Source organism: Dyadobacter sp. LHD-138, from assembly GCF_030929615.1.
Classification (GTDB): Bacteria; Bacteroidota; Bacteroidia; order Cytophagales; family Spirosomataceae; genus Dyadobacter.
In genome coordinates, this window is the sequence record NZ_JAVFVU010000044.1 from 1 (window position 1) to 57,671 (window position 57,671).

The following is a 57,671-nucleotide window of genomic DNA, read 5'->3' on the forward strand; positions in this document are numbered from 1 at the left end:
GGTACGCACCACCGCCTGCGATGATGATATGGAAAGTAACTTCGTTGCTCAGCCTGTCACACCAGGCTTTAAAGTTCAGGTCTTTGCAGACCAGTGCCGGGAACTGCTCGCTTTCCGGCGCACCGAAGTCCATAAAGATCTCATCGAAAGGAGCATCAACCAGGCTTTCCACGTAACCGATAAAAATGTCTCTGACAATCATATCGCGTTTACCGGCCAGCGATAGCGATTCCGTTCTGGCTTCTCCAAGGAATTTAAGCTGACGGGTTGAAGTCTTTGTGGAATGGTCCACATCGACAAACAGGGAAGAACGATCATATTCGGCCAGGGCCCTTAGATAGGTAAAAAGACTTTTGCCTACACCGCCCTTGGCTTGCAGCACATAATGGAATTTGCGTTTCATTTTTTAGAAAATTTAGATTCAACAATAATGTTCTCTTGTGTACGCATGGTGTCCGGATCTGCCCAAAAGGCGGTAGAACCGGGGCTTTGGCTATCCGGTTCAGGCTGAAGCGGTGAAGCAGAAACAGGTTTTGATCGGAAACCCGGTCGTAATGCAGCGCTGGCGACTTTGCCTTTAAACTGAAACCGGCAGAACTTGATGTCTGCGGCGCTGACCATATCCGCATGGCCCATATCCTTGCAGATCATTTCGGCAATGTAGCGTGCCGATAGCCTGGAAGTGATCAGATCGAAATACAGCTCGTAAAGGATCCGCTTTCTTTTCTTGTCTCTCCGCTCAAAAAGGTCGATCAGTGTTTTTTTGTCCATCGGCTTGGGGATTAAAGTAATTGTCTTCTCCGGTTAGGTATATACGGAGTTCCGGACCCGCCCTGGTCGGGTAGAAAGCATGAAGTTTTTTCATCATGGAATTTGGATTTACTGCTGTCTGGAATAGATTAATTTTAACCGGAGCTCCCGGATTGCTCTACGGTATTGCTTTCAGCTAGCTGCTGTAAAGTATTTGTCTGATCTGGCTGGGTAGTCTGCCACTGATGGCAATGGGCACGGATGTATTTGATGTCCAGCCATGTGACTAGCGTACTTCCCAGATCGGCATTGATCAAAAGGAGTGTAAAACGGACCGAATGTTGCTGCTTAAAGTAGCTTTCATAGTACTGATACAGTTTCTTTCTTCTTTTCACATCACGGCTCACAAAGAGTCCGATAAGCTGCTGTTTAATCTCGTTCATGACGGTTTTGGTTTAAATGATTTAATAAGAATTGAAGCTCAAAGAGCTGACGAGTCGATTTCCTTGCAAAAGGATTGTTATGCACGGCCCGCCATTGGTAGGGCATGTACCCCAACGGCAGGGGAGTCTGCCCTGAAATTACTTCCCTGACTGATGCTGGCTGGTAGGGAAATGAGCTGCTTGCTTAAAGCCCAGTGAGCAGTGGAGGTACTCACCGGGGATACTCTTGTGTTTGGACGGGTTGTAACCCGACCCGAATCTTCGGCTTGAAATAGCATCGTTAGCATGTTTTAATGGAACATGCTGCAAATTTCAGGCGGGTAGTTGACAATAATGTTCCCGTTATTCCGCTAGGAAGAAAAAGAACAAAAAAGAAAAATTTGGGACCGAAACTTCCTTAAAGATCGCGGAGCAGAAGGCTGCAATCCTGGACATATTTAAACCTGGGCTTGTGGGCACCGCAGTTGAAAGTGTCCTGTTGCTCGGCTTGAAAAATCTTAATAAACGACTCGCGCGGGATGCTATGGGATAGCCAGCTGTTAAAAAGAGCTGCTACTCTGGGAGCGGTAAGCCGCTGCTGGATATGGCCATGCTTGTTAAGGGTGAAGTATAGCGCTGCTAATTGGAGCCTTGCTCCGGTACCGGTATTTTTGAACAGGTAGATTCCTTCGGTTTTACAGGGAGAGATCCACTGCTCTTTAAGCAGTATAGCAATGAGGCGCTGAAATTTTTGCTTCCGGCTCGCTTCGTCCACTCCGGTTAGAATCTGATGAAAATCAAAGGGAGGCAGTTTCTTGAAAACCTTTTGTAATTCCGGTGCAGCAGATTCAGATTCCAATAACAAATGTCCGAACTGTGATTTTAGATCGAGTTTCCATTGGTTGATATCAATTTCACTCTTCACTGCCGGCTCATGTGGCAGGGTTTGAAGCCATTGGTAGATTTTAAGTATCGTTTCTTGTTTGGCTTCGAAAGCGCTGTAATCCTTTCGGGCCAGTAGCTGCTCATAAATTGAGCGGTTATTTTCCAGCAGATATAGCATCCGGTTGCGGATCAGGTTGATCTGCTGTCTTTTTGTGGCAGGTAGATACCAAAAATTTAAAGGTCTTTGCAGGTATCTTCCAAAATCATCCAAGTAGTTCGCCGTGCTGTCATCAATACAGAAGCTATAACAATTGTGATAAAGGATCAGCATCCGGTTTAAACAAGTAAGCTCGTTTTGAAAAAAGCTCCCTTGAAATTCCTCGGATAAATATTTGAGTAGGGGGTACTTTTGATTAGTATGCAGGTTCATCTTTCTCTCTGTTTACGTTTCACATTTGACCTGAACAAAGCCATTTTAACTTGCTTTGTGCTGCTAATGTAGAAAAGTAGATTGGAAATTACATTACCTATGCAAATTCTAAATAGGTGAAGTCCCATTGCTGGGTGAAGTAGCTAATACTTGAACGCTTATTGATTTGTCATTGATTCGTCCGGCTAACGGTTGCCACCCAATAGGAAAACAGCGACGTTGGAGAGCGACCGGCTTGGTAAAACAAAAGGTATGACAGTTTTTCGTCGAGCACACTGGTTCGAAAAATTTGGAACCAGTGCACGTCGATACAAACAATTTTTAATATTAGTTCTGTGAAGATGGTGGAAAAAAACCGAAACGCCCCTGTGCTGATCCAGTAAATACGTGCATGTTAACTTTTCCGTTGATTAGCTGCATCGTTGCTCGGTCTGGCATTTTATTATCGAAAATGATCACCTGGCTGGAATCTGACGTCTCGGCAAAATCTATAAAAAAGGAACGAAGAACTTGTTTCGACAACAGATCGTCTTCTTGGGTAGTTTCCTGCTTCTTTTCCTCAAATGTGGTCAGGGGAGAATCTAGAACCAATAGGTTAGGGGAATTCATCTCGTTTATTTGGGAGTAGTCCATCAAGCCCAGCAGACACGCAGCAAAGGAAATAGAACGTTTGCCTTTCCCATAACTACTTCTATTTTTACCCGATATGGCAATATCGAATGTCTGATATCTGGAATCAAAATCAACCTTAACATATTGTTCATAATTCCAAGCCGATAGCCGGGTTTCTATAAAGGCAGACAGTTCAAGAAGCGAGCTGTATTCAACAATAGCACCATCTTCGGCTGTTTCCTTCAGTTTGAGTTGTTTTTCAAGACGGTCTTTTTCTTGATATAACGAGCTTAACTGCTCGTCGATAAAACTGATCTTATTCAACAATCGCTCCGCGTTCAAATAGATGCGAAGATCTGATCTGAGATGCTCAATTTTAGGTGTTAGATTTTCAGAAAGCTCGAGTTCAATTTGGGATATTTCTGCGCCCTCTCCTGCAATCCCAATACGAATTTCACTTTCCTCAGTTTGGAGATCCAATATCGATGCCCTTAATCCAATTAGTTTAGTGCTGTTTCTGTTTATTTCCTCTAATGCTGCAACCCGAAAATTTTCATGTTCAGAGACATGCAGCAGGTGGTTTTCATCTAGCGGAGATGAACATATTGGGCAGAGGGTATCTCCGAGTTGAGAAGACAGAATTGAACTTTCCAGGATAAAGTTTAGTCTTTCGTTGTCTGATAAATATTGTTTTTCCAGTACTTTAAACCGATTCAGGAGCTCTGTCTTGTACGATAACTTTTCATAGTAGTTTTGCAGTACCAAGGTAACTTCATTTTTTCTTGCAGTTAGTGCTTTCGCAAGCTCGATACTTTCCCTCAGCTCGCGGTCGATTTCCAAATAGATCTCATGGCTCTTGCCAACACTGGTAGCATACTCGGCAGTAGTAAGTTCTTTCTCGTGAGCAAATCTTAGAACCTGGCCGGACAAAAATTCTAATTTGCCTGTGATCCGGGTCTCTTTAACCTTTTGTTCTTCAATCTGCTTGACTTCCGAGGCGTCGTGGCCTGTCAAAAGTAGATTAAGTAACGACTGCGACTTAGTACGATCGATATATTGGTCAGAAAAATAAAATGGGGAACCCGTGGTGATAATTCTACTTTCGTCGATAAAGGTGAGTTTTCTAAGATAACTATAAGTCAAATTGACGGTTTTTCCTGTTGTTTTGCTTTCTAATATTAGTAAATTGTTCAGGCCGCATAGCGACAGTAGGAATCCGGAGATATGATTTTCGGCGCTGGCTTTGCCAGCTGTGGTAAACTTTTTATAGACTGAAAAAGGCTTGCCGTCTAGACCATCTGTATGATTCACCTGTCGGATGTGTATTTGGTTTTTGCCAAATACTCTGTGAAGGATGTAAGTTGCAGGATTCTTAAAGGTGGCGATAGTCAAGTAAACCTCGTTATATCCGACCGCTTCTGGTATAGTTTTAGGTTCCTGGGATGAGCCAAGCGCGTAGGATATTACCGAGAAAACATATGTTTTACCTGTATCGGATGCCCCCGTTACTAGATTTGCTCCCTTTTCGAATTTTAGGTTTACTTGTTGTCCACCGCCTGAAACGGTTAATTCTTTTATATAAAAGCCACTCATATTTAAGCTCATTTTGCTGCCTCAACGAATTCACCTCCCCATTTAGAAAGATTATCGTCTATGTATTTTTTGATTTCTTGGGTCGACTCCTCATCGAATAAGGATACAACCCAACTTGATTTTTCAACCAATTTACTATAATATGGCGTTTGGAAATATTGTAGAAAGTATCTGCCCGCATCGGTAGCGTAGTAAAGAAAACCTTTTTCGGTTGGTATAATGGCAATCAGCTCTTTGGAAAGCATCACTGCCAACCCCCTTTGGATCAGCTCCTTTTTTGCAAACACTTGAACGCCCCTATTGGGGATCGGCGCATGCAGACTTTCAGGTCCGCCGATATCAAAAGTGTTTAAGCAAAGAAAATCAAGATACATCAATTTTTCTGAATCCATTTGCGTTTGGGATTGAGACAGTAATACCAAAAGGCGCAACCCTATTTCCAGAGGGGTATTAAACAAACGTGTGTTATTCTCCATTTTCGTCGATCCATTTTATACGTTGCTCATTTGCTAGGTGATGACACAGACCATCTTTATCTATACTCTTCATCTCTGCAGCCAACGGGCTTGCAGTAAAACCTTGACGTTTAATTTCCTGAGATGCAATAAGCAATCGCTCATATCCAGATTTCTCAATATTTAGCTCCAAAGTTGTTGAAAGAACATTTTCTGCTTCGTCTTTAAGCTCATCAAATGGCATCGGTACGGCATCCGGAAAGTTATCACGGCTAAATTTTTCTAGAGATTCGGCGCTGTAAAATGAATTCCGTTGTTTACCAAAGTGTTTAAACAAATGCTCGCTTGCTGACCTGAGGACCTCAATAGTATTGATTGACGAGTTTAACCGTTGCGCGTAAACATCAAAAAGCATTGAGGTATACCGCAATTCTCTGTTTTGAATTTCAGGTTCAGGCTCAGGGATAATTTCGCGAAACTGCTTTAGCCCACCTCCAAATCTAAGAATGTGATACGTGGTTTGCTTATGCTGTTCCAAAAGCTCATGCGGAGCAACATCCCCACATATACTAAAGTCAAAGGCCTCCAAGTAGTCTTTGAATTCGCCAGTCAATTCTATGCTCAATCCTCTGCTGATTTTATCTTTACAGTGGGTGTCCCAGGTTTCAATCAACTTTTTGCGAAGTTCCATCGGCTTTTCAATTAAATCCAATACAGCCGGTCCGCATCCCTTCGGAGCAACCATGAGATACTTTTCAGGCACCGGGTATTCTTTTTTGTAGGTGTAGTATACCAACTTAGCCAGCTCAGGGTAGAGAGTCGTTGGTGAGATTTTCTGATCGTAGTGTTTGCATTGATAAATATCGATTTTGCCGTCTTGATCATAGCCTACTACATCTCGCCCCTTGTCGCCGGCCCCTGCAAAAATCCTGACTTTAAAATACTTAGATTTCAGATAGCCGTACACCCATTCCATGGTGTAAAGCTCATATTCATCCGCGGGCATTACCTCGACCACCTGATGAGCAGGAATGATCGGGCCTTGCATAATCTCCAGCGAAGATATTCTTCTTCGGGCCAATGGCGCACACAGCGTTAGTTCGTGAAGCATTTTAGGAGGGTCTATTAGTCAATTATTGGCTGCAAAATATAAAAGATTATTGGAAGTATTTCTACTTTGTTTACGGAATTGAGTTTGAGGCAAAATCAGTCTGGCTCATTAAATGAAGGAGTAAAAACTTAACGCCAGAATGATTTCAATTTAGTTTTCCTTATAAAATCTATTTTGACCATATATTATCAATATTATAACTAATTCGTAAAAATTTATAATATTTAAGGATTAATTATGTAATTAATCCTCCTCATTATGAATATCAAATTTCTAAAGGCCCACAAGGGTGACTGTTTTTTAATTTCGTTCGAAGATACCACAAAAGTCAAGCGTAATATTATAATTGATGGAGGGATGGATGGCACCTACTATGACCCGTCAAGTGGGCAATATGGTGAGCTGAAGGCTGAGATTGATGCAATCAAAATACGCAAGGAAAATATTGATTTGTTGGTTCTGACTCATATCGATAATGACCATGTTTGTGGCTTTTTGAGGCTATTTCAAATGGACAAAAATGCCCCGACTCTGATAAAAAAAGTCTGGTTCAATTCTGGAAAACTTATTGCAGAAACTCTTAATTCTCCTCAGAATGACGAGTTGAACCTTGAACTAAAGTTGTCAAGTACACTTGCGACCGGTGTTCATGAGGCAGTTGCGTTCGAAGATTTTTTGCTACGGAACAAAATCTGGGAAAGAAAACTAATTTTAATGGACGATGAAATTGATGTCCATGGCGCAACTTTCCAAATTTTATCCCCAAGTACAACCCAGTTAAATAAACTCATGAAAGAGTATCATGAAAAGACTGGCGATGACGTGTATACTGGATCCGGAGAAAAAGACTGGAATACGGATATCAAAATATTTATTGATGAAGGAGGGGATAAAAAATATCGTTTCAAACAGGACAAAAGTGTGAAAAACGGAAGCTCTATTTCATTTATATTGTCACTAGGGAAAGAAAAATTTCTATTTTTAGCTGATTCCCTTCCAGTGGGTATAACAAGATCACTAAAGAAACTTGGATATACACCTACCAATCCATTGATTGTAAATTTCATGAAAGTCTCCCATCACGGTAGTAAGGCAAATACTAACAAAGAATTATTAGCTTCTGTAAGTACTGAAAATTATTTGATAAGCACAGATAGTTCTGGCCACGACCACCCAAGCAAACAGACACTGGCCAGAATAATTGGTAAAAATCCCAACGCGGTATTTCATTTTAACTACGAACATGTGAGAGACGGAGTTTTTTCTACACAGGATAGAGCCAATTTCCGTATACGTGCAAGAATTACGAAGGAATTTATCTATTAGTTATGACACCTGAAATACTTAAAACATATCTAGTTTTAGTCAATGAGGGTAGTGGTTGTTTATTTCAGCCAATGATAAGCGATTCCTCATACACTTATATTTTAACCGCTAAACATCTATTCGAAGGAATTAAGTTGGATGAAGACGGAAATCCTCACAACTTTACTGCAATTGACGGAGATTTATTTCCTATTCGACGGCTTGTTCTCAACAACGAAACCTGGAGTGAAGAAAGCATTAGTTTTAAATTTGTTAGAAATGAGACTTATTTTCCCTCAGATACTGCCGATGCGGCTATACTTAAGGTAAGCTTTATCGACGGGTTCAATAAAATTTTTCAATCGGATATTTCCCATCAGACGGTGGGATACTCTCTAATTGGTTATCCAGAACTGTACAGATTGAGAGAGATTGGGAACAGAAATGCAATCTACCATATCACGCATCTAAATGCGCCCGGGGCTCATTCATATAATGCACAACTTGAAAATATCAACTTCGCAAGGGAGCATATAGCAGGGATGTCAGGTGGTGGAATCGTGAAGATTACTCAAGAAGGAATTTCAATCATTGGTATTCAAAGCGAGGTCACACATCAAAATTTTGCAGGAGGCCAAATCGAATTTGTTCCTATAGAGTATTTTAACCAAATCGTAGCACTCCCCGATAATCTTGGGAAATTAGCGCCGTTGCATCCGCCGTATTACAATTCATTTTCATTTCTTAGGGATGAAGCTTTTATATTGGAAGTAGATGCGATCGATGAAAACGATATTGCTGGGGCCCGGACAACTTTAAGGAATAAGGCGGAAGAAATCGTTCAGTCAAATATAACACCGAAGGCTATTAAAGATTTATTCGAGAAAAGGTTGTTGATTTTAGAAGAGGAAACGGCATGCTTCTCGTACAAAAACATTTGGATTGCATGGCTGGAATTCCTAACTATTCTTAAGATTGTCAAATACGAAAAGTTAGAATATGAAATGTTATCGGAGGTTTTCGATAGCTATCGCTTAAAATACATTGACGGTTATGGTTGGACCGATGTACGCAAAGAATTTGGGAAATCTGACTATGTTGGCTTAAAACCGGATTCAGTGATATTTGTGAGCTCAAAGACACCTCCTAAAACAACGTACAAGATCCCCAAGGGCAAGTTGATAGATATCTCAACACCGTATGATAAAAGAGGCTTTAAAGCTGATAAAGGTATTGATCCTTTTACTTCTTTTGATTTTGTGCATTTGGACTATTTTAAGGTGAAGTGTATCATAGAAAAATTGATGGAATACAAGGCGATGACAGAACAACAACTTTTGGACAAACTTAAAATAGAGTACCATGACTTATTTGGATAAAGATTTTCACACCTCATTTGATGATCTTTTTAAAGGTTTTACCCTCGAGTACGAAAGTCTTGAATACATTGGGCAAATTCCCGTATTTTTTATTCAGTCCGTGAATGACGAGCAACTGACTATGCATTGGTCTAAAATTGTAGATTTTATTGCTTTTGAATTTCAGAGCAAACTGACTGAGGAATTTTCGGTATGGAATATCTATTTATTTTTTATTAAGCCACTTTACATTGCTGACGGTGGTGTATATAGTAGAGTGAAACTTCAAATAGAGAATGATACATTTTCATCTCGAAAGATTGTAGTTGATAACGATGATCATGAAAAAATCATTAATGAGCATATTATAAATAAAAATATAGATTTCAATCTCGAAACAACTTCTACAATCACGAAATCGTTTGAACCTAACATTCTACTTTGGGGGCTACAAAAGGGAAAAGTGTTAAAAAAACAAAAGATAACTCAGGAAACTCATTCTGTCTTTGACAACCTAGTCACTGAATTAAAAAATATAAGGCAATGAAGTTTAAAAAAATAGAAATATCGGCCTTCAGAATTTACGATGATCCGAAAAATGCAACATTTGATTTTTCAATAGCACATGATGATACTGCACGTTTTGTATCGATATATGCGCCTAATGGATATGGAAAGACATCCTTTTACGATGCTGTCGAATGGGGAATGACCAACAATATCCAGCGATTTTGGCAGAATGAACCTATAACAAATGGTTCTATAAATGCTTTAAAGGATTTATCAAATCATCAAATAAAGCTTTGGAGAAATACAAGTTCAATTTTGCCAACTTATGTAAAGATCACCACGGATAAGGCTACGCAATTTGATAGAGAATTGAAGCCCCATGGTAACAGGAAGGCAGATGCAGTGAATAGTCTTAATATCGAAAACCGGACTTTCCGAAGTGTGATCTTATCTCAGGAATGGATTTCTGCGTTTCTACGGGAAGTAGACGGCACCAGAAGATATGAGATCTTTATGGAAAATCCTGAGCTAAGCGAGCTGGATACATACTACAAAAATTTAAAAAGTTTATTAACCGTTTGCGACGACAGAATTGAGAACCTCGAAGGGAAAATTAGCGAAGAGGAAGAGCGTACTTCTGACCTAGAAACAGAAAACGTACTAGACAGTATAAATAACCAACTCGATTTGCTATCAGAACAATTCAAACAACCTGGTCTCGAGAAGATAACCTTTAATTCTTCAAGAGAGGACATTAGTAAACTGAAAAATCTGGTTGTTGATCGCCTTATTTCATTAAGCAAAGAGAAAGAAATTACGGAAAAACTAAAATTGGTGACCATCGCAAAAGTTGGAAATGCCGAGACCGTGAGTTTAAAATCCTATTTCGAGCTGCTAAATAAGCATGGAGAAGTGGAAGCCGAAATAGATCGTCTTAGTAAGATAAATGTTAAGTTTGAAAACCGTGAAAAGAAATCGACCGAGCTCATTAACCTCAATGAGATGTTGCTTGAGCTTGACAAACAGCAGGATCTGGCCTCTTCGGCACTCAGGCAATTTGCAGAATATGAACGAATAGGGAATTTACTATCTGACAAGCGGAATTCTTCTAACGATTTTACAACTGGTAAACAACTTAATGACGAACGCTTATCCATAGTAGAGAGACACGAAGAGGCTACAATTAACAATTTGGACGACATATTATCTTCAATTGTCAAGACATCAGAGAAAATCTCAGAGTTACCGGGTCGAGCTCTCGAAATGAGCAAACTCACCGGTCAAATTAGTGAACTTTCAAAATTACTTGGCGAACAGCGGGAGAAAGTTAGCCCGCTTATGTCTCAAATGGAAATCATTAGAAATAATATTTCTAAAATAGAACTCATTCTTGACAAAATCGACTTAGCCGCCAATTTAGCTGATATGATCGAGGATAAGACTTTGTTAAACAATATTAAAAGTATCAGTACCAGCCGCGCTAAAATAGAGGAAAAGCTCGTCTCGCTTGCTCAACTGAATTTGAGTATCGAAGAGCAGGAATCTTTAAACTCCGAGCTATTAGAATTTATCAAAAGAGGATTGGATCTTTTAAATAGGAACCGAGAGAGCAATACCTGTCCACTTTGCGAGCAGCAGTTTACATCACATGAACAACTTGCACAACGAATTGCTAATAATCAAGCATTAGGGAAGGCGCTACAGCACTTACTTGTTGAGAAAAATAAATTTGAGACGGACATTGCTGATTTGGAGAAAATTATTAAAAGCGAAAATCAGATTGTATCGGATTATTTCAAAGGGTTAATTGATAAAAACAAGATTGCTGAGGTTGAAACAAGCGAAGGTTTAAGGCTCTTGAATGAGACAATATTAACATTAGTTCGACAATTGGAGTTTCTTGAAAAAAGACAAAGAGAGTTCTTCGTCGAACAAAAGGGCATGACGAATTCCCAATATGAGGCGGAATTGAGGGCGACTTTAGTTGCATTGGAAAACAATAAAAAAACTTTGAGCGAGGATCTCACCGCTACGAACGAACGTAAGGCGATTTTACAAATGCAAAGTAAGCAACTAGCAGGTAATTTGGAAGCCTTAGTCCAAGATTTGGCGAGTTTGAGTAAATCTGAGCAATATCTATCCGTAATTCAGTGGTTTCAGGCCAATCTTCCCTCATCCGAAGTAACCAGATTGTCAGTGGAAACTGAGTTAAATAGGTTGTCTGGTCTGGCTACGGAAAATGCGAACAAAATTGCTGCGTTAAGATTGGATTTGGAAACATTGTCGGCTGATCTGGCTCCATACGTTAAAGGAAATTTATTAGAAAACCTTAATAACATCAAGAGTGAGAGGGATAACGTAAGGCAAAAAACTAATGCTTATGAAAATTTTTTGAAAGATAAACTGGAATTGGACATCACATATTTGGAACAGGAAATACTATCCAAAGCTTTGGAATTAAAAGAAGCTGGCTTTGCACTTGAGCTCAAGGCCAATAGCGATTTGATCAATGAATACTCAAAAGTTGAGAGATACGGTGCTAATATTTCAGAATTCTTACAGTCCGAGATTGCAAAAACAAACCTTATTAAATTTAAGGAAGAACTGGTTTTTTTGGCCGGAGAAGTATGTCAATTGCTAAAAAATGAGGTTAATAATGCTAAGTATTTTCTTGAGGCAAAGGTTAAAGAGTTTTTCTACGAAGAATTAATTAATGATCTATACAGAAAGATTGACCCTCATCCTGATTTTAAAGAAGTTCATATAAAAGCGGATTTTGATTCTGAAGCTCCAAGACTTGATGTTTTCGTAAAAAATACAAGAGATGAGGAGATATTGATACCGAATTTGTATTTCAGCACCGCTCAAGTCAATATACTAAGCCTCAGCATCTTTTTAGCTTCGGCACTGAATGCATCGAATTACGATTGCATATTTATCGATGATCCAATACAGTCCATGGACAGCGTAAATATTCTCTCTACCATAGATCTTCTCAGAAGTATAATATTGAATTACGATAAACAAATCATTTTATCTACCCATGACGAAAACTTTTTTAATCTTCTGCAAAAAAAAATGCCACCTGGACAATTTAGATCCAAGTTCCTTCAACTGGAAAGCGTAGGTAGAGTTAAAAATTCTGTGAGTTGATGGATTTAAAAAGTAGATTGTAAATAATTTATATTTGAGATGGAGTCAAAGGAGGGTAAGATTCTATGACTAAGATAATAGTCAAATAAAGTTAAAACATCATCAAACTTAGAAATAGTAATGGACGAAGAGTTAATTATTAGAAAAGAAGCTGAGGGTTTTTATAAGCAACACATTGTCAATTTTAGAAATCATGATGGAAAATTCGGTGAAACTGACCACCCCATTTCGGATCAAACTGACCACCTGAGAGATTAGAAAATGCTGTAGAATCAACCATATTTTTGACGTGAACCAATTGCGTAAAAGGTATGGCCAATTCGACAATCAGCATGAGCAAAATAAGACAGATTTTACGGATGTACAGCCAGGGTCGCAGCAGGCTCTGGATAGCGGAACAGACAGGTGTTTCCCGCAATACCGCTAAGAAGTACATGGCCACTTTTGATGCGAGCGGACTTACCTTTGAACAGATCAACAGCCTGAATGATAAAGAGCTGGATGACTTTTTCGGAACGGTTAAACAGCAGCCACCGCAAGACAGATTGTTGAATCTGCAACGTTGTTTTCCGCAAATAGACGTATCCGGCCTACCAACTAACAAATATGTAGTTGGTAGGCCGGATACTATAGAATTGGTTCCCATGATTAAATTCTCAGGTAACGCATTTGTGCAGCAGTGCCAATTCTTAATTTGAGCACTTATGAAAAATGTTAGTGTTGTTGGGACAAAACGGCTATTAGATTCGAAAGAAGGAGCCTTGACATTTCTAGATCTTTGTGCGTTTGGGAGCAAATTTTACCGGTAAACTGGATAAGAATTGAAATTTCAAGTATTTATCAACCCACAAAGGTGTAGCCCCCAAGAGAACCGCGTTGTAATTACTTTATGATGGCCGTAAGTTGCGGGGAAATATACAATGAGCTAAGTTTTATTTATTGCGTCTACGCTAAAGCGTTCGAATTGTCACTAAGTAAATTTCCCTGATTTGATAGATGAAATATCTTTTTTTTAATTGCTTTCATGAAAAAGTATCTTAGTTTCTTTTATTTAATTTTTTGTAGTACTATTATTACGTTTAATTGCAAGTACTATTAGACTTCTTTCGGGGATTGGACATCATAAGACCTGCTAAATTAATCCGAAGTAACGTTTTATCTGTTAACTAATTGTTTATGTTTTATTGTTGTATGTTTTCGGTTTTCAGATTGTTTGGCAATTATATCCGAAATCTTCACGAATGGCAGAGCATTTCGTTTTAGGAAAATTTAAATGGAATATTCAATAGCTAACGAAGATCAATTTTGACATCTCATTAGATGATGACCTGGACCCAATTTTGCTTACCAAAAAGTGCATTTAGAAAGAATGTACTTTCTGTTTTATTGAAAATACGAAAGAGCTTGGCGGAACCCGAAAAGCCTTAACAGAGTAGGGATACCTTTACATACATTAATAAAATGAAACACGGTTATTTGTCAAAAAAGATTGTTTTGGGAGTTATTTCCCTATTGTCGGGCTCGTATTTTCATGCCCATGCGCAAAATGATGCTAAAACTGAACCTTGGAAAAGCGCAACAAAAGAAGAGGTACAACCCGGAAATGCGAGAATGTCAGGGGTTTCCGCTACAAATGGAACCATTACTTATGATGGGACAGGAGCTGGAACTTCGGGAGATAGCAGTAGTTACTTTGGATTTAACGCTGGAAGGATTAGCACTGGAGATCGAAATGTATTTATCGGAAATCAAAGTGGTTATTCAAATACTACTGGGAAATGGAATGTTTATATGGGATCAAGAAGTGGTTTTAATGCTACGACAGGCTACTTCAATGTATTTGTAGGATACCAATCTGGTCGAGACAATTCTATTGGACAATTTAACGCGTTTTTAGGTAGCAACACGGGAATGCTTAATACGACGGGTAAGTTTAATACAATTATGGGTTCCCAGGCCGGTGTGTTGAACTCAACCGGTGAAAATAACACACTGGTGGGGAATGGTGCAGGGTACTCGAATAGCACAGGATGGTATAATACCATGATAGGAGAATCTTGTGGTGTCCGTATTACAAACGGAACTGGAAATACCTTTCTAGGAAGTAGTTCCGGAAGAATGAACGAAACAGGATCTAGAAATGTGCTGATTGGTTATCGGGCAGGATTTAATGAGATGGGGAGCGATAAATTGTATATCGCCAATTCCGATACGATCAGTCCACTTATTAAGGGAGATTTTAGTCTAAAACAGCTCGTCTTTAATGGACAGGTAGGTGTGGGGACAAATTCATATCCGACATCGCTTGGAGGGGAAAGTCTAAGTAACTATAAATTGTTCGTTAAGGGAGGTGTTCTGGCTGAGGAGATTAGAATTCGAAACGACTGGGCCGACTATGTCTTTGATGATAGTTATGAATTGAAAAGCTTACCCGATGTTAAGAGTTTTATCATTCAAAATCGTCACCTTCCAAATATCCCATCAGCGGTAGAAATTAAAAATTCCGGACTGAACCTGGGGGAAATAGCTAAGGTACAAATGGAAAAGATTGAAGAGCTGACCTTGTATCTCATTAAACAAGATGAAGTAATTAAGCAATTGACTGAGCGATTGAGCGCGCTTGAGATAGCGGCGAAAGTATCCGGCGAGAAGCGGAAGTAACGGTTCAATATTCTTCACGTGACACTAAAATTCCTTTGGAATGAAAATCATAATTAGATGCACAATAATGATTGTCGCGTTAGCGACAATCTGGTTTCGAGCAGTGGGACAGGCTCCCGAGGCCGGAACTTACGGCAATGAGTGGCTCGATGGTAAGTATGGACAACCTTGGCTCAAAGTGGAAGTTGAACAACAAGGAATTTACAAAATGACTCTTCCGTCACAATTTCAAAATAAACCAAACAAATTGCATCTGTACCGACGCGGCGTTGAAGTGGCTTTGATTTCGGCTAGCAACACGGAGATTGAGTTTTATGGCATACCTAATGACGGAGCCAGTGATGCTTTACTATATCGTCCTTACACGGGTTCCAGAGCCAACCCATATTTTAGCTGGTTTTCGGATAAGGGATATTATTTTCTTACAGTTTCTGAAGTAGGTAACAATACCAAACTTGCAACCCAGGAAAGTGTTATTCCTCAGACAGGTACCGCCCTGGCATACCACTGGCAAAGGGATATATCTGTCTACACTTTGGAGGATACCCATACAGGAATTTTCAACTTTTTTACACATTCACGGTTTCCAAGCTATTTAACAGAAGGAAAGGGGCGATCAAGTCAATTGACATACGACTGCACTTGCCCTTTGGTTGCTGGATACAAGCCCACCTTTGATTATTTGTTTAAGCTAGACGTTCCTTACGTAAATACCAATATCAGTGGAGAAATAGAAGTGTTATTTAACGGGCGGTCTCCGAGGGAAAACAACGTATTAGCCTCTATTGGTAAATCCGGTGCGGCGGTCCAACCCGTTGGAAGTAATGCAGTGTTTTCCGGTACCAATGTATTAACGAAAAGCTACCCACTGGATGTAATGAACAATATTGATACAGCCGGCAACGGGCTTTTTCAATTAAAATCACTCGTAAAGGGAAGCTCCACCGACCCCAACGACCTTGATAACACCGCGATTTTTTCGGTGAATTATTTGAAACTACAGTATCCACAGCTGTTCAATATGAATGGCAAGATATCTAAAGTATTTAATCTGCCCGTAGTAAGTGGTGCAGTAAGCAATGTTCATATCACGAATGCGCCTAACGGAGCTGTGATTCTGGATGTGACGGACAGCAGCAATCCCAAATTTATCCCTTTTACTTCCTCTGGTGGGACATTGGATATGATGGTTCCCAGAATATCGGGAAAGGAATTGACGTTGTTGGTCTATAGCAACCGGCTTACTCCGGTGATCTCACCCACAAGTTTTCTTTCATTAAATCCTGGCGACTACGAATATTTGATCGTTGCAAGCTCAAATTTGTTGTCAGCCTCAGGTTCAATTGCACAATACAGGGCGTCAACACTTGGGGGTGGATACAAAACGCTTAATTTGGATGTGCGCGATGTATACAATCTTTTTAATTACGGAGAACCTAGTCCTTTGGCTATCAGGCGGTTTGTGAATTATGCGTTTTCAGAAGGAATTTCCGACAAGAGCAACCTACTTTTGGTTGGTACGTCCTATGGATTCAGAGATGTTGCGGATACTTCTGGCGTGAATGGAATTCTAGGGTATTCCCCTGGTAAAAGAAACGTCGGGACACTCAAGACCTTTAAAGAATTACCTAACACTGTACCAACGCTTGGAGAACCAGGTAATGACAATCTGTTGACCGCTGGAATAGGGTCCGTACCAGATAAGCTTCCTGGAATTCCAGTTGGTAGAATTCCCGCTGATTCTTCTCAGCAGGTATTAAACTATCTCAGCAAGGTAATCGAATACGAGCAGGAAACATCCAGCCAGGATTGGAAGAAAAAGGTTTTGCATTTGTCCGACGGAGGAAATTCATATGAGTTACCCACATTTGCAGCAAATCTAAGTGATATAAGTGGCAGAGTTAGTTCAGCTCCATATTCGGGTAGTGTTATTGTTAAAAAACGGGTAACTCCTGGTACAGGACAGGAATCTGTTAATGTTACTAACGAGATTAACGACGGAGTTGGCGTCGTTAGTTATTTTGGTCATGGTTATTCGACGTATACGGTTTTCAATTTCGGCTATGCGTCCGATCCATCCAGGAACTATGTCAATAAAGGGAAATATCCCATTAATATCTATGCCGCCTGTGGCGTTGGTAGCGTGTTTATTAAAGGTACGACACCTCATCTGGCATCCGACTGGTTGCTCACGGCAAACAAAGGTGCCATTGCGGTATCGGGGATTTCGACATATGGGTGGGAGTATATCGAGAAGAACTTCTTACCGATATTATATGATTCACTTTTTAGGGATGGTCAAGTGGGCAACTCCGGAACTATTGGAAATCGACTGGCTGGTGTATATCAAAAATTTTATAGTAGTTATTCTGCGAACTCCGCATGGATTACAAACGCAATTCATCAACGCATACTACATGGTGACCCAGCGCTGCGGATCTTACGTACAGATGCCAGTTGCAGATCTTCCAATCAAGTAGTTGCAGGATTGGCACCCGGCCAGAATGATGTAAAACAGGCCGAAAATTTACTTATCGCCTCAAACACGATTCTGGCAAGTGCTTCGGCCAAATATCACGCGGGCTTAGAGGTCAAACTTACAACCAACTTTGTGGTTAAGCCTGGCGCGAAATTTCTGGGCTACATTGAGCCATGCAGTGGTAGCGACGAATCTACGGCAAGAAAATCTGAGGAGATTATGCGAGAAATCCTTTCAGAATCAATTGATAAGGGAATTGTAGTCTATCCGAACCCAACAGCCGCGAGTGCCAACATCATTTTAGAAAAAGGTGATGAAGCGACAATTGAGGTTGTCACTACCGATGGAAAAGTGTTACAAACCAAAGTGATTCAGGCTAACAGAGGAATAATAGACCTGACTAATTATTTGCCAGGTACATATCTGTTTCGAATCTCAACTAACGATAAAGTGGTGACTAAAAAAATTATTAAATTTTGAGCAAAGTTACTATCGATTGAATCTGATTGTTAAGTGACCATGAGGTCAAGGATTGGGGGCGACGAACGATCTTTGATCCCATGGTTTAGAAACCGATTCGATTTTCGGATTATGCTGGCGCCAAGATCATTTTTCAACGCAGTTTGATCTACTTTTTGAGTCACTAGGATGATTTTGTATCTGCTCATAACTTCGTTGTATGGTTAAAATATGGAATTCAGTCTCGTCGTGTCGCCCAACATTTTTTGGTCCAAGAAACCCATGATATATAAACCATGATTTAAAATAGTAGTGAGGTCGACCAATCTAACAATGGTATTATGTGTTGATGTTTCCGGAAATAGGCGCTTTTGAAACTAGGATCTGGGATTGTTAATAACAAGAAAAAAGACTAAATTTATGTTGGAGAATGAACCAAACCTGATCTAACTAACTCATTCTGATCGGTCACCAATTCAGTCACCTGCTGAAATTTCAATTGTAAGTATCTGATAGTCAATCGTGTTAATGCATAAATTGTGATTCCAGCGGGATCACGAAAAGCGCACTAAGGTGCGCTTTTTTTTGTTTAAACTGTACTGATAATCAGTGTTTTTTACAAAAAAGCAGTTCATTCGAGATCAAGGTAAACCAAAGAAATCGGTTACCCATTCAGTTACCCATTTGAATTTGTAGATTGGGTAACCGAATTTCCGAAAACAGCTGATGTGTTGTGGTTTTGAGGAAATCAATGTTTCGTTCCGGTAGATCCGGAAAAACGATTTGATAACTTAAAAGTGTGAAGAATGAAAAGCAATCAGAAACTCTCAATTTTGCTTTGGGTTTTTAAAGCCAAGGCAACCAAAGACGGCAAAGCACCCATTTACGCCCGGATTACCATTGAAGGCAGAGACGACGAGATTTCCCTTGGCAGGAAAGTCGATCCACAGTTCTGGGACCATGAGCTTAAGCTGGTGACCGAAGGCGGTATGGAAGCCAAAATCACCAACCAGAAAATCCTGCAAATTAAGTCAGATCTGGAACGTCATTTTATGGTATTGCAAACGCTGCATGTACAGATTACAAGTTCAATGCTCAAAAACGTTTACCTGGGGCTTCCGGTCCATTATGACAAACAATCGAAAAGTGAGCCTGTGGCTATACAAACGCTGGTGCCGATATTTGCAGATTTCATTAAGTCTTTTACAAAGAAAGTTAAGAAAGGTCTGAGATCGGAAGGGACATTACGTCAGTGGAGATCAACCAAAAGAAAGGTTGAATCTTTTATTGTGCACGAATTTAAAAGGAATGATATCAATCTGAGTGAGATCAAATACTCTTTTGCTGAATCTTTTTACGAGTACCTGACCGTGGAAGTAGAGAATCCTCTATCAGAAGTAACAGCGAAGAAACACATCAAGAAGACCAAGCAAATTTTAAAAAAATGTGTCCGCAAAGGTCTGATTGCCAATAACCCGATCCACGATTTTGAATGTGGCGGAGAGCAGGCCGATGTTGTGCCACTCGAGCTCTCTGAGGTCGAAACCATTTATCGTAAACAAATTGATATTCCTCGGCTGGACCAGGTAAGAGATGCCTATATTTTTCAGTGTTTCACTGGTTTTGCCTTTCAGGACCTTTATGGTCTTGCGCCGGATCATATTGTTAAAGTGGGTTTAAATGCAGAAAGATGGCTTATCAAAGACCGCGGTAAGACGGGTGTCAGCGAAATGGTACCGATTTTACCCATCATCGAAGAGTTGATCGCAAAGTACAAAACCGATCCTTATTGCATAATCAATAACCGGTTGATTCCTGTCAATGGTAATGCAAGATACAATGGTTATTTAAAGGAGATCGCAGTATTATGTGGCATTAAAAGAGAGCTCAATACGCATTTAGCCCGGCATACTTTTGCAGATATTATGCTTAACAATGGAGTGCCCTTGGAAGATGTAAGCAAAATGTTGGGTCATAAGTCAATAAGGACCACCCAGCGTTATGCCAAAGTGCGAAAACCAAGGATCAGCCAGAGTATGGCTGCTGGCGTATCGGTATAGAACACACAAACCGAAAAATAAAGGTACTCAGGCTGCTTAAAGAAACATACAGGAACCACAAACGACTTGCCTTAAAAGCAACGCTTATTGCTGCTTCCACAATGCCAATCTAATTTCCAATTGCGCTTAATTTACTTTCGCAGGGTGTCTATTGACCAATGCCATGGTTTGTCTTGGAACAAACCTTGACACAAATAAATACTTTACCTTCTTTTAAAGTCGAATCTATCAGCCTTAAATAGAATAAATAAAAATAAAATTCATTCCCATGGGATAATTGGGGAAGTCTGAACTGTATAGTAGGTGGATGAGATAAATTAATTGATGCAAAAGAAATATACGGATTACGAATTAACTGATTTTCTGGCTGACGAAAATTTTAAAAATTGGGTTAAACAAGGAAAACCGAATAATGGAAAATGGAGCCGATTAACGTCTGAAAACACGGTCAAGGCAGAAATAATTCGGGAGGCCGAAGCGATTATTTTGTTTTTGTCCGAAACGCAGAAATCTCAAACCAATTCGCAGCAAGAGCTTACCTGGCAATTGATTGAAGACCGGATTGCTTTTGAAGGAAATAAGAAGCAACCGTCTTTTGTAAAGAGATTGTATCCGGTGATGGCCCGGTATGCTGCTGTCGTTCTCCTGCTCGTAGCGAGTATTGGGGTTTCTATATGGTTGTATTCGGGTGGGAGAAAGGTTCTGTACCAAACAGGAAATGGCGAACAGCTGACGATAAAATTGCCGGATAAGTCTACGATCGTACTAGGTGCCAATTCGTCGGTGAGCTATTATAGTACTTGGAAAAGGAATAAGACAAGAGAGGTTTGGGTGGACGGAGAGGCTCATTTCGATGTGCAGCACATCAATCGTGATAAAGAAAGAATTTTGGAAAATCACCGTTTTGTGGCGCACGTCAACAATATCCTTGATGTGGAAGTACTGGGTACTGTTTTTAATGTTAAAAACAGAAGAAAACATTTGGAGGTTGAGCTGGTGTCTGGCTCGGTGCAGGTATCTGATGCAACAGCAAATGTGAGGCTAAAACCGGGCGAAATGGTAAGCAGAACTGGCGTTGCCGGGTTTACTAAGGCAGTAATAAATTCAGCGTTAATACACAATTGGAAAGATCGGGAACTGATTATGAATCAGGCAGATATTGGCTCGGTGTTGATGGTTATTGAGGATACTTTTGGCAAACAAATCATGCTCGACGGGTTCAGTTTTTCTGGAAAAAAACTGGATGGCGCCATTCCACTCGCCAACGAACAGGAGACACTAGCGGTACTGAGTGCAATTTTAAATGCAAAAGTGCAGCAAAACGGAAATGTAATCTTATTAAAGTCAGCAACACACTAGTAGAATAGGCATTTAAAATGAAAGAATTTTACGTCAGACTTTTTTTCTGGGTCTTGCTTGTGCATTTGTGTGCAGGAAGTAAAAATGCAGCGGCTCAGTCGGCAGATAGTCAAATTAAAGCGACTTCCCTGGGAGAAGCTTTACGGAAAGTGAGTCACGTATATAGTATAAAGTTCGCTTATGACCATAATCTTGTAAGCGGGGTGAACGTGCGATATGACTTTTCTAAAATAAAGGGGAAACCATTGGATGAAGTGCTTAATTCTCTTTTGATCCCTGTTGGTTTAAAATTCAAGGCAGCCAGCAAGAGTTACTATATCATCACAAAATCGGATGAGGGAAAATCGGTGTCATCAGGAAAGGAACAGCAGATTCCGGAGCCTAAAAAGGTCAATATTTCGATTGTTGTAAAGGGCCGTGTTACAGATAAAAAAACAAAAAAACCGGTCGAATTTGCAACGGTGAGCATTGCTGAGATTGGAGCTTATGTGCTTACAGACGATCAGGGAAATTATTCTTTCCGGAACGTGCCGCAGGGCCGAATGACTGTGAAAGCGCAGAGCTTAACCACTGTTACGAGCGAAAAGGAGGTTGATATCAATCCAAGACAAACGGAGTATCAGCATGACTTTGAGATGGATGAAAATATATTAAGTCTTCGTGAAGTGAAGGTGGTTGCCAGCGAAAGCAAGGCAGGCAGCGCCACTTCGTCAACCATATCCCGTACGGCCATTGAGCACTTGCAGGCAACAAGTCTGGCGGATGTACTGCAATTATTGCCAGGTGCATTGGCGCTGAATCCTGATTTGACGAGCGTCAACAAAGCATCTTTGCGGCAGATCAGCGCTGATAATGTGGGAAGTCTGGGTACAGCCGTCATGATCAACGGTGCTCCGCTTTCCAACAATGCCAATTTGCAGGTGAGCAATACGTCAACAGGCGGTGCCAACGCAGGTTTTGCTACGACAACGGGGGCGGGAATAGATCTGCGGCAGGTGTCAGCCGACAATATTGAATCGATTGAGGTGATCCGGGGAATTCCTTCGGCCGAGTATGGAGATCTTACTTCAGGCGCTATTTTGGTGAAAACCAAAGCAGGGAAGGAACCATTTCAGGTGAAGGCCCGCGTAAATCCCACACTGACGCAGGTATGGTTGGGAAAAGGTTTTGGTTTCGGTGAAAAATATGGGAGTCTCAATGTAGACCTGGATTACACGTATTCGGTTGCTGATCAGCGACTTAATTTTACCGGGTACAATCGTATTACCGGAAGTTTGTTGTATACCAAAAAGTTTTTCCGGGATAAACCACTGGTTACCACCACTGGATTTGCCTATGCTATGAATGTGGATGAACAAAAACAGGATCCGGACGACAGCCGCTATCCGATCAAGCGAAAAGCGCAGGATTATGCGTTTCGTTTCAACACTTCCGGCCGCTGGAACCTGCAAAAGCCGTTTTTAGGGACGCTCAATTATTTGCTTTCTGCCAATTATTCTATCCAAAAGGGCTTTAATCAGGAGCAGGTGAGTTCCTATATTTATCCGCTTAGCTATGCCATGAAAGATACCATGCTGGCCGGGCAATTCGTACCGAGTAACTATGTAAGCAAGCTCTGGATTGAAGGCAAGCCGCTGAATATTTTTGCGAAGATCACCAACAGCTTTTATACGAAAACAGGAATGTTTAGCCATAAAGTACTCATGGGTGCCGAGTGGAAAACAGACGTGAATTCTGGTGCAGGAAAAATGTATGATCTTGCCCGACCGCCACGCATGATGAATGGAAATGGTGCCCGTCCGCGTCCGTATTCAGATATTCCGGCTCTGAATCAGCTGTCTATGTACCTGGAAGATAATATACGAACGGAGATTGTCGGCAGGACACTCGGCATGAATATTGGGCTCCGTTACGACAATGTACAGCCTGAGGGGTTTGTCAAATCAGGATTTGGGAACATCCTGTCTCCGCGAATCAACTTGTCTTATGAGCTCAAACCAGGTCTGGCATTACGTGCTGGGTACGGTATTACAGCCAAGGCGCCCACGTTATTGTATCTGTACCCTCAGAATGCTTACTACGATCTATTAAATTTTAACTTTTATCCTGAAAACCCCTCGGAACGATTGGTGCTTATCTCCACGAGGGTTTTTAATACGGAGAATCCGAACCTGAAAATGGCTAAAAATACCAAAAAGGAAATTGGGTTTGACTGGGCTTTTGTGCCGGGAAAAAGGCTGACCGTGACTGCTTATTACGAACAAACCAAAAATGGCTATGGATTTAGCAATACGGCGGCGAGTACCCAAGTGATGGAGGTAGATAAATACGAAGTAGAAAGTCGGCCGGAAGGAGAGAAGCCCGTTCTTAAACCTGAGCCGGTCAGAACTGAACTCTGGACCGCCAATTACCTGATGCCGGACAATAGCCGTAGGAATGTCAATAGAGGAATTGAGTTTGATTTGAATCTGGGGAGGTTCGATTTTCTGAGAACATCCTTTGTTTTAAATGGTGCCTGGATGAGCTCCCGTTCAACAGCCAACAATCCTTTGTTGATCAAACAAGTAAGCGCCACCGGTGCTGAACCAAGTAAAATAGCCTTGTATCCGGTGGGTGACGGAAGTGAAAAGACCCGCTTTAATACAACGCTAAGGGTGATTCACAACATCCCTGAACTACGGTTTGTGGTAACCATGGCCATTCAAACGATCTGGATTGACAGCCATAAATATGTAGGACAGGATACTCGTCCCGTTGGCTATATGGATGTTACCAAAGGTGGGGAAACGGTATGGCTCACGGAGGAGGAAAGAAATGCCATTACCGAGAGCAATGTGGAATTGTATCGCTATCTGGCGCCTCAGTATTATCTGAAAGAATCCTGGAAACCGTTGTGGCTGGTTAACCTGAAACTGACCAAGGAAATAGGCCGGAATATTGGGTTCTCCTTTTTTGCCAACAATGTTTTTCTCAATCGGCCTTTGGAAGAAAGTACACGTTGGAAAGGAGAATTCACACGTCGTAACCAGGGTCTTTTCTTTGGAACCGAGCTCTATTTGAAGTTTTGAGTATAAACTTTTGAGCTATCGGCCATCGGCGGGGAGGTCCAGGCGATAGCTATTATAATTATAATCAGTCAATTTTTTATTTAAACATACCTTTTAAACAATGAAAAAAATCACATTATTTTTTGCAGCAATGGTTGCCTTGGGAGCCGCTTTTGTAGGCTGTAAAGATAGCGACGGTGTCGGCCCCGTTACCGTTGGGTACCAGATCACGGTGAAGTATCCGGGCGCATATAAGGACAAAGTAGCCGTCAATGCAGAAGTAACCTTAACAAACGCTGTTACGGGTTCAACTACAAAGGTGAGCACGAGCGAAACCGGTGTTGCCAATTTCGTTGATATTTTACCAGGAACATATCAGGTTTCGGTAAAGAAGGATTTGACAGCTGCGGAATCAGTGGTACAAACAGGGATTGAGTCGGAAGTTTATCTGAATGCCGCGCTCATCAACCATACCATTCAGGCATCGGGTGCCACGGAGATACAATTGATCGGCAGCAAAGTAGGTGGTTTGGTCTTCAAAGAGATCTATTTTACCGGATCCCCTGATTTCTACTTTTACGATCAGTTTTATGAGATTTACAACAACTCAACCGACACCTTGTTTGCCGACAGTTTATGTATTGGTGACGTGGCGGGGAATCCCTGGCTCTCATCAGCGTCGAAACCTAGTGGCTTTCAGAATGATAAAGACTATACCTATCTGCAAAATGTATGGATGATTCCCGGTACAGGCAAAAGTGTTCCTGTGGCACCCGGAAAGTCAATTATTGTAGCTGAAACGGGTATAAACCATAAAACTGATCCATTGGGTAATCCTCAGTCGCCAGTAAATCTTGGTAAAGGAACTGCCGATTTTGAAAGCTATGTAGCCACCAGTAACCGGGATATTGACAATCCGGACGTACCCAATCTGGTTCAGATCTATTGGGGGGCGGGCACGCTGTTCGACTGGCTTACACCCGTGGTTGGTCCAAGTATGGTTATTTTCAAACATAAGGCCCCGGCATCTCTGGCACTTGTAACAGAACCTAACAGCACTTCCACCAAAAAGTATGTACAGGTTCCGGTAGCTTCTGTAATCGATGCCGTTGATATTTTAGCCAACGAAGGTGCAGGTGCTTTCAAACGTTTGCCATCTGCTCTTGACGCTGGTTTTAAATATTGCACAGGTACTTACAACAAAGAATCGGTACGTAGAAAAGTAAAAACAACGCTGAACGGAAGACGCGTTTTGCAGGATTCTAATAACAGTACCAATGATTTTGAAGTAATAGCAACACCAACTCCGAAAGGCTGGTAACACACTTTTTTTAACAACCACCCGGTTCAATTGTTTGAATCGGGTGGTTATTTCATACAATGCGAATCAATCTTTTTGTTATCATTCAGTTTTTAATTACCGTGAGTGCGGTGGCTCAGCCCGCAATGAAAAGTGATACGGTAACGGATTTGTCACTGAAATGGCAAAATCTTTCGTTGAAAAATCCATGGTTGTTGACCGCAAATGCAGCGGGGTTAAAAGGCGGTGCTGTCCCTGCGATTGGCACTACGTTTGTTGGTACTTATCAGGAGGTAGGTGATTTCAGGCGTCCGCAGGAAGCATCTTCCAAAAGCTATTATACCTTTCATTCTGAGCGCTATCAGCCCGTAAAAAAGGGTGTTTTTTATGGGAGTTTTCGATTTGAACAACAAAAGGAAAATGGCATTCATTGGAATGATTTGCTGGATCCATATCGGGGAACACCGTACATACTGGCCGATTCACTGGGCGGTGACTGGAAGAAACAGGTTTATAAATTGAACCTGAAAGCGGCTTCTGCCCAAATTGCAGACCGACTTGCGTTGGGTGCCGGGTTGGTATACAATCTTTCGACAGGAGCGCGTCAGAACGATCCGCGTCCGCTCAATTATGTGAACGAGCTCGATTTCAAGCCATCATTATTATTTGAAATTAACAAAAAGCATTCTGCCGGACTTACCGGAACGTATGGTTTTTACAAGGAAGAAGTAAGTCTGATGAACAATAAGAGCGAATTACTGCAAAAGGTCTTTAAACTAAAAGGCCTTGCCGTGCACGATGCGCCAGCATTATTTTCTAACTCTTTCACCAGACTTTATGACGGCAAGAAAAAGGGTGCTGACGTCCAGTATGCCTGGTCACAATCCGGAAGTTCGGATTTAAAATGGCTTACCTCGCTTGGGTGGGAAGACTATTCCGAAGATGTTCGTGATGGTGTTACCAAGCCAACCAATGGGGGGAAATTCAACCAAACTACCTATCATTTAACGAGTACATTGCAGCGTTCCAATTCCGGGTGGATGCAGCAATTACAAATCTCATTCCTGAAAAAGGAGGGAAAAGGAAGGGAATATCACCAAACGTATGATCCGGTTTCTACCGTGTGGATTACCACATTTGAGGCCATTTTTTATACTTCGGAAGCTACCCGGGCCGATATATCGTGGGAATTGGTAAAGCAGGCTGAATATGATGGATTCAATTGGAAAGTAAAAGCATCGGCTGGCTACAACAAATACGGTGCTCAGTACCTATACACAGCTCCCGTTTCTCAGAATTTGGAAACCGCAAATATGCGTTTGGACGGACAGAAAGCCTGGTCTTTGAAATCCCGTAATAGTATTCTTTTATCCATTAATGCGGGATATCAGTTTCCATTGACTAACGGACTGGACTATACATTGAAACAAGGATCTGCCAATCAGGCGATCAACAAAATATTACTGCCCGATCATGCCTATCTGGCTGCTTCTGCCGTGAAGGCGGGGCTTGCTATACAGTATACATTTGCTTCAAACAAGCCTGATGCAAAGTTTCATAATCAGTTTTATATAAAGGGATCAGGGGAGATAGCGGCAATTCAAAAGAGTGAAACTGCTTATAAACAAACGGGTAACCGACAAAATTTCGCGCTCACGATTGGCGCATTTTATTGATTTAATACAAATGAAAAAATACATTATTTCGCTCGTTTTCTTGTTGTTTTGTATGGAGTCCAGGGCTCAAATGGCTATACAAGCTCCTGTAAAACGTCATGCTTCGGCCGTTGCCATAATCATTGATCAGGAAACCTACCAGCAAGTTGAAAAGGAAGTGCTTGCTTACAGGGATATGCTGGAAACCAAGGAAAATTTATCGGCCTACATTGTGAGTTCGCAATGGCAAAAACCGGAAGAGGTGCAAGCTGTTATCAAAAAAATTGCCGGGCAAAATATTCCTCTTGAAGGTACTGTTTTGATTGGGAAAATACCGGTTGCACTCATCCGGAAAGCGCAGCATCTGGCTACTGCTTTCAAAATGGATGAAGTGGCCTACCCCTTCGAGGAATCGTCCATTGCATCGGATCGCTTTTACGATGATTTTGATCTGTCTTTCCGGTTTATGAAACAGGACGAAAAACAGCCACTCTGGTATTATTATGAGCTGAAAGAAAACTCGTCACAGATTATTCGCTCCGATATTTATTCCGCCCGTATCATGTCTCATGAAAAGGGTGTAAAACAGTATCAGGAGATCGCTGCATTTCTTAAAAAAGCGGTGGAGGCCAGAAATGAGAGAAATCCGCTGGATAAACTGCTGTCGTTTGCTGGCCATGGGTATGTGTCAGAGTCTCTTACGGCCTGGGTTGATGACCGTTCGCTCCTTAACGAAATATTTCCAAAAGCGTTTGTGAAGCCATCCAACAACCGGTTTTTGAACCATCGGATGGAGAACAATATCAAATTTACATTGTTCAGTGAATTACAGCGTCCAGGCCTGGATCTGGCGTTAATTTCGACGCATGGAGATACAGACAAACAATACATCAATGGGAATGAGGTAGCGACTGGTTTCCGTTCCTCCTATGAAAACGTTCGTTTTTCACTTCGTAATACCTTACGTGACGGTGTTGCCAAAGGTAAAAAAAAGGAGGATATTCTTAAAGACTATACCACGAAGTATGGCGTTCCGGAAGCCTGGTTTGAAGGGATATTAGGGAATGATTCGTTGCAAAGAGTGGACTCCGTTCGGTTGGCCAATGTGGATATTGTTCCTTCGGAAATTGTCGATCTGTCACCTCAGACGCGGCTTTTGCTGTTGGATGCCTGCTACAACGGGTCGTTTCATCAGGCAGGAAATGTGGCCGGAGCTTATCTGTTCAGTAAAGGAAATACACTTGCCGTGAACGGTAATTCTGTCAGTGTTTTGCAGGATAAATGGCTATTGGAACATGCCGGTCTTTTGGACAGTGGCGTACGGATAGGAAACTGGAATAAACTGATTAATACTTTGGAATCGCACTTGATAGGCGACCCCACTTATCATTTTGCGTCGGGCGAAAGTCGTGTAGATGTAAACAAATTGCTGATTCCCGGAAGAACATCTGCGGAGAAATGGGCAGGCTTATTAAAGGAGAAGAATCCGGGTTTGCAGTCACTGGCACTCACCATGCTGGCGGAATCTCATTATCCTGAGATGAATGAAATTTTACTCAATTCCTTCCTTTCCTCTCCGTACAGAAGTGTGCGCATGCAATGCCTGATTTTGCTTTCCCGTGCGGATTCTGAACAATATAAAACAGCGCTGGAAATGGCGATGCATGATGAATATGAATTGGTGAGGCGGAAGGCAGCGACCTGGATGGGCTATTCGGGAGACAACCGGTTTATTTCCACTTTGGTGGCCGCGGCCATCAGTCAGCCTAACGACGACCGAGTGATGTTCAATCTCAATATGTCGCTTAGCTTGATGGATTGGGATAAAATTTCGGAAATTATTAAGGAACAGGTTGGTACAGACAACCACTTTTTTAATAAGGAAGAAAAACTCCAGACCTGGCTGCACAAGATAAAAGGAAACAAAGCTTTTGCGGAAAGTTATTTCAAACATGTTAAAAACAAAGAGGACAAGACTGAAAAGAGAATTCAGAACGCCAGAATTTACAGGAATTATTACTACCACACCTTTGTGCCGGAGCTGGTTGCTATGGCGGAGGATCAGTCGGAGGATGTTTTATTTAGAAAAGGACTTCTTGAAGCGCTGGGCTGGTTTTCGATTTCATATAAAAAAAGCGAAATTATGGCAGCTTGCACGCGTATCATCAACGACAAAACCAACGATGAAGCCGTTGTTCTTGAAGCCTCACAAACTTTGCTGCGCCTTCAACAGTGGAGATTACCATGACGGCAGTCGGCTAGGGCCTTGACTGTCAGGTTAAGTAACTATTTTTTTGCGCAAACAAGCTCGTGCTTTGGCGATCGGTCAGGCGGTAGAAGATCGGAAAATGAATTTATATTATTGAAAATGAGCATGTTATAAGTATGTCCATAACAACCGGGTAGCGATGTTTTAGCTGGGTGGCCGATTGCCGTTAGCCGACCACCGATAGCCACTTATTTATTTACGTTTTAATCAAAGTCACATGAAAAGGAATTTAGTATTATCAGGATTAGTAGCACTGTTTACTGGAAGCAGCGAGCTTATTGCACAAGATATTTTACCAGCGGAATTACAGATAAAAATGGCCTTGCAGGCAGCACCGGCTGACAAAAAGGACAGCGCCATGGTTTATGGATATTCCAGTGCAGGGCAATTCGTGATCCTAAGAAAAGGACTGAACGATATGGTGTGCCTGGCCGACAATCCTAAACAAAAGGGGGTTTATATCAATTGTTATTTCAAGGAGCTGGAACCTTTTATGGCGAGAGGAAGAGAATTGAATGCGGAACGAAAAACGTATAAACAGAAGATGGACACCCGCGAACTCGATGTTAAAAACGGAAAGGTATTGATGCCCAAACAGCCAACCACACTGTTTGCTTACTGGGGAAGTGACGAGGCATTGAATACGGAAACCGGAGAATTGAAAGATGCTCAGCGGCGCTATGTTGTATACATCCCGTTTGCTACTTCCAAAACCACCGGTTTACCCAACAAGCCGGATGTGCCCGGGATGCCCTGGATCATGGATGAAGGCACGCACAAAGCGCATATCATGATCAATCCGGCAAACATGCTTCATAAGCACTGAGGTAAATAACGAGTTCTTTTGCCATCGGCAGTCGGCTGGGCGCCCCCGGCTGTCAGGCCAACTCCGGTAACGGTGTTTTGGCCGATTGCCGACAGCCCTACAATATAGTTTGTGATAAATTTTATAGCATCCTTAAAATGAAAAAAAGATATTATTTGGCTCTGTGCGGTATGACGCTTTCCGTGGCGTCTGTTGCACAGAAAATAGAGGAACCTGTTTCTACGGGTTATAAGACTTCCTTTGCGATTGTTGTAGATGACATCACTTATGAAAAGGCTCAAAAGGAGATCCAGGATTATCGTGCTTCCCTTGAAAAACGCGGCCTGGGTACCTACATCGTAAGCCATAAATGGAAAAATCCTGATGAGATAAAAGCCATCCTGCAAAATTTGCATCATAGAAAGCCACGGCTCGAAGGCGTGGTGCTTGTCGGGGATATTCCTATTCCGATGATTCGGGATGCACAACACCTTACATCGGTTTTCAAAATGGATCAGCGTATCGCCTGGCAAAAATCTTCGGTACCGTCCGATCGGTTTTACGACGATTTCGATCTCAAATTTAATTTTCTAAAACAGGATTCCCTTAAAACCAACCTGTTTTATTACAGCCTCAATTCGGCATCTCCGCAGGAGATCATCATGGATATTTATTCGGCACGGATTAAGCCTCCGGCAATCGCCGGAAAGGACCAGTATCAGCAGATTAAGGATTATCTGGTAAAGGCAGTTGCACAAAGCAAGCAACATGTAAAGTTGGATAATGCCCTGTTTTTTAGCGGATATGGTTATCATTCCGAATCTTTGAATGCTCTGGGTGGAGAGCACATTGCTCTTAAAGAACAGTTTCCGGGGCTATTCAGACCGGGTAGTGTTACCAAGTTTATGAATTTCAGAATGGCCCGGTTTATGAAATTTCCGTTGCTGTCGGAATTGAATCGCGAGGACCTGGATCTTGCCGTTTTTCATGGGCATGGAGATGACGAAACCCAGCTGATCAACGGTTATCCCTATGCGAGTAATCCTCAGCCTTCCATCGACAATGTGAAGCTGTACTTGCGAAGCAAGGTACAAGCGGCAGATAAAAAGAAACAAAATGTGCAGGAATTAAAACAAGGGTTTGTAGAAAAATGGGGTGTTCCTATGGCCTGGATGGAGGATGCCTTGGTGGATTCGGTGCTGGTGGCCGATTCCTTGTTTAATGCAAGCAGGGATATAAGCATTGCGGATATAAAGGCCACAAGACCAAATACAAGATTTATGATGATGGATGCCTGCGACAATGGTTCCTTTGAAGAAGAGGATTACATAGCGGGTCACTACGTGTTTGGAAGCGGAAAAAATGTGTTGGTCATGGCCAATAGTGTTGGCGTTTTGCAGGATCAATGGGCTACTGAAATGCTGGGACTGGTACAGTACGGGGTACGTTTCGGTAACTGGCTCAAAGAAGTAGCCTACCTGGAGACCCATTTATTCGGAGATCCGGCCTTCACTTTTGAAGGAAATCAGGGCGCTGATCTGAATAATATGATGGTAAATGAAGCAGAGCGCGCTGCTACCTGGGAAAAGTTATTGTCTCATAAAAGTCCGGATGTGCAGTCACTTGCTTTGGCGCATCTTTACAGGATCAGAGGAAATGTAGTGTCAGGGTTGCTGAAAGAGACCTATTTTAGTTCGGATTATGGAACAACCCGGTTGGAATGCCTGAAATTATTGAACAAACAGAATAATACTGATTATCAAACGGTTTTGGCGGCGGCAGTGAATGACCCTTATGAACTGATAAGGAGATTGGCGGTAACGATGATAGGCCATTCGGGTGACGACAAGCTGGTGCCGACCCTGGTAAGTGCGATGCTCAGTGAGGTCAAATCAGAAAGAGTTTCGTATAATATCAGGAGTTCATTGGACAAAATGAATGGGGATGTAGTGATAGCTGAGACCAACAGACAAATTAAAGAAACTCCTTACCTGACCGACGGGAACGAAATCCGGGAAAGTGTAACGACTTCGGCAAACAATACGAAGCGCAAACTTGAAAAGGACTATGGAAGCGAGGCTTTTGCTAAGAAAACGGACAAGGAGAAAATGGCAAATTTAGGAACCCTTCGTGCCTATAATTACAATGCGGTAGTGCCCGAGATAGTGAAAATAACAGCCGACAAAAAGGAAAGTCTGGCAGTGCGGATGGTTGCACTTGAAGCCCTTAGTTGGTTTAAATACGCATATAATTCTTCTCTTGTAAAGGATTTGTGTGATACGTTATTGAAGGAAAGGGATAATGATCCAGCTTTAACAGAGCAAGCACTTAAAACGCAAAAAATCATCAATTCGGTTAACAGTGTTTCCTCCGTTTCAGCAAGTAAGGATCTGTGAAAAGGATAGGTAATGAGTTATTTATTTTTAATTAGTATAAATAATATTAAATTTGAATAATTAACTGCCTATCTGCAGTTAGGGTTGAAGATTTTTATGGAAGATATAGATAACCGGTGGGCTTTATTGAAAGCCGGAGATAAGGAAAGTTTTGAGTTTGTATACAATCAGTATTATGCTGATCTGGTGAGTTATGCTGGCAGATTTGGGAATGATCCCAATTTTACTGATGAATGCATTCAGGATCTTTTTGTGAAAATCTGGCAAAACAGAGCAGGACTGGGTTACCCGGATTCGATCAAGTTTTATCTTTTCAAAGCGTTAAAACATATTGTCTACAACAAAAAAAATGTCAGTAGTAAGGAAGTACATATCGGTTTACTGGCCGATTTTTCCGACTTCGATATTTCGAGCCAGGAAACAACTGAACATGCACTGGCCGAGGAAGTCAGCAGATTATTGACCAGTTTGACGGATCGCCAGCGAGAAGCCATTTATTTATTTTATTATCAGGATTTCGGCTACAAAGAAATAGCCGAAATCCTTCATATTAACGTCAGTGGAGCCTATAAGCTGATTTACCGAGCACTGGATGTACTTAAATCCGGGGTTAGTTTGAAGTAGGATATTAATGATGGGATAAGGGACTCACTAAGAGGCTTGAAACGCTGTTCCCTTTATCAATCAATAATTGACATATTTGTAGGGTAAGATTTTTGATAACTATCAATATTTCATATTGGTTACATACTCCTGGTGTGATGTTTACATTGAAAATTATAATTTGTGGACTGTCAGCCATACTTTGGAAAGACCCGTCTTTAGTAATGTTCGCACACAGGCTATTTCGCTAGGGTGATTACATCAAATGATAAGTTGCGCTAAGAGTGTGAATAAAAAGTCATCATTTCTAGCAGCTTTCTTTCTTTTTCTCCTGAGGCTCATTTTTGATGGTTCTCTCTGTAATAATGTAAGGGCGGTTTTTCTTATCGTTGTCAGGTTTCTTGGTGCATGATCTTTCCAGCAAGTGCATTTGTCCTCATGGAAAGCCATGTCTAAGTGCCACGGGGCCGGCGGTGTTGCTGGTTTTCTATCCCCCAATGATTCCTGACATATTCGCCCATTTCCTGGGTCGACTTTCCCGTTAAAGAGCTGATAACGTATCTTTTATCAAACTGTACCTTCCCATTTATCCATCTTGTCGAGGCCATACATACAACAATTAAAAACAGAAGTCAATGCTTGGCAAAATCATCGAAGTAACAAAGAGAGTACCATAAACTGGAAGTTAAAAAAAGAAGATGCAAGAATAAAATTAAAGAAGTTGTACCCGTCAATTTAGCATTAACTTAACACTAGGTATGCAATGCAGGCGGAGCTTGTTGGTCTTGGATAGGTGCAGGTGATACCGGTTTCGTCTGTTCCTTTACAGGGCGGGATTGTTTAGGATCCAATCAACGGAACCGGGATTTTTTTGCATAAAAAATATTCCTTTATAAAACTTAATGTGTTGTTTGCTAGTGCTTTGCGTGTGAGACGCGTTTTTGCACCTTCAATAAATAGGCTGTATGTCTGTTTATTTTAAAAATAATTGTGACCTGGGTTATGTTTCCGCGTCTGTTTAAAGAACCCGATTACACACCATTAAAAATAATTTAAGTACTCAACACACACTATACTTAACATACATTTGAAACTAATTTACCCTCTCCGTAAAACAGGATTGGCGGTGAAACTTTACCGCTGCTTTTTAGAAAAAGAACGCTTGTCTGCGCTGCGAAAACTTGGCAGTCTGGCTGTGCTCATTTTTATAGTTTTTTCCTGCAAAGAACCCGGCGAAGTTTCCGGCCTTAAACAAATCATTTCGTTTGCTCTTCCCAAAGTAAAAACCGTCAGCGTTTCCATTGACGAGACCTCAGGGGTAATCAGTGTGGTCGTCCCTTATGGTACGATATTAACCGATCTGAACCCGGAAGTATCCATTAGCCCGGAGGCGTCGATCGTTCCGCTGGCCTCTGTCGCGCAGGATTTTACAAAACAGGTATATTACACAGTAACGGCTTCGGACGGTTCCAGGAAAGTTTATACGATATCCGTAACTTCCCAGAAACAAGGAGCCGCGCTGATCACAGGTTTTTCCAGAGATACCGTCCGCGCAGGCGAAACACTGCTCGTTTCAGGCAAAGACTTCGGCAGTTTTGGAGCGGGTATTCAGGTGGTGTTCAAAAACGCTTCGGGTACCGAAATTTCCATTCCATCCAAACTGCTCGATTCTACCCGGTTAGGTCTGGTCATTCCGGCGGCAACGAATCCTGATTCCTATTTCATTAAAGTCATTAAAAATAAAATAGAAACGGTTTCGGCAAAAACGCTTCTGGTGAAAATTCCGCCGCCTGACATCACTTCTGTTAAGTTTAAAAACATTTTGCAGGGGGATAGTATTCACATCACGGGCAATTTTATTGTGCCAGCCCGTTATGATTATCGTCTGGAACTTCGCACCGATCAGCTGCGATTTCCCCTGGATCCCGCCAAAAAAGAAAACGGAAAATTATCTTTCCTCACGGATGCCAAACTTCCGGCGGGATCATATTCCCTGTATCTGTTGAACGTGCGTGAGCAGATCACAAGCATACCCGCAGTAGAAAATATCCGGATTTACGACAATCAGCTGCCATTTATCAAAGGTATTGCCGATGCAAAAACCGCTTACAAACCGGGAGAGACGGTCCGGCTGTATGCCGATAAATTTGAAAAACTGACGACACGTTTTTATCAGGTCGAATTGTCGGGCAATGGCGTGAAATATAATCAGAACGGCATTTATTCACAGGCCGATAAGCGGTTGTCGATCGTGTTGCCAGCGGATATGAAGGCGTCCCGATACACGGTCAAAGTAATTTTTCTGACGGACTCAGCGGGTGAGGTTTATAACCTGGACCTGGACGATACCCTAACAATTACAGAATAACATACACTCTTTATGAAACGAATCTGCGGTGGATTACTGCGTCTTCCTGTTTTTATTTTTCTTATTTCCGGATTTTTTGTGAACAAAACCTGGGCTCAGAACAAATTGTTCATGAACCCGATCAAATACACAGACCGGCAGCTGGAAGTATATGGCTCTCCGTGCAGTGATCCCGCCCAGATCCATCTTTTTATTAATAATGTTCCGGTCAATCCTGCACAGCTCACCACCAAGTTTATTGTCGGTGGTTATTGGGCTTTTGAGATGGATTTTGGGCTCATGAAACCCGGGGACGTATTTAAAACTACCGATGACTGTGGCGGGGTACCTTATCAGCAAACGGTCAAGGACGACTATGTGTACGTAGAAGTGCCCCGCGTGGATACGCCCGGTGGAGCAGCCACCGCAGGGAATGGAATCGGCCCGGATGATCAGTATCCGCCATATGCCAAGTTAAGTACCGCGGTTTCCGTCGGAAAGTGTTCGCCCGTTCATATTGATTCCCACGGCCTTGTGAGTTATTATGTTTTCAGTCCGCAAACCGGTGGTACTTTTTTGTTAAATGGTTCTCCTTTAACGAATGGCGCCACGGCCATCAATCCGGGCGGTTATGAAATCAATTTCAATGGTTACCAGGGTACGCCCGTTTACAGCATCAACGCCAACGGTTCCATAACCGCCAACACGGCTGTGAAACTGGAAAGTAAAACGCATTATTCCGGCCAGGTCCCAATCTCGCTGGAATACCGTCACGACGGCGGCGTAGTTGGAGGGGATTTATCATTCGGGTTTAAAGCCATGTCGATACGGCAGGTTAAAAACAACAGTTTTAACATCGAAAAAGCATCGCTGGGCGGTAATTTCAATACGGTTACTTATACTTCAAACCCAAATTCAAAATTTAAAATTACTTACGACGGTGTTTATTACCGGGCCTATATGGACAACGTATTGGTGGATGAACTGCGCCGTTTTGTAGAATACGGAACATCCAGCGGTACGCTTACGCCCGGTTCGAGCGCAGGGCTTGATTACAGTACACCGGTAACCTGGAGTGGTATGCAATCGGGGCCTCAATGGGTCAGTGTGCTGATTGACGGGGTTTTGTATACCCGCCAGCAGTTTCAGGTGGCGCAGGATATCACGATCAATCCGGTTGTGAGTAACATCGCATGCAGCGGGAGCAGTTCGGGTGGTATTACCGTCAATGCCACGGGAGGAATTGCGCCTTTACAATATGCACTGAATTCAGGGGCTTATGTTTCAGGCAATGTTTTTTCCAATCTTGCAGCAGGAAATTATGTGATCAAAGTACGGGATGCCTCCGGTTGTACGGCCACCCGAAATGTTACCGTTGGTTCTTCCGTGGCCTTGCAGGTTTCGGTGGCAGCCAAAACAGATGAAAGCTGTTCGGCCACAGCCAATGGCTCTCTGACCGTTCAGGCTTCGGGTGGCGCTTCGCCTTATCTGTATTCCAAAGACGGAACGACTTATGTAACCTCCAACGTTTTCGCGGGCCTGGCCTCAGGCATTTATACTTTTTCAGTAAAAGATAACAACGGTTGTATCGGTACGGTTACTGATACGATAAAAACGACGAGCAAATTACTCGCGACCATTGCTAGTCAGCAGCATGTCAGCTGTTTCGGGGGTAATACCGGATCAATAACCATTGGAACTGCGGGATCAGTCGTAAGCGGAAGCTTACTGTTTTCCATTGATAACGGAGTAACCTTTCAGGCCTCTAACATTTTTACAAATCTGACTGCCAATACCTATAAGGTTATCGTAAAAGACAATACATGCGCCATTTCGGTTAATGCCACGATCACCCAGCCGGGAGATCTCACCATTGCTGCCGTTTTAAAACAGGCGGTGTCCTGTAACGGATTAAGCGATGGTATGCTGGAAGCAACGGCGAGTTCGGGAACGGCGCCTTATCAGTTTTCCATCAATGGAACGCAGTATGTATCGTCGGGGATTTTCGGTGGCCTTGCTTTGGGCAATTATAAAATTTGGGTAAAAGATGCCGCCGGCTGTGTTAAAGAATCTGCTGTGGTGCCGGTATTACAGCCCGATGCGGTCTCCGTTTCTATTTTGAATAAAACCGATGTTTCCTGTTTTGCAGGCTCAAATGGTGCTTTGACGGCAACCGGACTGGGAGGCACATTCCCGTATCAATTTTCCAAAGATGGCGTAAATTTTCAGCCGTCACCCACTTTTTCGTCGCTTGCTTCGGGTAATCAACTGATCACCATCAAAGATGCAAATGGTTGTAAGGCGACGGTTAAAGGCGATATTTTGCAACCAACCGATATTACAATTAGTGCGGTTAACAGTATAACAGTGAGTTGTTTTGCCGGAACTAATGGGCAGATCAAAGCAACCGGATCGGGTGGAACGGGGATTTTAAAGTATGCCATCAATGGAACTGATTTTACAGCCCAGACTATTTTTGACGGCCTTTCCGCTGGCAATTATCAGGTCACCGCACAGGATGTGAACGGCTGTAAAAGGGTGTCGGCAATTACAAGCGTAACGCAGCCAACACAGATTGTACCAACGTTCACGAAGTCTGACGTAAAATGTTTTGGAGCAGCGGATGGTTTGGTGACGGTTGCTGCAACGGGCGGGACAGGCGCTTACACTTATTCAAAAGACGGGACAAACTACCAGACTGCCGGTCTGTTTCAGTCTTTACCGGCCGGAAACATTACCTTTTATGTGAAGGACGCCAATAACTGTGTCCGCACGGTGGACGTAACCATGGGCCAGCCGAGTGCGCTTGCTGCCACTGTCTCAGCTTCCCAACAGGTATTGTGTTATAATGGAAAGAGTGGGATTATTCAGGCTGCGGCTTCGGACGGAACAGCGCCTTACCAATATTCAATCAACGGAACGACGTATCAGTCATCCGCGACTTTTGCGTCACTTCCGATCGGTACCTATAAAGTATGGGTGAAAGATGCTAACGGATGTGTGAAAGAAACGGATGGTATCACGTTGACACAACCTACGGAATTGGTCGCATCGATCGCTTCGCAAACCGCCGTAAAATGTTTTGCAGGCAGTGACGGATCGGTGCAGCTTGCTGCAACAGGTGGTGTGTCGCCTTACAGTTACGCCCGGGACTCGGTGAATTTTCAGGCATCACCTTCGTTTTCAGGTTTGCCCGGTGCTGCCATCCGTTTCGTGATCAGAGATGGAAATGGCTGTACAAAGCCAGTGACTGCGCAGGTAACCCAGCCGGCTCAGGCTTACACAATTACCCTGGCCTCGCAAACAAACCTGAGCTGCTACAACGCTAACATTGGGCGGATTGAAGTAAAAAATAACGGAGGAACAGCGCCGTATCAGGTTTCCGTTGATAACGCCAAATTCCAGACTTCGGAAGTTTTTAGTAACCTGTCTGCCGGAACGTATACCGCGTATGGTCAGGATGCAAATAATTGCAAGTTTACGTTAACAGGTATAAATTTATCGCAGCCTACGGACATTGTGGTTTCGTTGATCAGCAAAAAAGATGTTGACTGCGAATATTACCAAAAAGGAGAAGCGCTGGTGTCTGCCAGCGGATCAACAGGAAATTTTTCTTATGCTCTGGGTGGCTTTGATTTCAAATTCAATGCTATTGGCGCTGTGACCAATACGACCGGTTTCTTTGATAATCTGAAAGCCGGGGATTATACGGTAACAGCCCGTGACCAGTCGGGTTGTACCAAAGAATTTCCGGTAACTATTATCCCAAAAAACACAAACATCCGCTACGATGTAAGTAAAACGCTGCCTTCTAATTGCAACAGTCAGGATGGAACGATCAGCATCATCAACACGTCGGGTGGGAAGCAACCCTATCAATACAGCATCAGTTCGCAAAACAGTTTCGGAAGTAACGCTACTTTTGGCGGACTTTTAAACGGAACCTACATCGTAACCGTTGCGGATGAGCTTTGTTCTTATAAAAAAGAAGTGGATCTGACCGTGCCGGGCAGTATCAAAGCATCCTATACCATTGATCCGATTAGTTGCAGCACGCCCGTCGCCAATCTGAACGTGAATGCCATCAGTGGAGGGAATGGCGGATATCAGCTTTCGTTAAACGGAGCTCCGTTGAGCGCATCCCGGAGTTTTGCCAATCTTCATCCGAATGTATATAACATGCTGGTTCAGGATAACCCGCTATCGTGCAAGACCGTTTTGGGTATCGAAATCAAGGAACAAAACCGTGCGGATTTGCAGATTGTCTCCAAACAGGACGTACTGTGTTACGGTGGAAGCAGTGGGGCGATCAATATCAAGGGAGACAACAATGTAGGCCCCTTCAGTTATGCCATCAACAACGGCCCTTTTGGCAGCGATGGCACTTTCGCCGGTCTTTCCATCGGCACCTACCGCTTATATGCCAAAAACCGGATGGGCTGTGTAGATAGTCTTCGGGTGACTTTGGTGCAGCCGACGCAACTCAGCAGCAGTTTTACCAAAACCGATAACAGCTGTAATGGTGACAATACCGGAGCACTGGAATTGCTGGGAACCGGTGGAACGCCGGCATACAGTTATTCGATCGACGGGGCAAATTATGTTTCGACGGGCAAATTTACTTCACTAACCGCCAATACGTATAGCGTTTATGTTAAGGATGCAAACGGTTGTATCAGCGCGCAAAATGTGCCAGTTGTTCAACCCGATTTGTTGACGATCACGCCGGTTTATCAGGATACGATACGCTGTTTTGGGGAAGCAAATGGCGTGGTCAATATCGTTGCGGGAGGCGGGACACCTTCCTATGTTTATTCGATGAACGGGACAGATTATTTCCCGGATGCAAGTTTTAAAAACCTTTCCGTTGGTACCTATAAATTTTACGCCCGTGATGTAAAGGGTTGTTTGAAAACCAGCGAACTCAGCATTGCACAGCCAGCGCTTTTGGAACTGGGGTTGGTATCTCAGACAGATCCGTTGTGTTTTGAAGGCAAAGATGGCAGTATTCAGGTGGCTGCGAAAGGAGGGAATGCCGGTTATGTTTACACGCTTGATAATGCGGTCAGCCAGCCGGCTAGCCTTTTTCAGGGACTGACGCAATCGGTTTATTCCATCACAGTCAAAGACCGTAAAGGATGCAGTGCGAGTATGAAAACGGTCGAGTTGCAATGGCCGTCGAAAATCCAGTCGAAATATGCCACGGTCATGCCGGCCTGTTTTGGAGAATCAAGCGGGACAATTACCGTGGAAGTAAGCGGGGGAAGTCCGGGATATCAGGCGCTTTTCAACGGACAAAACTTTAACACCGTGAATAATCTGTTCACTTTTGCCAATGTAAAATCACAAACTTATCCGATTGAAATAAAAGACCAGCACGGTTGCATCGACAAACTGGATGTGCTGTTATCGCAGCCAACGGCGCTGGTAAGCAAAATAACTATTACCAATAACAATTGTTATGGTGATAAAACCGGTAAACTGGAAGTATCTGCGGAGGGTGCAACGCCGTCTTATCTGTATGCTCTAAATGGCGGGGCTTATGCTGACAATGGCACGTTTGCCGACCTGACTGCCAGTGCCTACACGGTCCGCGTCAAAGATGCAAAGGGCTGTGTGCTGACAAAAGAAGTGGAGGTTATTCAGCCAACGGCGGTGAGACTGCTGGCTGTGAATCAGGATACAGTACGTTGTTACGGTGAGAAAAACGGTAGTATCCGAATTATGGCCAGCGGCGGGACTCCCGGTTATGTCTACTCTCAGGACGGAACACAGTTTTATTCCGACAGCACCTTTAAAAACCTGGCGGCGGGAGCTTACAAATTCTGGGTAAAGGATACCAAGGCGTGTTTGCAGACGACATCGTTAAGTATTACCCAGCCAGCCATTCTGGATTTAAGTTTGACAGGTAAGACAGACCCGCTTTGCGCAGGGGAACAAAACGGGCGTATCACACTGGCTGCAACAGGTGGAAACGGCACATATACGTATTGGAAAGATAATGTAACGCAGCAAAAGAACGGCACATTCGAAGGATTAACGCAGGCAGAATACACCTTCAAAGTGGTGGATCACAGGGGGTGTGAGGACACCGTTACCCGTGTAAAACTGGTTTGGCCAAAATCGCTTTTAAGTCAGGTGAGCTGGAAGGGGCCTGTTTGTGATGGTGATCATAACGGAAGCATTTCCATGAAACTGGCTGGTGGAATTGCGCCGTACACGGTTAGCGCACCTCAAAATGCGGGAGCAGCTGTTAACACCGGGGATGTCTGGGATTTCAAAAACCTGTCTGCTGGTAAATATATATTAAATGCACGGGACGCGAACGGCTGTCTGTCGGTTTCTTCGGTCAACGTGCCGGCGCCGGAAAAATTCAATGCCATCAGTTTTCCGGTCACAGAGGCGGTTTGCAAGGGCCAGGAAATTGTGCTGGATGCAGGGAATCCCGGCAAATTTGTTACCTGGTATTATAAGGAACAGGTTATTGCCGAAGCTAAAAATCAGCAAAGCTTCAATGCCGTGGAGCCTGGCATGTATAAGGTGGTCGTAACCAATGAAACGGGCTGTTCTGTAAGTCGGGAGTATAGGCTTGAAAACAATAGCAACGCTTTAAAAGCTGATTTTCTGATGACGGTTCAGGCTTTTGTCGGAGATACGGTGAAGGTGCTGGATATTTCAAAACCTGCACCGGATGAGATCATCTGGGAGCTGCCGGCACAAGCCCAGACGATATTGAACGAGATCACAAAACTGTCGTTTGCCGTGATCGAAAAAGGGGAATATCCGATTAAGATGACTGCCAGAAAAGGCGATTGTATCAATACGAAAATCAGGACCATCAAGATTTTTGACAAGGAAGATATCGATCAGACGGATTCGCTGCTTCATTATCAGGAAATCAATATCGTGCAGGAAATGCTCGTATATCCCAACCCGAATTTCGGCAAGTTCACCGTGTCGGTAAAACTGGCCAAGGTCAGTGATGTGATGTTATCCATCTCGAATTCGAGCACAAACACGCCGGTTTTGAAACAGGAAAAGAAAGGGGAGAAGGCGTACACTTTTGAAATAAGCCTCAGAGATTTTATGCAGGATACCTATGTGGTCACCATTCAAGCGGGCAAGTCGGTACTGTTTAAAAGGGTACTGATGATGAATTGAACATTAGCGGTTGGCTATTAGTTGTTGGCGGTTGCACGGAGGCGGTGCGACTGCCCCAGTCTAAATTTTCTCTTTTAAAAAAATGAATTATGGCTAAAATTATACATGTGCTCATACTGCTTTTGCTGATTTCTTCGGTAGGCGATCCTGTGGTTTGTTGGGCGCAGGATAGTTCGCCGCTGAGCCTGGAAAAACTCGGTGAACTAAAAAATATTTCGGTAAAAAACGAGCTGAAAAAGGGAATCAAAGTTTCAGGGATGGCTGGGGCTAACTTCGTATACTACCATGCGGCTGGTATTACCGACCGCAGAAGTATTCCGTTTAATACGCTTTTTACGGGTAATCTGAATGTTGATCTTTTTGGCAAAATTAAAATGCCTGTCAGTTTCAGTTTGTCGAATCAGAACATAAACTGGTCACATCCGTTTGACCGGAAGTACCAGTTTATGCAGCCTTTCAACCGGTTTGTGTTAAAACCGACCTACAAAGGCTTTACACTTCAGGTGGGTGTCTGCAGCATGAATTTCTCTCCGTTTACACTGGCAGGGCATCGTTATGATGGTGTGGGACTTGAATATAAATCAAAGCAAAATCCATTCTATTTTGGGTTAATGCTGGGTAATCTGCGCCGCGCGATTCGACGGTCCGCCGCGCGGGTGGACAGCACCGGCGTGGCTGACCGCCGTGCGACAGACCGCAACAACATTCCGTCCTACAAAAGATCGGGAGTCGGCCTTCAGCTTGGTTACCGACAGAAGGAAGATAAAGTGGAGCTGATCTTTTTTACAGCTGCTGATAAACTGAGTTCGTTGCCCTATACCCTGGACGATTATCATATTTCACCGGAGCAAAATGCGGTTGTTTCTTTAAAGGGGGCTAAGGTGATACAAAAAAAATGGGTACTTGATGCAGAAATTGCGGTTTCAGCAGTTACCCTTGATACCCGCGCGCCACGCTTGGAAAGGCAATCCAATCTCGTAAACAGTTACCTGGGGACGATCAGCCCGGGCAGTTCAACCGAATATAAAAAGGCGATAAAAACGGCGGTTACGTATCGGGGCAAGGGTTTTAATACGGGTGTTGAGTATAGCAGGATTGACCCGGGTTACCGGACTTTAGGCGCTTATTATTTTGCCAATGATCTGGAAACTTATGCCGGTAAAATAGCGGGACAGCTGCTTGCAGGCAAGCTGAATGTCAGTGCCAACGCCGGTATTCAGCAGGATAATGTACAAAAGCAAAAGCTGAAAACACTCAAACGCTGGGTAGGGGCTCTGAATGTCACCTACGTGCCGGCTGAATGGATAACGACTATGCTGAGTTATTCGAATTTCACGAGCTTCTCAAATCTGAGGCCAACGTACGATTACCTCAAACAGATCACCCCTTATCAGGCGCTTGATACACTCAATTTTAAACAGATCAATCAGAACATTCAGGCGGGTGTCAATGTGGTTCTGCCTTCCAAAAATGAAGATATTACCCAAAATATCGGGTTGAATCTGGTTATGCAACGCGGTAGCGACCGCCGCGGCAGCGACAATCAGGGGAATTTGAAGGTTAAAAACAATTTGAGCAATACGTCACTGGATTACAGCTATGGTCTAAAACCGCTGAAAATGAATATTTCTGCTTCGCTGTATTATTCTGATAGTGACATTTCCGGGTTGACAGGCACGCAATGGGGACCGTCGCTGGGATTTGGCAAAGGGTTTGGAAGTCAGGACGGAATCCAATGGAAAACCCAGTTCAACGGCACTTACACCTCAGGAAAAATGGACAAAGTTTCTCAATCCATGCTGAATCTCCGCGCCGGTGTTTCTGCCAGTCTGACCCGGCAACTGAACCTGACCACCAACATCATTTACCTGAACCGAAAGAACGTCAGCACGGAGCGGTATATCCCGTCATTCCAGGAGATTACGGCCACGCTGGGGCTGGTTTATAATTTCTCGGTTTTGTAGGGTATGACCAGAGAAAAACTTGTAACCATCTCATTCAATTCAACAGATAATCCAACCGGTAAACACATACTAATGAGATCATTTATTTTGCTGCTCTGCCTTCTTACTGCTTTGTTCAAAACAAATTTGGCGGAAGCGTATAGCAGAACTGCTGAACACAAACCGGGTTTTATAAAGGATGAAAACCTTCCTGCCGCCCTGCATGACGGACGACATTTTTTTATCCGTGAACATGCCCTGGCCGGACAACCAAGTCAGGCAGAGATCGATGCGGCCATGGCTGCATCTGTGGCGCAAGGGCGGATCATCCAGGTGACGACCGGAGGACTGAACATTCCTTCCTTGCTGAAAGAGATCACCAGTTTGCCGGTTGTGTTTCGAAGCAGGATCAGCGGACATGATTATGACATTGTTATTATGGGCATGCATTTTACGCCGACGGGGGCAACGCTGAGCATGGGATGCCGGTTTACTTTGCCGGGCAACGCTTTGCCAGGCAACGCCTTGCCAGATTCCCAAACAAATCTCTATTTTGGTTCTAACGACATCGCCGTGTCCGGTAAAAGCGGATTTGCAGGTGATCTTCCCATATTAAAAACGTCACTGAGTGATGCCAAATCTTCGGAACTGGATGATCCTGGCAAGCTTTTGGGGGCGCAGACATCTTTCGCTGAGTTTGCGCTGCCGGGTTTTGGCAGTAATCTGACGATGGGGCTGGGTGCGGATTCCAAACTAAGTTTTACCTGCGGTGCCTTTAATACGTTTTCTTTATCTGGTTTTGTAAAAGCTTATAATCTTGTTGAAAAAGAGACTCCGGATGGAAAGAAGGTGGCTGATGGCAAACCTTTGCTGCTCGTTTTTACCGGTCAGCAGACTTCTGACTGGAAAGATATTTTTATTGACGCCAAGGTTGCGTCCGCGTTTCACGCGGCGAGTTACCCTGACCTTGGGTTTCATTTTGGTAGTGACAACCTGGCAAAAATTGATTTAAGTATGCTTCGCAACCCGGCGAATCTGCCTTCCTGTGCGCAGGTGTCGGCCGAAAGCTGGCAGGGTATCGCCTTTCCGACTTTTAAACTCAGGCTTCCTGCATTTTTCAAATTACGCTCGGCTGCAACGTTGGCGATGGGAAATGTGGCACCGGCCACCGGAAAAAATCTTTTCATGGATGCGAAGGGGCTGCTTGGGAGTGTTGGGGCGGAAAATGTCTACACGCTCAAAGAGGGTTATACCGACGAAATCAACAAGTACGATATGTCGCTGGATAACCTGACGGCCAACTATTCCTGTAACGGCCAGGTAACGGCTTCGATGCTTGGAAAAATAGCCATGCCCTGGTGTGGGGGAAATTCAAAGTCTGATGCGCCTCTGCTCCGGTACAGCTTTCGGTATACCAATAACCGTTACGAAGTGTTTGTCAAGGACACCGAGCTGGGCAATTATGGTTCTGGTCCCTATGTACTTTCGACGGGTTCACAACTGGCTTTCAACGTAGCCGACAGCAAGTTTTTGATTCAAACAAAATCAACTGAAAAGCCTGTGATTTCGGCGGATGTGTATGGTAACAGCGTTTGCCGTGATTTTCCGGCAAAACTTTCCGCGTCCCAATGTACGGACAAAGCGCTGATATGGAGTACCGGTGCCTTGGGCGCCAGTTTGGAAGTTAAACCTGCGGTTACGACTACCTATACGGTTAAATGTCAGGATAAATATTGCGTTTCTGCCAGCGCTGATTCTTTAAAGATCACGGTTTACGAATCACTGCCAGAGCCTGCTTTGATTGCAGGGCGCGATGCTTTTTGCCGTTATGAAAGCACGGATCTGAGTGCCGATCATTGTGTGGGGAAAATAGAATGGAAAAATCCGGGGGACGGTTCGTTTGATGGCTCCGGCGCAGATCAGCGGGTACAGCATGCCAGTTTTTCAAACGTAAACCAGGCTACTGATTTTACTTATCTGGTTCGTTGTAACCTGAATGGCTGTCTGAGTCCGGAAACGGCGAAAACGCTGCGCGTTAATCCCGAACCTGCTGCTCCGAACCTGTATTCCAATGCGCCCAATAACACCATTGATAAAAACGGCAGTGTTACCATCGGGGGAAACTGTGCCAATGGTGATCGTTTGGTGTGGGAGAATTTGCCTCCGGGCGGCGTTCCGCAGTCCACGGTGACACTGGCTTCCACAACCAGTTATGCTGCGATTTGCCGGAACGATGCGACGGGCTGCCAAAGTCTGTCGAAGGGGTCGATCACCATCAACGTTTTATACTTCCCACCGGCAGCACCGACAAACCTGGCTTTTTCCGCTGCCGGAACCAACTTTCTGACATTGACGTGGCAGGATAATTCAGGTAATGAAGACGGGTTCACCATTTTAAGATCCACCTCGCCAACGTTTGCCAATGCGCAGACGGTCGGTAATTTGGGGGCTAACATCACATCCTTTCACGACAATGGTTTGACGGAGGGCATCACGTATTACTATCAGGTCATTTCGCATAACCGGTACGATAATGGTTATTCAGACTGGGCCTCCAGAAGTACCGTCATTACACCCGGTGCTCCCGAGCTTCGGGCAGATAATCAGAATATTGTTAAGGGTACCGCGGCGCGTGTATCGGGGTATTGCCCGGTTGGAAATCTGGTATGGACCGTTCCGGTTGGTTATGGCGGCGGAGAAAGGGTTCAATACGAGAATACCACTTACTGGGCGAAGTGTGTGAATGAAGGGGTTGAAAGTGGCGGGTCGAGTATTACGGTTTCTGTTTACGTTCCTACGCCGAATTTGCCTCAGTTGTCAGCAGCGAGTACGAATATTGAAAAAGGAAGTCATGCGAATGTATATGGTACTTGCGCGAGTGGCACCCTTGTATGGACGGCCCCTGTTGGTTATGGAGGAGGTGAACGTATCCAGCAGGAAAGCACGACTTATTGGGCTAAATGTGTGAATGAAGGTGTTGAAAGTGATGGTGCGAGTATTACGGTTTCGGTGTATGACAAACCAGTCGTCCCTTGTAACCCGCCATCAACACCTTGGATTTCTGTTGATGACATCACAATCACTTCTGGCACCTGGGGAACGCTGACTGCTAATGGTTGTGATGGCGGTTCGATCCAGTGGAATACCGGTTCAACCGACCGCAGCATAGGTGTGAACCAGGGCGGATATTATACCGCCACCTGTACAGTTCGCAATGACTGCGGAAGCAGTACCAGCAATGATGGCGGGACGGTCAATGTACAGAATGCACCTTGTAACCCGCCATCAACACCCTGGGTTTCTGTTGATGACATCACAATCACTTCTGGCACCTGGGGAACGCTGACTGCTAATGGTTGTGATGGCGGTTCGATCCAGTGGAATACCGGTTCAACCGACCGCAGCATAGGTGTGAACCAGGGCGGATATTATACCGCCACCTGTACAGTTCGCAATGACTGCGGAAGCAGTACCAGCAATGATGGCGGGACGGTCAATATTCAGAATGCACCTTGTAACCCGCCATCAACACCCTGGGTTTCTGTGGATGACATCACAATCACTTCCGGCACCTGGGGAACGTTGACTGCTAATGGTTGTGATGGCGGTTCTATCCAGTGGAATACCGGTTCAACCGACCGTAGCATTGGCGTGAACCAGGGCGGGTATTATACGGCCACCTGTACAGTTCGTAATGACTGCGGAAGCAGTAGCAGCAGTGATGGCGGGACGGTCAATGTTAGTACACCAACCTGTGATCCTCCTTATGTTTCCCAGGTTACGGTCGATGACATTACGATCAATTCTGGCGGTGAAGGCCGGTTGTACGCCAATAATTGTAACGGCACGATCACCTGGAACAACCAAAGCCATGATAATCCGCTTGTGGTCCGTGATGGCGGCGGTTATGTTGTAACCTGTTCTGTGTCCAAAAGCTGTCCTGACGGGTCTGTCCTTTACAGTACCAGCAGCGATGGCGCGCAGGTAAATGTCTGTAATCGGGCATTGGCAGACATTCAGGTTCCGGATATACAGGTTCCGTCGGGTGGTGGTTATCTAACAGCCACAGGTTGTAACGGGGGATACATCCGTTGGAGTAATCATGCAGAAGGAACAAACCAAATCTGGGTAAGTGGGGAAGGTAGATATAGTGCCACCTGTTATAGATCTGACAATTGTGGTGGCGAAAGTCAGGCAACAGATGATGGTTATGTGACAGTGACCAATAACTGTCAGAATCAACCTAATCCTTCTCTTTTTGGAGAGAATACGGTAAACAAAGGGCAGTACTTCGAGTTGCGCCTCGACGGCTGTTCCGGAGCATCCGCAAGACTGATGTGGTCAGGGGAAACCCGGAACGTAAATGAGGGGAATTATCTCGTTTTCAATGGATCTATTGAAAGCGACAGAGAATTTAGGGTTGAATGTTTTAAAGATGGTTGCCCGGCGGTCTCAACTTCAAAATTTGTTCGTGTTTCTGCTCCATGCACGCCTCCGAATGCTCCTGTTGTTTCGGCGATTGATGAAATCGAAAGTAACCAAGATTTTACAATAGCTGCGGTAGGCTGTTCAAGTGGTAGTACATTTAACTGGTCCCATAGCGGGACACCAACGCGTATTTCCACAGCTCCCAGAGGAGTGGGGTCATCAGGGCTTATTACTTCAATTACTTCCGATACAGATTTTTACGTGTCCTGTGTGCAGAATGGATGTGAAAGCCCTGTTGGTCATAAGGCGGTTAGAATCAAAAAACCTGTAGATGAAACACCAAATTGGCAGCTACTGCCATAAGATGTAATAGCAGCGGTGTTTTGTACAAGGACATGAACTCAAATTCACGTACCAGTGGCCAAACCAAATGTGTGGGAGGAATCCAGTGCGTAACTTATACGATAACAGTTTCCGACGGTAGCAACCAATACAGCGATCAACCTGATACATGTGGCAGTTGTGTGGTGTATACAGGCTGTGATGGCTCAAAGAGGGTTGGAAGTTTCTCCGGAATGCCAAATGGAAGCACCTATAAGATGGATGCACAGGAAAATTCCATCACATGCCGCGGTTGTTACTCCACAGCTAGCCATTAATAAAGCAAGACAGAAACCCATTAATTGAAATGAAAACTATAAAAATCTCTCTCCAGGTCCTTTTAGTGACAATTGTATTTTCCTGCAAAGAGGGAGATCGTGATGCGATAATATCTGCTGACAGTATTGAAATCCCCGATGAAGATCGTAAGCCCTTTGACCCTGCTGCACCCGTGATTCTCGGTCCGGATGAGGTGGAGAGGAATAAACCTTTTAGCCTACAAATAGCCAATTGTGACTACGAAGGTGTAAGCATAGTCTGGTCACCCGCCCTTTCTTGTCCTGATGTGAGAATTACTCCTTGCGGGTTATGTGCTTTGATCGAGAGAACAACAACTTTTTCTGTTACGGTCCGTCAAGGTCCTCGTCAAAGCGCAATAGGATACAAAACAGTTCATGTAAAAGATTGATTCTTAAATCCTTCATTCGATTTATTAATCCGGATGAACAGTAAAAAAACAGCGGGTCGTACAGGACCCAGGAATTATATAAAAAATAATATTACGCTCATGCACTATCGTTTCGTTCGCGCCCTGTTGTTATTATTGGCAGTCCTGTTGTTTTTCAGGGATGTGCGTGCCCAGTCCACCGACCAAAACTACCCGGTCACCGCCCAGGCATTCATTGTCTCTCAGCCAAACCAGCGTCTGTCGTCCTATTTTTCGAGCACTACCGCTTTAACGGTGAACCTGCTGCTGAAAGATCTGACGAAAAACAGCATTCAGATGTATCTGAAATGGAGTATGGAGGGCCCTGGCGTTCGGGTGTCAAGCATGGACGGGTATATTCCTGCGAACCTGATTACACTGGACAGGGGCATGATCCGGCGTTTTAGCGGTCTGGACCTGCAACACGATTATTTTCGTCAGGATTTAATCGAGGAGCAGGGATTGGGGAATTCTCCTTTGCGAACGAATTTACCCGAAGGCTTTTATACCTTCAGGGTGCAGGCGTTAGAAGCGGGCACGGGGCGTGAGGTTTCCAATATCGGCGAAACCTATTTTAGCATTACCACGCCTCTGCCTCCGATCATCAACATTCCTTTCAACGGGGCCACCCTTGGCGGGGCGGAGCTTACGATGACCGAGCCTCAGCGGGTAAATATCCAGTGGATGCCTCGTCATTACCGGATGCCCGGCAATATCACAACGTATGACCTGAAAGTCTGCAAAGTGCCAGACGGCTATGAGCCCACAGAGGCATTAGACGCCTGTGTAAACCCGGTGATTGATGACAAAGGTAACCCGGGTACTTTTTATCCGGGCAATACGGGTATCGGAAATAGCCTGATCGGTGCTTTGGAGCGCGGTGCCCGTTATGCGGCGCGGGTTACGGTGCATGAGTTTGATACGGATGGGAATGAGGTCGTTTTTGTTAACGAAGGCCGGAGCGAAGTAAACTGGTTCCGGTATGGGAAAGAGTGTATTTCGCCGGAAAGTTTTGTGATTACAGAAACGGGGCCGGGGAGGCTCCAACTAAAATGGGAGGCGGCGGCAGACGTGGACAATTATAAAGTGTTATACCGAAAAACGGGTGACACCAAATGGACAGCCCAAATCGTTTCAGCAACGACAGCCTCGATTACAGACCTTGCGTTGGGTAGTTATGAGTTTGCCATTCAATCGGGTTGTACGGATATAGTCCCCGATTCTGTTCAAACCTTCGAGGTTACGGATGAAAGTGACGACTTGGAAGACCTTCCCATCGTACTGACAGATCCGATGCAAATCCCGGTGCAGGTTTCGGGTTGTACGGCGGTCACCCCCGGAGAGCTGGCAGATTATTATTCCAATTTTCCGGGAGCCGATGCTCCTGGAACAGATGGTTCGGTTCCGTCTGATACTACCGTAAAGCTGAAACTTCCGGGCTGTGCCCTGCAAAGCAGTGCCTTTTCAGTGTGCAGTCCGGAGCATCCTATGGTGCCTTTGCCAACCGGTGGCACTGCCCTAACAAACCTGAAAACCGGGGATGTATTGGGGGTTTATGATTTTGCTGTTTTTATAACCGAGGCTAGCGGCTCCGGAAGTTTTAGCGGTAAAGGGTTGGTGCGTCTTCCGTTTATGGAGGGAACACTGGCACTGGCAGAATTCAGTGGTGTAGGGGCCATCCGAAGCGACGATGGCAATGGTGGCTGCGTATATGAGGCTACGAACTTTCGTTTGCTGAACGTTCCACAGTCGGAAGTAGCGGCGGCGAAAAGTAAGCTTTTAAGCACGCTGGCACAGCAGACAGATCCGGCCGCTTATGCAGGAACGCTTGCGGGAGCACTGGCTGGTTATGAAGCATTAGCCGACAGCGGGGTGCCGCCCACGACTTCTGATTCCTTACTTTGTCCTTACAAGACTGCGATCTTACAGGCGAGTGAAGAAATCCGGAAAGCACTTGTGGAAATAGGTGGGGATAATACTGATCCACGCATCACGGATATTCTAACTGAGCTGAAAACCATTACCGATCAATTGACGGCCGGAGTTCCGAAAGTGGATAGCATCACGCATAAATATCAGGACCTGATCAGTAAGCTGGATGCGTTAATGGAGGACAGCCAGTCAGGCGAGCCAGGCAGCGGCCCCGGCAATCCGGTGTTTGCGATCCGTAATGTACAGGTGGGTGGTATTGACAACAAATCAGCACGTATTAATTGGGAACTGTCTGGTGGCACGGCGAGCAAATATATCATCGAGTACCAGGATAAGGACGGGGCTATTCTTCAGGAAACTGTAACAAGCCCGCTGATTAATTTGTCGCGTCTGCGGGAAGGGATGGAGTACAAGTACAGGATATTGGCGTATAATGGGGATAAAGTAATTGCTGCTTACGGGCAGGATGTGTTCCAGACAATCAAACGAAGAATCGGTGATCCACAGAATTTGCAGTATGCAGCGAAGACTGATGATTCCAGGGCTGTAAGAATAACCTGGGATGCCAACAAAGACCACCGGACTTATAAACTGGTTTATGTAGATCAAAACGGAATAGAAAATACCGTGTATCCTACGACAAACCAGGCCGATATCAGCGGACTGGAGCGTAACCGTAGTTACCCTTACCGGATTATGGCTTATGGCGATGATGGGCTTTTTAGTGAAGAAGTTCCGGGACAGTTTAATGTTGGTACGGTTTGTGAAATAAGCCTCGTTGCATCGATTCTGCGTGTCATGCCTGGCACCCCAGTGAATCTAAGTGTGAGTGGTTGTGTCGACGAATTCAATAAACCGGGCGTAGTTGAGTGGGTAGATGGTTCCAATTCCACCATAGGGCGTAAGGAGGATATTACAGTTACTCCTCAGGCAACAACAATCTACAAGGTTACTTGTCTTTTAGATAAACTACTTGATAATGGACAGAAAGAACATGCAGGATGTTCTAAACAGGAAACGGTGATTGTTGAAAAGAAATGTGAAGGAGTAACGGCAATTGCTTCCGCGGTTTCGATTGAACAAGGGGAACCGGTAATGCTGAAAAGTAGCGGCTGTACTGGTAAAATCGAATGGAAAGATGAACTCACAACGGATAAGATTTTAGGAAATTTGAATAACCTATTAGTTTATCCAGCTAAAAGCAAGAGTTACGTACTGTCGTGCACGGATGGAAATGGCAAAAAATGTTTTGCCGAAACGGAAAAAGTGGAGGTGGAATGTGCATTAAAGTTAGCGTTAGGTAACAATAGCTACTATGATCCACTATCACTTGGAATATATAATTATCTCAATAAAAAAGTAACAATTAAGGCTGTCGGTTGTCCCGGGGAAATAGAGTGGAAAAAAGATGGAGGAAATAACTCTATTGATGCCTCCTATCCAGATGAGAGTACGGTTGAATATATCTCAATTAAAAAACAGTTCAAGGTAACCGCGACCTGTAAGGCGACAGGCTGTACAGCCGCGACAGGTACTATCGAAGTTCCTCCAACTTCCAACTTTTGTGAAGAAAAGGATGATTTTAAAATTGAAAGAGTAGATGGAAATATTAATACGTTGACTTTAAAAGTAAAGAGCGATCACACTTTTAAATGGGATGACAATGGTTCGCAGGATCAGGTTAGGACATTTGACTTGCCAAATTCAACGGCAGTGTTTTCTGTTACGATGACAGAGAAGAACTGTAAAGCAGCATTTGCATATGAGTCTAATCATAATCCTATAACTCAACTTCCATGTAATGAACTTAGTCTGTCAAAGTCGGGAGAGGAAAAAATTCCATATGCAGCTTCTTCAACAAAATTATCATTTAAAGCCAGCGGATGCGATAATGGCGTGAAATCTTATCCGATAATTTGGAAGAAAAAAGATGTAAATGGAAATACGGAAGTAACATTAGAAGGGACTGGAGAAACGCAAAATTTAACTTTTACGAACGCCGATGTAGGTAAACCATTTGTTGTTTCTGCAACGTGTCAGTTAACAGAGGTGACAAAGTCAGTGAAAGTTAATATAACGAAGGAAGGTAATCCTAGGGTACCGACAGAAAAGTTGCAAAATCCATGTAATTTTATTGTTTATACTCCCTATGAAAGCTCGTATAATACTTTCCTTGCCGGTGAAGAGATAAAGATTAATGTACTTGGAGCAGGCTCTGGATTATCTGCTTATGTTGTTGGAGACAGTCATAATATTTCAGATAAATCACCGAGTATTAATCCAGACAAGACTGTCATTTCGCTGCGATCCATCTTTGGGATTGATAAAAATGGTGCTGGGACTTATTATGGATCGTTTTATGTAAAAGTGGTTAACACGGTTCAGGGAGCTGGTTCTTGTGAAACATCCATTTTAATCAACGTAAAACCGAACCGTACGAATGATCCATATTATTCACCCTATACAATAGATCTTTCTGCTGTTAAGAATAAGGAAGATTGCGGTAAGTATCTTTTGGGGAAAGAGATTCCCATTATCAAATTAGATCAGGGGTACACCACAAGGGTTCTAAAATATGGGAACAGCCTGTTGGATTTCGGAGTAATATCGTTATACGAAGATTTTGTAGGGAAAGTTTATGATGGCGCCACTGCTCCAGAGCGGATAGGATTAGTGGATAAAGTATGTCACGCCAAAGGAGGAAAAAACTTTGAATGGTTCCGTGGAAAGAATCAAAACGGTCTTACAGGACCCATGCCAATAGAAAAACATTCAGGTTACTACTGTGGTGTAGAAACTTCCCCAGACTATAAAAATACTGTCACCTATTACAGCAGGTGTACATTTAGTGACGGAACCTATTGTGTTAACGAAGTAAAAGTCAATCCATTTATGCCCTCTGGTGCGCGTGTAGGTGCAACCGAGGATGAACAAGCTTCTTCGGGGCTGTCTGCCTTACCTTGCCAGTATTCAAAACAGGCAGCTGTGCAAACTGTGCTTTCGAACTTGCTGTGTGAGAAACTTAGGATTGTCGATAGCGATGAAAAGTCGAAACTGGAAGCGGTTCGTAATGCACTTTCGGCACAAGGTGTCCAACTGGCAGCCATCACCGACGCCATGGTGGCCAACCTGGCGGCTGGCAAATGCGGCGAGGTTGTAGCTGCCTTGACGGCGAGTATTGAAGGTAACGAATCTGTCGCCACGCTGAATGGGACGTTGGTTAATCAGCAGAATATCGACGAACTGCTGGGTGATGTAATTGATGCCATAGAGTCCAAGGATGGTACTCAATGTAATGCATCGGAACCTCCGCTTGAAGAGACAGTAACTGTATTGACCAATGGACGTGTTGCTGCCTACGATTATACACAGCTCTTTATAGCGCCCGACGGTCGGGCAGTGAAGCTTCCGAAAGGAGCTGTGCCGAAAATTATACGGTTTACCAAGGGGTGGGGTGTTCCGCCAGCCGGTACGCTTCAGGGATTTGCGCTGAATGGCATTACTTATTTCGCTGAGATATTCCCTTATAATCAGGCATTCCTGGGTTACAGGGAAATTAAGACACCTATGTGCGAAGGTAAATATCTGGAGAACATTTACGTTGCGCCGGGGACAACGGCCTACTACTTTGAGAAATTCAAAGAGAATGGCCAATGCGGCTATCGTCTGATCGAAGGCGCTTACAAATTCACACCTTCCGGGAACGGTTCTGTAATTGACATAGCTGTACCGGTGAGTGGGACAGCTGTTATGAGCTGGAATTATGAAAGTTGTGACGAGGAAACGGACTGGATTACAGGCTCAGATGGCATCAAGCGCAAAACCATTACCGTTGCAGGTAGTAAATTTGCCCTGGAAGATAAAGGCGGTAATATCACAGTTAAAGGGGAATGGAAAGGTTTTACCAAATGTCCTACCTGCAAGGATGTTGCCGAGAAAGCCCTTCAAAATGCTTTGAATAAGGCGCGAGCAAAAAATAGTGGCAAGCTCACGGAGAAAACAACGGTTGTTGGTGCAACGGAGAAAAAATACGGCCCGGCAGGAAGTGTCTTCTATACTGAGATGAAGTTGGAAGATATTATTAAAAATCTTGCTGAAACTTACAATAGTCTTCTTGAAAACGTAAAAGTTCCTACCGCTGCGTGGCAACCCGGTGAGAAATTCTATGTCCGAGACGAAACTGCTGTAATCAGCGGGGCTATTGACCAGGGATTGGAAGAGTTAAGGGATATTCCGGATATGGTCGGCCTGGGGCTCACCTTGGTCTCTGACCCTGATGGTGCCTATGACCAATTAAAGACTTTTGCCCAACAGATGGATTGGGAAAAGGCGAAATCCATTGGGATCGAAATTGGAAGGGGAGCAGTGTTTGCAGATGAATTTGAGAAAGGTGGTAAATATGCCTTGCATGCGACTGGAAGAGCGGGAGTAGTGGTTGCTAAAACGGTTGTTGCGGGAGCAGCTTTACTGGTTGTATTAAAGGAGGCACCGACTCAGCTTTCTCTAATTCGGTTATTGACTTCAAAACCATCTTACAGACCGTTGAGAAACATTATAAGCAAACCCAATAAGACTACAACATTTATTGGAAAGTGGAGTGAAATTGTTTCTGGTAATGAAAGTGGCTTGCAAAAAGTATTTGGTGAACTTTCCGAAAGTGACCTAAATGTTTACATGAATTCTGGTAAATTTGACCACCCTGGTGGGTTCAATATGTTATCTATTGATGACTGGAATACTAAAGTGGTCGCAGAAGCAGCCAAAAAAGGTATAAGTCCATATACTAAGGAATTTGATGATTTTATTTGGGATACCTATAATAAACCATGGTTAGAAAGTGCCTTGCAAAGAGGTGATGATATAATAATTTGGAGTGATCCTGTAAACTCAGCAACCGGATTTTTTCAGAGAGAGTTGGAATTTATCAAGTTTGCAGCTTCTAAATATGGTTACAATTATAGTAGAGATATTGAATCTGGTACGTTTTCAAAATAAGTTACATGAATGAATATAAAGAAGAGATTGCAAAGGAAATTTATCACAAATATTTCGGTGATAAGTTTCAAATGATGCGCGATGGAATTTATCATGAATAT

Annotated in this window: 30 protein-coding genes and 1 pseudogene (1 of these 31 running past the window's edge); 23 read left to right on the forward strand and 8 right to left on the reverse strand. The window is 43.6% G+C overall.

The features are described from left to right. The 8 genes and pseudogenes from RB622_RS25730 to RB622_RS25765 form a co-directional block, all read right to left on the reverse strand. A pseudogene (locus RB622_RS25730) lies at positions 1 to 403 on the reverse strand (hypothetical protein); the annotation flags it as partial. Beyond that, positions 400 to 771, reverse strand: a complete 372-nt coding sequence (locus RB622_RS25735) for a hypothetical protein (protein WP_308049640.1) — start codon at positions 769 to 771, stop codon at positions 400 to 402. The gene RB622_RS25735 and the pseudogene RB622_RS25730, both read right to left, overlap by 4 nt. Before the next feature lie 134 nt (positions 772 to 905). Next, the gene (locus RB622_RS25740) at positions 906 to 1,193 is read right to left on the reverse strand and encodes a hypothetical protein (protein ID WP_308049641.1); all 288 of its coding nucleotides are present in this window, start codon (positions 1,191 to 1,193) and stop codon (positions 906 to 908) included. Between the two features lie 77 nt (positions 1,194 to 1,270). After that, the gene (locus RB622_RS25745) at positions 1,271 to 1,471 is read right to left on the reverse strand and encodes a hypothetical protein (RefSeq protein ID WP_308049642.1); all 201 of its coding nucleotides are present in this window, start codon (positions 1,469 to 1,471) and stop codon (positions 1,271 to 1,273) included. A gap of 119 nt (positions 1,472 to 1,590) precedes the next feature. After that, positions 1,591 to 2,388, reverse strand: coding sequence for a hypothetical protein (locus RB622_RS25750; RefSeq protein ID WP_308049643.1), 798 nt, complete (start codon positions 2,386 to 2,388; stop codon positions 1,591 to 1,593). Between the two features lie 426 nt (positions 2,389 to 2,814). Then, a complete protein-coding gene (locus RB622_RS25755; protein ID WP_308049644.1) occupies positions 2,815 to 4,692 on the reverse strand; it encodes a hypothetical protein in 1,878 nt (625 codons plus the stop codon). Between the two features lie 8 nt (positions 4,693 to 4,700). Next, positions 4,701 to 5,168, reverse strand: a complete 468-nt coding sequence (locus RB622_RS25760) for an ABC-three component system middle component 2 (protein WP_308049645.1) — start codon at positions 5,166 to 5,168, stop codon at positions 4,701 to 4,703. Further along, a complete protein-coding gene (locus tag RB622_RS25765; RefSeq protein ID WP_308049646.1) occupies positions 5,158 to 6,258 on the reverse strand; it encodes an ABC-three component system protein in 1,101 nt (366 codons plus the stop codon). Before RB622_RS25765 ends, RB622_RS25760 begins: the two co-directional genes overlap by 11 nt. Positions 6,259 to 6,516: 258 nt before the next feature. Here RB622_RS25765 and RB622_RS25770 point away from each other — a divergent pair, with 258 nt between their 5' ends. From RB622_RS25770 to RB622_RS25880, 23 genes are all read left to right on the forward strand, one after another. Beyond that, positions 6,517 to 7,584, forward strand: coding sequence for an MBL fold metallo-hydrolase (locus RB622_RS25770; protein ID WP_308049647.1), 1,068 nt, complete (start codon positions 6,517 to 6,519; stop codon positions 7,582 to 7,584). 2 nt (positions 7,585 to 7,586) lie between these two features. Next, positions 7,587 to 8,942, forward strand: coding sequence for an ABC-three component system protein (locus RB622_RS25775; RefSeq protein ID WP_308049648.1), 1,356 nt, complete (start codon positions 7,587 to 7,589; stop codon positions 8,940 to 8,942). Continuing rightward, the gene (locus tag RB622_RS25780; RefSeq protein WP_308049649.1) at positions 8,926 to 9,468 is read left to right on the forward strand and encodes an ABC-three component system middle component 1; all 543 of its coding nucleotides are present in this window, start codon (positions 8,926 to 8,928) and stop codon (positions 9,466 to 9,468) included. Before RB622_RS25775 ends, RB622_RS25780 begins: the two co-directional genes overlap by 17 nt. Continuing rightward, the gene (locus RB622_RS25785; protein ID WP_308049650.1) at positions 9,465 to 12,584 is read left to right on the forward strand and encodes an AAA family ATPase; all 3,120 of its coding nucleotides are present in this window, start codon (positions 9,465 to 9,467) and stop codon (positions 12,582 to 12,584) included. Before RB622_RS25780 ends, RB622_RS25785 begins: the two co-directional genes overlap by 4 nt. Before the next feature lie 332 nt (positions 12,585 to 12,916). Continuing rightward, entirely contained in the window at positions 12,917 to 13,282 is a 366-nt protein-coding gene (locus RB622_RS25790; protein ID WP_308049651.1) for a helix-turn-helix domain-containing protein, read from the forward strand. Positions 13,283 to 14,045: 763 nt separating this feature from the next. Continuing rightward, entirely contained in the window at positions 14,046 to 15,245 is a 1,200-nt protein-coding gene (locus RB622_RS25795; RefSeq protein WP_308049652.1) for a hypothetical protein, read from the forward strand. A gap of 40 nt (positions 15,246 to 15,285) precedes the next feature. Further along, positions 15,286 to 18,204, forward strand: a complete 2,919-nt coding sequence (locus RB622_RS25800; protein WP_308049653.1) for a C25 family cysteine peptidase — start codon at positions 15,286 to 15,288, stop codon at positions 18,202 to 18,204. 785 nt (positions 18,205 to 18,989) lie between these two features. Further along, positions 18,990 to 20,243, forward strand: a complete 1,254-nt coding sequence (locus RB622_RS25805; RefSeq protein ID WP_308049654.1) for a site-specific integrase — start codon at positions 18,990 to 18,992, stop codon at positions 20,241 to 20,243. 324 nt (positions 20,244 to 20,567) lie between these two features. Beyond that, on the forward strand, positions 20,568 to 21,602 hold the full coding sequence (locus tag RB622_RS25810; protein ID WP_308049655.1) for a FecR domain-containing protein: 1,035 nt from the start codon (positions 20,568 to 20,570) through the stop codon (positions 21,600 to 21,602). Between the two features lie 17 nt (positions 21,603 to 21,619). Continuing rightward, complete coding sequence (locus RB622_RS25815; RefSeq protein WP_308049656.1) at positions 21,620 to 24,670, forward strand: TonB-dependent receptor; 3,051 nt, start codon at positions 21,620 to 21,622, stop codon at positions 24,668 to 24,670. Between the two features lie 100 nt (positions 24,671 to 24,770). Continuing rightward, on the forward strand, positions 24,771 to 25,970 hold the full coding sequence (locus tag RB622_RS25820) for a DUF4876 domain-containing protein (protein WP_308049657.1): 1,200 nt from the start codon (positions 24,771 to 24,773) through the stop codon (positions 25,968 to 25,970). Positions 25,971 to 26,029: 59 nt separating this feature from the next. Beyond that, complete coding sequence (locus tag RB622_RS25825; RefSeq protein WP_308049658.1) at positions 26,030 to 27,625, forward strand: DUF6850 family outer membrane beta-barrel protein; 1,596 nt, start codon at positions 26,030 to 26,032, stop codon at positions 27,623 to 27,625. Positions 27,626 to 27,635: 10 nt separating this feature from the next. Then, on the forward strand, positions 27,636 to 29,852 hold the full coding sequence (locus RB622_RS25830; protein WP_308049659.1) for a HEAT repeat domain-containing protein: 2,217 nt from the start codon (positions 27,636 to 27,638) through the stop codon (positions 29,850 to 29,852). Positions 29,853 to 30,090: 238 nt separating this feature from the next. Beyond that, entirely contained in the window at positions 30,091 to 30,699 is a 609-nt protein-coding gene (locus RB622_RS25835; RefSeq protein ID WP_308049661.1) for a hypothetical protein, read from the forward strand. A 137-nt stretch (positions 30,700 to 30,836) separates the two neighbouring features. Beyond that, complete coding sequence (locus RB622_RS25840) at positions 30,837 to 33,074, forward strand: HEAT repeat domain-containing protein (RefSeq protein ID WP_308049662.1); 2,238 nt, start codon at positions 30,837 to 30,839, stop codon at positions 33,072 to 33,074. 96 nt (positions 33,075 to 33,170) lie between these two features. Further along, positions 33,171 to 33,698, forward strand: a complete 528-nt coding sequence (locus tag RB622_RS25845; RefSeq protein WP_308049663.1) for a sigma-70 family RNA polymerase sigma factor — start codon at positions 33,171 to 33,173, stop codon at positions 33,696 to 33,698. 1,066 nt (positions 33,699 to 34,764) lie between these two features. Next, positions 34,765 to 36,045: a DUF5018 domain-containing protein gene (locus tag RB622_RS25850; RefSeq protein WP_308049664.1), complete on the forward strand. Its 1,281-nt coding sequence runs from the start codon at positions 34,765 to 34,767 to the stop codon at positions 36,043 to 36,045. Positions 36,046 to 36,057: 12 nt separating this feature from the next. After that, positions 36,058 to 43,185 carry a hypothetical protein gene (locus tag RB622_RS25855; protein ID WP_308049665.1) on the forward strand — a complete coding sequence of 2,376 codons (7,128 nt, stop codon included), beginning with the start codon at positions 36,058 to 36,060 and terminating at the stop codon, positions 43,183 to 43,185. Between the two features lie 89 nt (positions 43,186 to 43,274). Further along, positions 43,275 to 45,149 (forward strand): hypothetical protein, encoded by a 1,875-nt coding sequence (locus RB622_RS25860; RefSeq protein WP_308049666.1) that lies wholly within the window; start codon positions 43,275 to 43,277, stop codon positions 45,147 to 45,149. 72 nt (positions 45,150 to 45,221) lie between these two features. Then, the gene (locus RB622_RS25865; RefSeq protein WP_308049667.1) at positions 45,222 to 49,919 is read left to right on the forward strand and encodes a hypothetical protein; all 4,698 of its coding nucleotides are present in this window, start codon (positions 45,222 to 45,224) and stop codon (positions 49,917 to 49,919) included. A gap of 325 nt (positions 49,920 to 50,244) precedes the next feature. Next, the gene (locus RB622_RS25870; protein WP_308049668.1) at positions 50,245 to 50,625 is read left to right on the forward strand and encodes a hypothetical protein; all 381 of its coding nucleotides are present in this window, start codon (positions 50,245 to 50,247) and stop codon (positions 50,623 to 50,625) included. Between the two features lie 33 nt (positions 50,626 to 50,658). Further along, on the forward strand, positions 50,659 to 57,570 hold the full coding sequence (locus RB622_RS25875; RefSeq protein ID WP_308049669.1) for a fibronectin type III domain-containing protein: 6,912 nt from the start codon (positions 50,659 to 50,661) through the stop codon (positions 57,568 to 57,570). A gap of 5 nt (positions 57,571 to 57,575) precedes the next feature. Continuing rightward, positions 57,576 to 57,671: the start of a hypothetical protein gene (locus tag RB622_RS25880; protein ID WP_308049670.1), read on the forward strand. Its footprint extends 324 nt past the window's final position; 96 of the gene's 420 nt are visible here — the first part of the coding sequence; the start codon lies at positions 57,576 to 57,578; its stop codon lies beyond the right edge, outside the window.

Bases quoted from the DNA above. Each gene is read 5' to 3' on its own strand.
- RB622_RS25805 (WP_308049654.1), top strand. From the start codon at position 18,990: ATGAAAAGCAATCAGAAACTCTCAATTTTGCTTTGGGTTTTTAAAGCC.
- RB622_RS25840 (WP_308049662.1), top strand. From the start codon at position 30,837: ATGAAAAAAAGATATTATTTGGCTCTGTGCGGTATGACGCTTTCCGTG.
- RB622_RS25860 (WP_308049666.1), top strand. From the start codon at position 43,275: ATGGCTAAAATTATACATGTGCTCATACTGCTTTTGCTGATTTCTTCG.
- RB622_RS25740 (WP_308049641.1), bottom strand. From the start codon at position 1,193: ATGAACGAGATTAAACAGCAGCTTATCGGACTCTTTGTGAGCCGTGAT.
- RB622_RS25865 (WP_308049667.1), top strand. From the start codon at position 45,222: ATGAGATCATTTATTTTGCTGCTCTGCCTTCTTACTGCTTTGTTCAAA.
- RB622_RS25875 (WP_308049669.1), top strand. From the start codon at position 50,659: ATGAACAGTAAAAAAACAGCGGGTCGTACAGGACCCAGGAATTATATA.
- RB622_RS25770 (WP_308049647.1), top strand. From the start codon at position 6,517: ATGAATATCAAATTTCTAAAGGCCCACAAGGGTGACTGTTTTTTAATT.
- RB622_RS25735 (WP_308049640.1), bottom strand. From the start codon at position 771: ATGGACAAAAAAACACTGATCGACCTTTTTGAGCGGAGAGACAAGAAA.
- RB622_RS25830 (WP_308049659.1), top strand. From the start codon at position 27,636: ATGAAAAAATACATTATTTCGCTCGTTTTCTTGTTGTTTTGTATGGAG.
- RB622_RS25870 (WP_308049668.1), top strand. From the start codon at position 50,245: ATGAAAACTATAAAAATCTCTCTCCAGGTCCTTTTAGTGACAATTGTA.
- RB622_RS25825 (WP_308049658.1), top strand. From the start codon at position 26,030: ATGCGAATCAATCTTTTTGTTATCATTCAGTTTTTAATTACCGTGAGT.
- RB622_RS25795 (WP_308049652.1), top strand. From the start codon at position 14,046: ATGAAACACGGTTATTTGTCAAAAAAGATTGTTTTGGGAGTTATTTCC.
- RB622_RS25845 (WP_308049663.1), top strand. From the start codon at position 33,171: ATGGAAGATATAGATAACCGGTGGGCTTTATTGAAAGCCGGAGATAAG.
- RB622_RS25775 (WP_308049648.1), top strand. From the start codon at position 7,587: ATGACACCTGAAATACTTAAAACATATCTAGTTTTAGTCAATGAGGGT.
- RB622_RS25760 (WP_308049645.1), bottom strand. From the start codon at position 5,168: ATGGAGAATAACACACGTTTGTTTAATACCCCTCTGGAAATAGGGTTG.
- RB622_RS25785 (WP_308049650.1), top strand. From the start codon at position 9,465: ATGAAGTTTAAAAAAATAGAAATATCGGCCTTCAGAATTTACGATGAT.
- RB622_RS25765 (WP_308049646.1), bottom strand. From the start codon at position 6,258: ATGCTTCACGAACTAACGCTGTGTGCGCCATTGGCCCGAAGAAGAATA.
- RB622_RS25780 (WP_308049649.1), top strand. From the start codon at position 8,926: ATGACTTATTTGGATAAAGATTTTCACACCTCATTTGATGATCTTTTT.
- RB622_RS25755 (WP_308049644.1), bottom strand. From the start codon at position 4,692: ATGAGTGGCTTTTATATAAAAGAATTAACCGTTTCAGGCGGTGGACAA.
- RB622_RS25835 (WP_308049661.1), top strand. From the start codon at position 30,091: ATGAAAAGGAATTTAGTATTATCAGGATTAGTAGCACTGTTTACTGGA.
- RB622_RS25810 (WP_308049655.1), top strand. From the start codon at position 20,568: ATGCAAAAGAAATATACGGATTACGAATTAACTGATTTTCTGGCTGAC.
- RB622_RS25855 (WP_308049665.1), top strand. From the start codon at position 36,058: ATGAAACGAATCTGCGGTGGATTACTGCGTCTTCCTGTTTTTATTTTT.
- RB622_RS25790 (WP_308049651.1), top strand. From the start codon at position 12,917: ATGAGCAAAATAAGACAGATTTTACGGATGTACAGCCAGGGTCGCAGC.
- RB622_RS25815 (WP_308049656.1), top strand. From the start codon at position 21,620: ATGAAAGAATTTTACGTCAGACTTTTTTTCTGGGTCTTGCTTGTGCAT.
- RB622_RS25745 (WP_308049642.1), bottom strand. From the start codon at position 1,471: ATGCTATTTCAAGCCGAAGATTCGGGTCGGGTTACAACCCGTCCAAAC.
- RB622_RS25800 (WP_308049653.1), top strand. From the start codon at position 15,286: ATGAAAATCATAATTAGATGCACAATAATGATTGTCGCGTTAGCGACA.
- RB622_RS25750 (WP_308049643.1), bottom strand. From the start codon at position 2,388: ATGCTGATCCTTTATCACAATTGTTATAGCTTCTGTATTGATGACAGC.
- RB622_RS25820 (WP_308049657.1), top strand. From the start codon at position 24,771: ATGAAAAAAATCACATTATTTTTTGCAGCAATGGTTGCCTTGGGAGCC.